General features: G+C 70.9%; 51 protein-coding genes. 16 read left to right on the top strand and 35 right to left on the bottom strand.

Annotated features, from left to right (window positions below; genetic code table 11):
• From HP507_RS02640 to HP507_RS02710, 15 genes are all read right to left on the bottom strand, one after another.
• Positions 1-402: hypothetical protein (locus HP507_RS02640; RefSeq protein WP_217508419.1), on the bottom strand; the 402-nt coding region annotated here is incomplete at its 3' end.
• Positions 399-1,109 (bottom strand): C40 family peptidase, encoded by a 711-nt coding sequence (locus tag HP507_RS02645; RefSeq protein ID WP_175350307.1) that lies wholly within the window; start codon positions 1,107-1,109, stop codon positions 399-401. The genes HP507_RS02645 and HP507_RS02640, both read right to left, overlap by 4 nt.
• Entirely contained in the window at positions 1,106-1,537 is a 432-nt protein-coding gene (locus tag HP507_RS02650) for a flagellar FliJ family protein (RefSeq protein ID WP_175350308.1), read from the bottom strand. The genes HP507_RS02645 and HP507_RS02650 overlap by 4 nt, the downstream gene beginning before the upstream one ends.
• Positions 1,537-2,868: a FliI/YscN family ATPase gene (locus HP507_RS02655; protein ID WP_175350309.1), complete on the bottom strand. Its 1,332-nt coding sequence runs from the start codon at positions 2,866-2,868 to the stop codon at positions 1,537-1,539. The genes HP507_RS02650 and HP507_RS02655 overlap by 1 nt, the downstream gene beginning before the upstream one ends.
• Complete coding sequence (locus tag HP507_RS02660) at positions 2,865-3,524, bottom strand: FliH/SctL family protein (RefSeq protein WP_175350310.1); 660 nt, start codon at positions 3,522-3,524, stop codon at positions 2,865-2,867. Before HP507_RS02660 ends, HP507_RS02655 begins: the two co-directional genes overlap by 4 nt.
• Entirely contained in the window at positions 3,517-4,590 is a 1,074-nt protein-coding gene (fliG, locus tag HP507_RS02665; RefSeq protein ID WP_376984263.1) for a flagellar motor switch protein FliG, read from the bottom strand. Before fliG ends, HP507_RS02660 begins: the two co-directional genes overlap by 8 nt.
• Positions 4,587-6,257 (bottom strand): flagellar basal-body MS-ring/collar protein FliF, encoded by a 1,671-nt coding sequence (gene fliF, locus HP507_RS02670; protein WP_175350311.1) that lies wholly within the window; start codon positions 6,255-6,257, stop codon positions 4,587-4,589. The genes fliG and fliF overlap by 4 nt, the downstream gene beginning before the upstream one ends.
• Entirely contained in the window at positions 6,257-6,598 is a 342-nt protein-coding gene (gene fliE / locus HP507_RS02675) for a flagellar hook-basal body complex protein FliE (protein WP_175350312.1), read from the bottom strand. The genes fliF and fliE overlap by 1 nt, the downstream gene beginning before the upstream one ends.
• Positions 6,598-6,954, bottom strand: a complete 357-nt coding sequence (locus tag HP507_RS02680; RefSeq protein ID WP_217508425.1) for a flagellar basal body rod protein FlgC — start codon at positions 6,952-6,954, stop codon at positions 6,598-6,600. The genes fliE and HP507_RS02680 overlap by 1 nt, the downstream gene beginning before the upstream one ends.
• A gap of 35 nt (positions 6,955-6,989) precedes the next feature.
• Positions 6,990-7,334 carry a flagellar basal body rod protein FlgB gene (locus tag HP507_RS02685; RefSeq protein ID WP_175350314.1) on the bottom strand — a complete coding sequence of 115 codons (345 nt, stop codon included), beginning with the start codon at positions 7,332-7,334 and terminating at the stop codon, positions 6,990-6,992.
• A 341-nt stretch (positions 7,335-7,675) separates the two neighbouring features.
• Positions 7,676-7,945 carry a hypothetical protein gene (locus HP507_RS02690; RefSeq protein WP_175350315.1) on the bottom strand — a complete coding sequence of 90 codons (270 nt, stop codon included), beginning with the start codon at positions 7,943-7,945 and terminating at the stop codon, positions 7,676-7,678.
• Positions 7,935-8,411 carry a flagellar export chaperone FliS gene (locus HP507_RS02695; protein WP_217508421.1) on the bottom strand — a complete coding sequence of 159 codons (477 nt, stop codon included), beginning with the start codon at positions 8,409-8,411 and terminating at the stop codon, positions 7,935-7,937. The genes HP507_RS02690 and HP507_RS02695 overlap by 11 nt, the downstream gene beginning before the upstream one ends.
• A gap of 14 nt (positions 8,412-8,425) precedes the next feature.
• Positions 8,426-9,832, bottom strand: coding sequence for a flagellar filament capping protein FliD (gene fliD, locus HP507_RS02700; RefSeq protein ID WP_175350316.1), 1,407 nt, complete (start codon positions 9,830-9,832; stop codon positions 8,426-8,428).
• Between the two features lie 100 nt (positions 9,833-9,932).
• Entirely contained in the window at positions 9,933-11,099 is a 1,167-nt protein-coding gene (locus HP507_RS02705) for a flagellin N-terminal helical domain-containing protein (RefSeq protein ID WP_175350317.1), read from the bottom strand.
• A gap of 118 nt (positions 11,100-11,217) precedes the next feature.
• Positions 11,218-12,036 (bottom strand): sigma-70 family RNA polymerase sigma factor, encoded by an 819-nt coding sequence (locus tag HP507_RS02710; RefSeq protein WP_175350318.1) that lies wholly within the window; start codon positions 12,034-12,036, stop codon positions 11,218-11,220.
• A gap of 440 nt (positions 12,037-12,476) precedes the next feature.
• On the opposite strand from HP507_RS02710, the gene HP507_RS02715 reads away from it, so the two are divergent.
• The 5 genes from HP507_RS02715 (at position 12,477) to HP507_RS02735 (ending at position 17,872) form a co-directional block, all read left to right on the top strand.
• Positions 12,477-12,962 carry a flagellar protein FlgN gene (locus tag HP507_RS02715; RefSeq protein WP_175350319.1) on the top strand — a complete coding sequence of 162 codons (486 nt, stop codon included), beginning with the start codon at positions 12,477-12,479 and terminating at the stop codon, positions 12,960-12,962.
• Positions 12,963-12,966: 4 nt separating this feature from the next.
• Positions 12,967-14,388, top strand: coding sequence for a flagellar hook-associated protein FlgK (gene flgK / locus HP507_RS02720; RefSeq protein ID WP_175350320.1), 1,422 nt, complete (start codon positions 12,967-12,969; stop codon positions 14,386-14,388).
• A 2-nt stretch (positions 14,389-14,390) separates the two neighbouring features.
• Positions 14,391-15,272, top strand: a complete 882-nt coding sequence (gene flgL / locus HP507_RS02725; protein WP_175350321.1) for a flagellar hook-associated protein FlgL — start codon at positions 14,391-14,393, stop codon at positions 15,270-15,272.
• Positions 15,269-15,637, top strand: coding sequence for a flagellar assembly protein FliW (gene fliW / locus HP507_RS02730; protein ID WP_175350322.1), 369 nt, complete (start codon positions 15,269-15,271; stop codon positions 15,635-15,637). Before flgL ends, fliW begins: the two co-directional genes overlap by 4 nt.
• Before the next feature lie 1,284 nt (positions 15,638-16,921).
• Entirely contained in the window at positions 16,922-17,872 is a 951-nt protein-coding gene (locus HP507_RS02735) for a hypothetical protein (RefSeq protein WP_175350323.1), read from the top strand.
• A 61-nt stretch (positions 17,873-17,933) separates the two neighbouring features.
• Here HP507_RS02735 and HP507_RS02740 read toward each other — a convergent pair whose 3' ends face one another.
• Positions 17,934-18,902 carry a beta-ketoacyl-ACP synthase 3 gene (locus HP507_RS02740; protein WP_175350324.1) on the bottom strand — a complete coding sequence of 323 codons (969 nt, stop codon included), beginning with the start codon at positions 18,900-18,902 and terminating at the stop codon, positions 17,934-17,936.
• Between the two features lie 61 nt (positions 18,903-18,963).
• On the bottom strand, positions 18,964-19,356 hold the full coding sequence (locus HP507_RS02745) for a ChaB family protein (protein ID WP_175350325.1): 393 nt from the start codon (positions 19,354-19,356) through the stop codon (positions 18,964-18,966).
• 183 nt (positions 19,357-19,539) lie between these two features.
• On the opposite strand from HP507_RS02745, the gene HP507_RS02750 reads away from it, so the two are divergent.
• Positions 19,540-20,511, top strand: a complete 972-nt coding sequence (locus tag HP507_RS02750; RefSeq protein ID WP_175350326.1) for an aldo/keto reductase — start codon at positions 19,540-19,542, stop codon at positions 20,509-20,511.
• 136 nt (positions 20,512-20,647) lie between these two features.
• Here HP507_RS02750 and HP507_RS02755 read toward each other — a convergent pair whose 3' ends face one another.
• The 10 genes from HP507_RS02755 to zapE all read right to left on the bottom strand — a co-directional run bounded on the left by HP507_RS02755 (position 20,648) and on the right by zapE (position 30,579).
• Positions 20,648-21,304, bottom strand: coding sequence for a tyrosine-protein phosphatase (locus tag HP507_RS02755; RefSeq protein WP_175350327.1), 657 nt, complete (start codon positions 21,302-21,304; stop codon positions 20,648-20,650).
• 84 nt (positions 21,305-21,388) lie between these two features.
• Positions 21,389-22,099: a contact-dependent growth inhibition system immunity protein gene (locus HP507_RS02760; RefSeq protein WP_175350328.1), complete on the bottom strand. Its 711-nt coding sequence runs from the start codon at positions 22,097-22,099 to the stop codon at positions 21,389-21,391.
• Between the two features lie 248 nt (positions 22,100-22,347).
• Positions 22,348-22,998 carry a hypothetical protein gene (locus HP507_RS02765; protein ID WP_175350329.1) on the bottom strand — a complete coding sequence of 217 codons (651 nt, stop codon included), beginning with the start codon at positions 22,996-22,998 and terminating at the stop codon, positions 22,348-22,350.
• A 225-nt stretch (positions 22,999-23,223) separates the two neighbouring features.
• A complete protein-coding gene (locus tag HP507_RS02770; RefSeq protein WP_175350330.1) occupies positions 23,224-24,087 on the bottom strand; it encodes a hypothetical protein in 864 nt (287 codons plus the stop codon).
• Positions 24,088-24,111: 24 nt separating this feature from the next.
• Positions 24,112-26,184: a DNA/RNA non-specific endonuclease gene (locus HP507_RS18270; RefSeq protein ID WP_175350331.1), complete on the bottom strand. Its 2,073-nt coding sequence runs from the start codon at positions 26,182-26,184 to the stop codon at positions 24,112-24,114.
• Positions 26,181-26,540, bottom strand: coding sequence for a DUF6507 family protein (locus HP507_RS02780; protein WP_175350332.1), 360 nt, complete (start codon positions 26,538-26,540; stop codon positions 26,181-26,183). The genes HP507_RS18270 and HP507_RS02780 overlap by 4 nt, the downstream gene beginning before the upstream one ends.
• Before the next feature lie 29 nt (positions 26,541-26,569).
• Positions 26,570-26,932, bottom strand: a complete 363-nt coding sequence (locus HP507_RS02785; protein ID WP_175350333.1) for a hypothetical protein — start codon at positions 26,930-26,932, stop codon at positions 26,570-26,572.
• Positions 26,929-28,047 carry a DUF6177 family protein gene (locus HP507_RS18275; RefSeq protein WP_175350334.1) on the bottom strand — a complete coding sequence of 373 codons (1,119 nt, stop codon included), beginning with the start codon at positions 28,045-28,047 and terminating at the stop codon, positions 26,929-26,931. Before HP507_RS18275 ends, HP507_RS02785 begins: the two co-directional genes overlap by 4 nt.
• A gap of 132 nt (positions 28,048-28,179) precedes the next feature.
• Complete coding sequence (locus tag HP507_RS02795; RefSeq protein WP_246328344.1) at positions 28,180-29,457, bottom strand: ammonium transporter; 1,278 nt, start codon at positions 29,455-29,457, stop codon at positions 28,180-28,182.
• A 171-nt stretch (positions 29,458-29,628) separates the two neighbouring features.
• On the bottom strand, positions 29,629-30,579 hold the full coding sequence (gene zapE, locus HP507_RS02800; RefSeq protein ID WP_217508426.1) for a cell division protein ZapE: 951 nt from the start codon (positions 30,577-30,579) through the stop codon (positions 29,629-29,631).
• A 188-nt stretch (positions 30,580-30,767) separates the two neighbouring features.
• Between zapE and HP507_RS02805 the strand changes: the two genes are divergently transcribed.
• Positions 30,768-31,679, top strand: a complete 912-nt coding sequence (locus HP507_RS02805) for a sulfurtransferase (RefSeq protein WP_175350335.1) — start codon at positions 30,768-30,770, stop codon at positions 31,677-31,679.
• On the top strand, positions 31,676-32,131 hold the full coding sequence (locus tag HP507_RS02810) for a SufE family protein (RefSeq protein WP_175350336.1): 456 nt from the start codon (positions 31,676-31,678) through the stop codon (positions 32,129-32,131). The genes HP507_RS02805 and HP507_RS02810 overlap by 4 nt, the downstream gene beginning before the upstream one ends.
• A 131-nt stretch (positions 32,132-32,262) precedes the next feature.
• Here HP507_RS02810 and HP507_RS02815 read toward each other — a convergent pair whose 3' ends face one another.
• A complete protein-coding gene (locus tag HP507_RS02815) occupies positions 32,263-33,486 on the bottom strand; it encodes an alpha/beta fold hydrolase (protein WP_175350337.1) in 1,224 nt (407 codons plus the stop codon).
• A gap of 23 nt (positions 33,487-33,509) precedes the next feature.
• Between HP507_RS02815 and HP507_RS02820 the strand changes: the two genes are divergently transcribed.
• The 5 genes from HP507_RS02820 to HP507_RS02840 all read left to right on the top strand — a co-directional run bounded on the left by HP507_RS02820 (position 33,510) and on the right by HP507_RS02840 (position 39,301).
• Complete coding sequence (locus tag HP507_RS02820; RefSeq protein ID WP_175350338.1) at positions 33,510-34,094, top strand: DUF3000 domain-containing protein; 585 nt, start codon at positions 33,510-33,512, stop codon at positions 34,092-34,094.
• Complete coding sequence (locus HP507_RS02825) at positions 34,087-35,355, top strand: HRDC domain-containing protein (protein ID WP_175350339.1); 1,269 nt, start codon at positions 34,087-34,089, stop codon at positions 35,353-35,355. Before HP507_RS02820 ends, HP507_RS02825 begins: the two co-directional genes overlap by 8 nt.
• Before the next feature lie 106 nt (positions 35,356-35,461).
• Positions 35,462-36,703 (top strand): thiolase family protein, encoded by a 1,242-nt coding sequence (locus HP507_RS02830; protein WP_175350340.1) that lies wholly within the window; start codon positions 35,462-35,464, stop codon positions 36,701-36,703.
• Positions 36,704-36,705: 2 nt separating this feature from the next.
• Complete coding sequence (locus HP507_RS02835; RefSeq protein WP_175350341.1) at positions 36,706-38,844, top strand: 3-hydroxyacyl-CoA dehydrogenase NAD-binding domain-containing protein; 2,139 nt, start codon at positions 36,706-36,708, stop codon at positions 38,842-38,844.
• Positions 38,845-38,953: 109 nt separating this feature from the next.
• The gene (locus tag HP507_RS02840; protein ID WP_175350342.1) at positions 38,954-39,301 is read left to right on the top strand and encodes a hypothetical protein; all 348 of its coding nucleotides are present in this window, start codon (positions 38,954-38,956) and stop codon (positions 39,299-39,301) included.
• 109 nt (positions 39,302-39,410) lie between these two features.
• Here the strand turns inward: HP507_RS02840 and dxs are convergent, their stop codons facing one another.
• The 5 genes from dxs to dut form a co-directional block, all read right to left on the bottom strand.
• Complete coding sequence (gene dxs / locus HP507_RS02845) at positions 39,411-41,342, bottom strand: 1-deoxy-D-xylulose-5-phosphate synthase (RefSeq protein WP_175350343.1); 1,932 nt, start codon at positions 41,340-41,342, stop codon at positions 39,411-39,413.
• A gap of 197 nt (positions 41,343-41,539) precedes the next feature.
• Positions 41,540-44,356: an aconitate hydratase AcnA gene (gene acnA / locus HP507_RS02850; RefSeq protein ID WP_175350344.1), complete on the bottom strand. Its 2,817-nt coding sequence runs from the start codon at positions 44,354-44,356 to the stop codon at positions 41,540-41,542.
• A 129-nt stretch (positions 44,357-44,485) separates the two neighbouring features.
• Positions 44,486-45,271, bottom strand: a complete 786-nt coding sequence (locus HP507_RS02855) for a DUF3159 domain-containing protein (RefSeq protein WP_271207029.1) — start codon at positions 45,269-45,271, stop codon at positions 44,486-44,488.
• 13 nt (positions 45,272-45,284) lie between these two features.
• Positions 45,285-46,007: a DUF3710 domain-containing protein gene (locus HP507_RS02860; RefSeq protein ID WP_217508422.1), complete on the bottom strand. Its 723-nt coding sequence runs from the start codon at positions 46,005-46,007 to the stop codon at positions 45,285-45,287.
• On the bottom strand, positions 46,004-46,495 hold the full coding sequence (gene dut / locus HP507_RS02865; protein WP_175350345.1) for a dUTP diphosphatase: 492 nt from the start codon (positions 46,493-46,495) through the stop codon (positions 46,004-46,006). Before dut ends, HP507_RS02860 begins: the two co-directional genes overlap by 4 nt.
• Before the next feature lie 65 nt (positions 46,496-46,560).
• Between dut and HP507_RS02870 the strand changes: the two genes are divergently transcribed.
• Positions 46,561-46,992 carry a DUF3093 domain-containing protein gene (locus HP507_RS02870; protein WP_175350346.1) on the top strand — a complete coding sequence of 144 codons (432 nt, stop codon included), beginning with the start codon at positions 46,561-46,563 and terminating at the stop codon, positions 46,990-46,992.
• 145 nt (positions 46,993-47,137) lie between these two features.
• On the opposite strand, the gene HP507_RS02875 is transcribed toward HP507_RS02870, so the two are convergent.
• Entirely contained in the window at positions 47,138-47,437 is a 300-nt protein-coding gene (locus HP507_RS02875) for a DUF4193 domain-containing protein (RefSeq protein WP_031263038.1), read from the bottom strand.
• Positions 47,438-47,701: 264 nt separating this feature from the next.
• Here HP507_RS02875 and sepH point away from each other — a divergent pair, with 264 nt between their 5' ends.
• Positions 47,702-48,724 (top strand): septation protein SepH, encoded by a 1,023-nt coding sequence (sepH, locus tag HP507_RS02880; protein ID WP_175350347.1) that lies wholly within the window; start codon positions 47,702-47,704, stop codon positions 48,722-48,724.
• A gap of 81 nt (positions 48,725-48,805) precedes the next feature.
• Here sepH and HP507_RS02885 read toward each other — a convergent pair whose 3' ends face one another.
• A complete protein-coding gene (locus HP507_RS02885) occupies positions 48,806-49,957 on the bottom strand; it encodes an alkaline phosphatase family protein (RefSeq protein WP_175350348.1) in 1,152 nt (383 codons plus the stop codon).
• A 26-nt stretch (positions 49,958-49,983) separates the two neighbouring features.
• Here HP507_RS02885 and HP507_RS02890 point away from each other — a divergent pair, with 26 nt between their 5' ends.
• Positions 49,984-52,470, top strand: coding sequence for a DNA gyrase/topoisomerase IV subunit A (locus HP507_RS02890; RefSeq protein ID WP_175350349.1), 2,487 nt, complete (start codon positions 49,984-49,986; stop codon positions 52,468-52,470).
• Positions 52,471-52,780 lie beyond the last annotated feature (310 nt).

The raw sequence follows: 52,780 nt of genomic DNA on the forward strand, positions 1-52,780 counted from the left end.
CACCGCGCCCGGGACCACCGCGGAGGTCGCCGGCGTCGGATCGGCGGTCGTCGCGGGCGCGGTCGTCGCGGGGGCGGTCGTGGTCGGCGTGCCGGTGGTCGTACCGTCGGCCGATGACCGGTCGGCCGGAGCACCGCCGGCATGGCCACGGCCCGCACGGTCACCGCCGGCGCGGTCCCGGACCGGACGGTCAGCGGGCGAGTGGTTCCCCGCGCGGCCCGTTCGGTCGCGCGTCGAGTGCTCGGCGGCGCGGTCGGCGGTCGCGGGGGTGCGGCGGCCGGTGTCCTCCCCGACGGCGGCCAGGGCGGCGCCGAAGGAGTCCGCGGAGCCGGGTCCGTCCGAGGTGCCCGCGGCCCTCGTCTGCGCGGAGGGCAGGGTCTGCGTCGTGATCGTCATGGTCATGCCGCGCTCCCGGAGTTCATCAGCGACAGCAGCGCCGCGGTCTGCAGGTCCGTCGCACTCGACGCCGCAGCGGCCGCCGTCGTCGCCGTGGTCGCGGTGGCCTGCGCCGGGACGATGCGCCGGATCGTGGCGATGTCCGAGTCCTTGTACCAGTTGTCGACGATCCGGACGTCCTTGCCCGGCCTCGGCGCGTGCAGCACCTTGCCGTCCCCGACGTAGATCACGACGTGTCCCTCGCCCTTGGGGATGATGAGGTCCCCGGGCTGGGCGTCCTTGAGCGATCCGACCTCGACGCCCATCTTCGCCTGGTCCGGCACGACCCGGGGCATGGTCACCCCGAGGTCCTTGAAGACGGTCTGCACGAGGCCCGAGCAGTCCATGCCCGCCGTCGTCGTGCCGCCGAACACGTAGGGCACGCCGAGGTACTTCTTCGCATCCGCGACCACGTCGGCGCCGGTGGCACCGCTCCCGGTGGCGATGGTCCCCGCACCGGCGTCGACCGACGTCGCGGTGGGGACGCCCGAGGCCGCGGTCGACGCGGTGCCCGTGGCCGTGCCGGTCGCGGACGCGAGGGCGTCGGCGAAGGCGCTCGACGTGTCGCTCGACGACGTCGAAGCGGTCGCCGTCGTGGCGGTCGTCCCGCTGCGCAGGGCATCGATCTGGGTGCGGATCTCGGAGATCCGGGAGAGCACGGCGTCCACGCTCATCGGGCACCACCTTCCGCGCGGCTCCGTGCCGCGATCTCGTCGAGGGCGTTCTGTTCGGTGCGGAGCTCCTCGGCGACCTGCTGCTCCTCGTGCTGGTCCTCGAGCTTCTCGAGCCCCAGGGCCGACCGTCGGGCGCCGTTGTACTCGTCCTGCGCGCGGTCGGCGTCGGCACGGCGGCTGCGGACCACGGCGTCGAGCTCCTCGAGCATCCCGCGGGTCGCGGCGCGTGCTGCGGCGACCGCGCTGAGCGTCGCAGCGTCCTGGATCGGCTGGGACCCTTCGGCGTCCGCCAGGGTCCGGCGAGCGGCGATCCGGGCGTCCGCGGCGTCGCGCACGCGCTCGTTCGCGGCGGCGAGGGCCGCTGCGGCGCGGTCCTGTTCGGCGTGCCGCAGGCGGAGGAGTCCGGCGAGCGGGAAGCGGCGGGCCATCAGGCAGCACCTCCGAGCATCTGGACGAGACCGTCGAGCGCACGCCACGACGACGCCGCGGTCGTGCGCTCGTCCATGCCCTGCCGGAGGAACGCGTCGATCGCGTCCTGGTGGTCGACGGCGGCGTCCACGAGCGGGTTCGTCCCGCGCTGGTACGCCCCGACGTCGAGCAGGTCCTGCGCCGCCTTCCGGGCGGCCATGACCTTCCGCAGGGTCGTCGCGGCGGCGCGCTGCCCCGGGGTCGTCACCTTCGACGCCACGCGGGACACCGAGCCGAGGGCGTCCACGGACGGGAAGTGCCCGGTGACCGCGAGCTTCCGGTCGAGCACGACGTGGCCGTCGAGGATGCTGCGGGCGGCGTCGGCGATGGGTTCGTTGTGGTCGTCCCCGTCGACGAGCACGGTGTAGAGCCCGGTGATGCTGCCAACCCGGTCGGTCCCGGCGCGTTCGAGCAGCCCGGCGAGCACCGAGAACGTCGAGGGCGGGTAGCCCCGGGTGGCCGGCGGCTCCCCCACCGACAGGCCGATCTCCCGCTGGGCCATGGCGACCCGTGTGAGCGAGTCCATCATGAGGACGACGTCCTGCCCGGCGTCGCGGAACGACTCGGCGATCCGGGTCGCGACGAACGCTGCGCGCAGACGCATGAGCGCGGGCTCGTCCGATGTCGACACGACGACGATCGAGCGCGCGAGGCCATCGGCTCCGAGGTCGTCCTCGAGGAACTCGCGCACCTCACGCCCGCGCTCCCCGACGAGGGCGATCACGTTGACGGCGGCGTCGCTCCCCCTGGCGATCATCGACAGCAGCGAGGACTTGCCCACGCCGGAGCCCGCGAACAGGCCCATGCGCTGCCCCCGGCCGACGGTCGTGAGGGTGTCGAGCACACGGACCCCGAGCTGCATCGGCGTGTCGATGCGCGTGCGCGCCATGGCGTTCGGCGTCTCGTGGTCGAGCGGCACCCGGGCATCGCTGTCGAGCGGTCCGCGGTCGTCGATCGGCCGCCCGAGCCCGTCGAGCACCCGCCCGAACAGTCCGGCGCCGGTCGGCACGAGCACGGGACGACCGGTCGGGCGCGCCGGTGTTCCCGCGGTGACCCCGGTCAGTCGGCCGAGCGGCATGCACCGGACGCCGGCGACGTCGGTGGCGACGACCTCGACGAGGGTCTGCGGCCCGCCCTCGGCGCCGACGGTGACGACCTCGCCGACGCGGGCGTCGAGCCCGGCGATCGTGAGGCCGAGTCCGACGGCGCTCGTGACGACCCCGACGCGCTGCGGTGCGGCCTGCCGGAGCGCGTCGTCGAGGCCGCGCGGTCGGAGCAGGGCGGCGGTCACGAGGCGACCTCCAGCGCGGTGCGGGCACGGTCGAGTGCGGTGGCGATCCGGGCGTCCAGCAGGCCGTCCGGCAGGTCGACGACGGCGTCGCCGTCGCGCAGCGCCGGGTCGGCGACGACCGGTACGGACAGCTCGAGGTCGGCGACCCGCGCGGCGTCGGCGACGCTCAGCCGGATCGCGACGGCGACCGTGCGGTCGATGGACGCGAGTGCGCGCATCACGGTGGCCTCCGCGCCGGACGGACGCCGCGCCTCCCGACCGTCCGCCGCGGCGTCCACCGGACCGGAAGCCGACGGGTCGGACCGCCTGGAGGCGCGGATCACGTACCCGACGATCGCCTCGGCCAGGTCGACGGCGGCGGCCGCGACGGACTGCTCGGCCGTTTCCAAGACCGGCGTCACCTGCGACAGGAGGGCGTTCGTGGCGGCGTCGAGCACCGCGATGCGGCGCGCCGTGTCGGCCTGCATCGAGGCGACCCGGGCGGCGGACTCGGCCTCGAGCCGGACTCGGAGCGCGTCGGTCTCGGCCTGCGCCTGCCGGAGGCCGGCGGCGTACCCGGCGGCGTGACCGCGGACGTCGGCGCCGGCGGTGCGCTCGCGTCCGGACGCGTCCCCGATCACCGGGAACGCGACGCGCTGGACGACGGTGTCAGTCAACGAGCTCGTCCTCCTCGGCGCGGTGCACGGTGATGACGCCCTGCGCCTCCAGCTCGCGCACGGAGCGGACGACCTCGGCGCGGGCCTCCTCGACGAGGGACACGCGGACCGGGCCCATGGCCTGCAGCTCGTCGTCGAGGAGCTCGCGGTTGCGCTCCGAGACGTTCGCGCGGATCGTCTCGATGACCGGCGCTGCCGCGCCCTTCATGGCGGTCGCGAGGAGCTTCGAGTCGACGCCGCGGAGCACCTGCTGGATGTCGCGCGACTCGAGCTTCACGATGTCCGCGAACGTGAGCATGCGGGAGCGGATGTCCTCGGCGAGCTCGGGGTCGCGCGCCTCGAGGCCCTCGAGCACGGCCTTCTCGGTGGCGACGTCCGAGCGGTTGATGATCTCGACGAGGGGCTGGATGCCCCCGACGACCTCGACGCTCTCGCGCGGGGACACGACGGCGCCGGCGCGCTGCCGGAGCACCCCCGCGACGATCGCGACGGCCTCCGGGGTGGCGGAGCCCATCGTGGCGAACGCCTGCGCGACGTCGGTGCGGGCGCGCTCGTCCACCCCGGCGAGCACGGCGCTGGCCTGCGCGGGCTTGAGGTGCGCGAGCACGAGGGCGATGGTCTGCGGCAGCTCCCCCTCGAGCAGCGTGACGACCTGGCCGGGCTCGGCGTCGTCGAGGAAGTCGAACGACTGGCCGGCCAGGTTGGACGCGAGGCGGTCCATCACCCCGGCGGCCCGCTCGGCGCCGAACGACGCCTCGAGCAGCCCGAGCGCGGTCTCCTTGCCGCCGCGCTTCTGCATGCGGCCGCTCAGGGTCATCCGGTGGAACTCCGTCAGCGTGCGGTCGACGACGGTGTCCTCGACGCGGCGCATCCGGACGATCTCGGCGGAGATCTCCTCCGCCTCGATCTCGGTGAACTGCTTCATCACCTCGGCGGCACGGTCGGTCTCCATCTGCATGAGGATGAGCGCGACCTTCTGGGCGCCGGTCAGGGCACGGTCCGTGCTCCCGCCTGCGCCGCCGCCGATGCCGCCGACGCCGCCGACGCTCGGTGTGAGGCCGCTCACACCGGTGCCCGGTCGTCGAGGAGCCCACGGAGGAGCTCCGCGGTGCGCTTCGGGTCACGCTCCGCCAGGGCGGAGATGTCCTGCCGCCGACGCTCGGCCGTGACCTCCTCGGTGGTGAGGACCTCGGTCGGGGCGTCGTCGTGCGGGATCGTCGGGAGTGCCACGGTCGGGGCGTCTCCGGCCTGCAGGGGGCTCCGGTCGGCGGCGCCGTCGACGGCGAGCGGCAGCTGGAACGTCTCGCCGGAGAAGGCGTCGAACTCGCCGAGGTCGACGGCCTCGCGCTCCTGCTTCCGGCTCCGGCGGGCGACGAAGACCATGATCGCGATGAGCGCGAGCAGGCTGCCGACGACGATGCCCGCGGTGCGGATCGCCGACCACAGCGACTCCTGCTGGTCGGCCTTCTGCTGCGCCTCGAGCGCCTTCGTGGCCTTGTCCGCGGCGCTGGTGTCGAAGTCCATCATCGCGACGGCGACCTTGTCGCCGCGGGCCGTGTCGACGCCCGCCGCCCGCGACACCAGGTCGTTGATGCTCTGCAGGTTGGCGTTCTTGACGGTGTCGGCCTTGGCGTTGAGGGCGACCGAGACCGACTGGTTCTGCAGCGAGCCGGCGGGGATCTGCGTCGTCTCGGTGGTGTGGTCGACGGCGTTGTTCTTCGTCGCCGACTCGTTCGTGTACCCGTCGTCGCCCGTGCCGGTCGTCGCCGTGCCGTTCGGGACGGCGATGTTGTCCGGACCGAGGACGCCCGTGGCGCCGCTCGACGCGCCGGACCCGGAGCCGTACTGCTCCGTCGTGCTCGACTCGTTGAGCGCCACCGGACCGGTCGTCGGGGTCGTGTACGACTCGGACGTCCGCGTGCCGGTGTTCTGGTTCATCGTCGCGGAGACCACCACGGTCGCGTTGCCCGCGCCGAGCGTCGTGTCGAGCAGGTCCTGGATCTTCTTGCTCGTCGCCGCGTCGTAGTCGGCCGCCTGGTCCGCGCCGCCGCCGGTCGCACCGGTGCCCACTGCGGAGAGGGTCTGGCCCTTCGAGTCGACGACCGAGACGTCGGTGGGCTGCATGCCCTCGACGGCTGCGCTCGTGAGGTGCACGATCGCCTGGACCTGGTCGGTGCTGAGCTCGGCGCCGTTCTTCGTCGCGATGAACACCGAGGCGGTGGGGTCCTTCTCCTCGGAGACGAACACGGTCTTCTCCGGGATCGCGAGCTGCACGGTGGCGGTCTGCACGCCGTCCATCGCGCCGATGGTCTTCGCGAGCTCGCCCTCCATCGCCCGCTTGTACGTCACGTCCTGCTGGAACTCGGAACTCGTCACGCCCATCTTGTCGAGCAGCGAGTACCCGCCCTCGTTCGACGACGGCAGACCGTTCGACGCCGCCTTGAGCCGCTCGGAGTACACCGACCCCTGCGGCACGAGGATCGTCGCGCCGCCGTCGGTCAGCTGGTACGGCACGCCGTCGGTCTGCAACTGGTCGGTCACGCTCGCCGCGTCGGCCGCGGCCAGTCCGGTGAAGAGCGGCGAGTACGACGCCTTGCCGAGCCAGCTCGCGAGCGCGATGCCGCCAAGCACGAGGGCCGCGACGACGAGGATGGCGATGGTGCGCTGCGCGGCGGAGAACCCGCGCACGTACGCGCCGAGCCGGGCGAACACGTTCTTCAGGGCGACCGGCATCAGGCCTGCATCCTCATGATCTCGTTGAACGCGTCCACACCCTTGTTGCGGACGGCGGAGACGAGCTCGAGCGTGACCTGCGCGCGGGTGGCGGCGATGGTCGCGTCGTGGATGTCGTCGAGGTTGCCGGTGACGGCCTTGAGCGCGAGGGTCTTCGAGTCGCTCTGCAACTGCTGGAGGCCGTCGACGGCGTTGCCGAGCGACGCGGCGAAGCCGGAACCGTCGGTGCTCGTCGCCCCGACCGCACCGGTGGTCGTGCTGTCGCTGGACGTCCCGGTCGCGCTCGTCAGCGCGTTCGTCATCGCGTTGGTGGTCACACCGTTCACGGCGTCGATGGGCATCAGTTCTTCCCGATCTGCAGTGCCGCCTCGTAGGCGGTCTTCGCGCGGTCCACCACGGCGGCGTTCGCCTGGTAGCCCCGCTGGGCCATGATGAGGTCCGCCATCTGCGTGCCGAGGTCGATGTCGGGCATGCGGACGTAGCCCTCCTCGTTCGCGAGCGGGTTGTCCGGGTCATAGGTCACGCGGCCGGCGGCGCTGCCGAACGACGCGCCCTTCACGTAGGCGCCGGACACGGCGGCGCCCTCCTGGACCTCGACGTACCGGGCCTGGAACGCGGTGTCGTCCATCGACTTCGCCGTGTTGACGTTGGCGATGTTGTCCGAGACCGCGTCGAGCCACTTGCGGTGCACGGTCATGCCGGTGCTCGCGATGCCGATCGCGTCGAAGGTGGTCACGAGGTGGTCCGCATCGCCGCACGGACGCTGGTGAGCTCTGAGTTCATCGCCTGGGTGGCGAACTGGTACCGGAGCACGGTGTCGACGTTGGAGAGCGTCTCCTCGTCGAGGTTGACGTTGTTGCCGTTCGTGTTCGTCGGCTCGAGGCTCCGCGCCACGGTCGGCGTGGTGCTGCCGTCGCCGTCGACGATCGCCGAAGCGAGGGCGTCCTCGAACTGGACCTTCTCGGCGTGGTAGTTCGGCGTGTTGATGTTCGCGATGTTGTTCGCGATCACCCGCTGGCGCATCGACAGGCCGTCGAGCGCGCTCTGCAGCGCCGCCGACGTCACGGAATCGAACACGGTCATCCCCTCGCAGCGCGACGTCCCCTGACGTCGCGCGATGGCGGTGGCCGATCCGTGGCCGAACTGGTGAGCGATCCGTGCTCAGGTGGGGCTGTCGGCCGGGTGGTGGGGGCCGTTAGCGCTCGCCCCGAACGGGGGGCGGGGCGGGGGCGTCGTCGTCGTCGGGACTGTTCGCGCGCATGTTCCGACGTTGCACGAGTCGATCGACACGTGCGCTGTCGAACGATGCGCACGCACCCACTACGCGTGCATGTTCCGACACGGCACCCGTCGATCGACGCGCGCGATGTCGGCCGATGCACGCGCACCGAACCGCCAGCTCCGGCCGGGCCCGCCCGTCAGGCCGACGCGTCGAGGTACACGGACCCGCGCGGCTCCCGGGTCGCCTCCACCGCACGGAGCGCGCCCAGGTGCTCGGCGGTCGTACGCCGGTCGGCCTCGAGCGTCGCGATGCGGTCGCGCTGCGCGGCGAGCAGCCTGGAGGCACGACCCACCAGGTCACGCGGGATCGGTCCCAGCCCGGTCGGCTCCGTCCACGCGGCGCCGGTCGCGCGGACAACGTCCTGTTCCAGGTCGGTCAGCACCGCCTCCCACGCGTCACGCGACACCGAGCGCACCGCCCGTCGGGTGCTGGACCGCCGATGTCGCCGGCAGGGAGGCGGCGGCATCGTGCCACGACTGCCGCAGCGGCTCGAGGATCCGGATGCAGTCCCGCGTCGCCTGCACGTCCCGGTGCACGTTCGCGGTGATGAGCGACGTCGACGCGTAGTTGTAGATCGCGAGGAGCCCCTCGCCGCCGTCCCACACGTCGATGCGGAGCGTGGCGGACAGTTCACCGACGATGGCCTGGGCGTGCAGGAGCTGCTCGCGCGCGGCGTCCCAGTCGGCGCCGGTCTGCGCGGCCTCGGCACGGTGCAGGTCGAGCAGCAGCCGGTCGTACAGCATCGTGACGAGCTGTGCCGGCGTCGCGGAGAGCACGGCCTCGTTCGTGTACTGCGCGCGACGCTGGTCGGTCACGGTGCGGGGCTGGGCGGCCTGCCGGAAGGCGGCGGCCTGGAGGTCGAAGGCGTTCATCGTTTTTCCTCGCCTCAGCTCGAGGTCGTCAGGGTCGAGAGCTGGCTGGTGAGCCAGCTCGACTGCGACTGGAGCGTGCTGAGGCTGGTCTCGAGCGCGGTGTACTGCGCCTGCAGCGTCGCCCGGCGCTGCGTCAGCCGGTCGGTCCAGGCGTCGATCTGGTCGTTGAGGTCCTTGGCCACCGACTGCTGTCCGGTGATCGAGGTGGTGATGGAGCCGGTGTACTTGTCCGACGCGGCGTTCGCGGCCGAGGCCACGTTGGTGGCGACCCCGGACAGGATGGCCTGCGTGCTCTCGGGGTCGCTCGTGAGGGCTGCCTGAAAGACATCCGCGTCGAACGAGAACGTGCCGTCCTTCTGGATCGTCAGACCGATCGACGACGGCGACTTGCCGTCGACCGGGTTCGACATCGCCGATCCGAGCCGCTGCACCGCATCCCGGGTGGTGGCGTCTCCGAGGAGCACACCGGCCGTGGTCGACGTCGTGCCGTCGGTGACGCTCGTGGTGCTCGTCACCGAGGTGTTCGAGCCGTAGTACGACAGCACGGCGTTGAACGCGTCGACGAGTCCGGACGCGACGGCCTGGGCCTTCGTCGTGTCCTGCCCGACCGTCACCGTGACGGGGTCCGTCGAGGTCCGGGAGACCGTGACGCCGACCCCCGGGAGCAGATCGGCGAAGGTGTTCGTGCCGCTTGTGATCGTCTGTGCGGCCGCGGTGCCGGCGTAGAGCGTCACCGAGGCGTCCGCCGCCTGGCGCACGACCGCGGCGCCGGTCTCCGAGAAGACGTCCGTGGCGGTGCCCACAGCGACGTCCTCGGCCGTGCCGCGGTACAGCGAGAACGCGTTCGCGGCCCCGGTCGTGTTCGACGACACCTGCAGGCGGTACAGCTTCGTGCCGTCGGATGCGGTGCCGGCGGCGACCTTCATGGCGGTCACACCGGCAGCGGCCTTGTTGATCGCGGACACCGTGTCGTCAAGGGAGCCGGACGCAGGGGTGATCGCGATGTTCGTGCCGTCCGCCTTGACGAGCGTCAGGGGCGAAGCAGAGCCGGACCACTCCGACATCGCCGCGGTGACGCCGACCTGCGCGGCCGCCGTAGCGTCGACCGTGAACGCGACGGAGCCGATCGCCGCCGTCGACCTGGCCGTGGCGGTGACACTGCTCGCCGAGCTCGACGCGGTGAAGAGCGCGAGCGAGGTGGCAGACGAGGCGGCGGTGGCCTTCGTCGCCACGGTCTGGAAAAGCCCGTTGATCGTCTGCAGCGACGATATGAACGAGTTGGTCGAGGTGACCTTGCTCTTGAGCAGGGTCTGCGGAACCTGCTCGATGGTCATGAGCGAGTTGATGAGGCTCGTGGTGTCCAGGCCGCTGACGAGGCCGTCGATGGCGAGGGAACCGCTCGTCGCTGACGTCGTGGTCATGCTGGTCTCCCGGTGCGATCGGTGCAGTCAGTTGGCGGAAGGGTGGAGGCCATCCCCGCAGGACACTCGAACGGTCCGGTGGAGGTGGCCTCCGCCCCGATTAGCGGAGCAGCGAGAGGACGTTCTGCGTGCTCTGGTTCGCCTGCGCGAGCATCGAGGTGCCGGCCTGGCTGAGGATGTTGTCGCGCGTGTACTTGACCATCTCCTCCGCCATGTCGACGTCCGTGATGCGGGACTGCGCAGCAGTGAGGTTCTCCTTGGCCACGTTCGTCACGTTGATGGCGTGGTCGAAGCGGTTCTGGATGGCACCGAGGTTGGAACGAGCGGTCGACACCGCCTTGATCTGCTGGTCGATGACCGTGATCGCCTTCTGCGCGGAATCCGCGTCGGCGAAGGAGATCGCGCCGTCGGCAGCAGCGGTACCGACCGTCCCACCGGCGAGACCGTTGCCGGTCGCGACCGTGTTCTGGACGGTGCCGCCGTTGATCGCGGACACCACGATGCCGGTGCCCTTGCCGTTGGCGTCGTGCTCGACGGAGACCGAGAAGTTCGCCGAGAAGTCGGCGTTCTTCGACAGGTCCTCGGCGTACTTGTCCACGCTGTCGTACGACACCGCCAGACCGGTGACGGCGACCGTCTTGGTCTCGTTGCCGTTCGTGACGCTGAACGCCTGGTCCTTGCCGCCGAGGTCTGCGACGTCGGCGATCGTGAACTGCGTGCCGGTGGAACCGCTCGTCCCCACGGTCAGCTTCGACGCGATCGCCGAGACGTTCGCCCCGGACAGGTCAACCGAGATCTGGCTGTCGGTGCCGGCGTTCGCCCCGACTTGGAACTTCAGCGTGTCGTTGTTGTTGAGCAGCGAGGTGCCGTTGAAGTTCGTGGACTTCGAGATGCGAACGAGCTCCTGCTGGAGCTGCCCGACCTCGGTGGAGATCGCCGTGCGGGAGTCCGCGTTGTTCGAGTCGTTGCCGGCCTGCACGGCGAGGTCGCGCATGCGCTGGAGGATCGAGTGGGTCTCGGTGAGGCCACCTTCAGCGGTCTGCACGACGGAGATGCCGTCCTGTGCGTTGCGGGCGGCGACCGTGAGGCCACCGACCTGGGACTTCAGCCCCTCGGAGATCGACAGACCGGCCGCGTCGTCGGCAGCACGGTTGATGCGGAGGCCGCTCGAGAGCTTCTCGAGGGACTTCGACAGGTCGTTCTGCGTCGAGTTGAGGTTCCGGTACGTGTTGAGTGCCGAGAGGTTGGTGTTGATGGACATACCCATGGTGGTTTCCTCCGTGAAATCTGGGTCGTACGTCCGCCCGTCCGTGGGCTGACACTGGTGACTCTCGGCCGGTCGGCCGGAGCCGTTAGGTGATCGACCGGATTGCGCCGGTCGACTTCTAGCTCGCCGCCACGGCCGGCCCCGTGGTGGCATCGTGCACGGCTCGGGCGACGCCCGCTGCGGCGTTCGCGGCGACCCGTGCCAGGTAGGCGCTCCGGCGTGCGGCGGTGGTCCGCGAGGCCGGCTCGACGGCCGTTCCCTCGTCGCCGTAGTGCGCGGCGAGGCCGTCCCGGAGCAGGCGCATCGCCTCGGACCGCTGCTGCGACACGGCGGAGTGGGTGATGCCGAGTTCGGCGGCGACCTCGGTCACCGAGCGGTCGCCGAAGTAGACGCTCTCGACCACGTACCGCATCCGCTCCGGCAGCGCCTCGACGGCGGCGCGGAGGTACCTGCGCCGCTCCGCCTCGAGCAGGTCCTCGCCCGGCAGCGGCAGGTCGGCGGCGAGGGTGTCGTGCACGGTCTCGTCGATCGGGGTCACGGTGCGGGCGGCGTCGCTCATCGCGTCGGCGGCGGTCTGGCGGTCGACCCCCATGGCCTCGGCGATCTCCTGCACGCCCACGGTCCGACCGAGCCGGGCGGACAGGGCCTCCTGCGTGGCGAGGGTCTCGCGGATGCGCTTCCTGGTGCCGCGGGACGCCCAGTCGGCCGAACGCATGTCGTCGGCGATCGCTCCGGTGATGCGGGTGCGGGCGTAGGCGCCGAAGGGGACGCCGAGCCCGGGGTCGAAGGCCTCGGCCGCGGCGACGAGTGCGAGCGACCCGACGGCGGCGAGGTCGTCGCGGTCGAGGTGCGTGGCACGGGCCCGGACGTCCGCGACGATGTACCCCACGAGCGGGAGGTGCTCCACGATCATCGCGTTGCGGTCGTTCCGGTCCATGCTGATCCCCTGGTCGCTCGACGTGCGTGACCCGTCCGTGGGCGCGGCGGACACCGGCCTCGGAGGGGCCGGTGCGTACGCCGAAGACCCACCCGGTTCCCTCCGGGTGGTGCACATCCGCGCCCCTGCGACGCGGTGCGGGGACGGTGTTCCCTGGAACGACCAGACCCGCGGTGCGGTTCGAATGTATCGGCTGACAAAGCCCTGTCAGAGTCTTCAACCGTCCCCAGTGCGGGGGTGAGAATGCGTTCTCCGCGTCGGCATTTGAGGGGACCCGCGGCGGGGAACGGGCGTTCCTGTCCCCTGGTCGGGGGCGTCTCCGGGAGGCGCGGCTCGTGTCCGCCACGCGCGCTCGGCGACGCCGTCCTTACGTCCGGCACCGCGGGTCCGATAGGTCCCGGTGTCCGCAGGATGAACGACAGACCCACCGGGAGGAGCTGATGAGCGTGAACGAACTGTCCGCCGTGCTCTGGCGCGAACGCGAACTGCTCGAGCTGCTCACCTTCAAGCTCGAGGAGGAACAGCTGCTGCTCGCGGCCGGCCGCTCCCGCTGGGTCTCGCACGCCAGCCGCGAGGTCGAGCAGGTCCTCGAGCGCCTCCGCAGCGCCGGACTCGAACGCGCCGCGTCGAGCGCCGAGGTCGCCGAGGAGTGGGGTGTGCCCGCGGACGCTCCCCTGCGCGAGGTCGTCGCCGCCGCACCGAGCGGCCCCTGGGGCGAGATCCTCGCAGCGCACCTCACCGCCATGGTCGAGCTGACCACGCAGATCGGGGCGCTCCGCGACGAGAACGACCGCTTCCTGCGTGCTGCCGCGCAGGCGACGGAGGAGACCCTCGCCGGAGCGGTCACCGGAGCCGCCACCTACGACGCCTCGGGCACCTCGGGTGCGGGTTCCGACGGCGCGCGGCTGTTCGAGGGGACGCTGTAGCACCGTGGTCAGCACCTTCGGATCCCTCGCCACCGCGTACTCCGGCCTCGCCGCCGCTCGCGCCGGCATCGACGTCACCGGGCAGAACATCGCCAACGCCGGCACCACCGGGTACACCCGCCAGCGCATCACGCAGACGTCCATCCCGGCCGCCCAGACCGGGTTCATGCGCGGCACCGCGGCGCTCGCCGGGCAGGGTGTCTCCGTCGACGGCATCGCCCGCCTGGCGTCCCTCACGCTCGACGCCGGCGTCCGCGCGGCGGCGGGGTCCTCGGCCTACGCGGACGCCCGTGCCACGGCGCTCTCCACCCTCGAGACCGGGCTGAACGAGCCGGGCGACGACGGCCTCGCGACGAAGCTCGACGCGTTCTGGTCCTCGTGGAGCGAGCTCTCCGCCCACCCCGACGACCCCGGCGCCGCGAGCGCGGTGATCGGCGCCGCGAAGACCGTCGCGAGTGCGCTCTCGAGCGGCTCGAAGGCCATCGACGCCCAGTGGTCGAGCGTCCGCGACACCGTGGACGGCCAGGTGCAGCAGCTCAACGACGCGGCGTCGCAGGTCGCCGCCCTCAACGGCCGGATCCGCACCGCGCTCGCCTCCGGCGGGAACGCGAACGAGCTCATGGACCAGCGCGACCAGCTGACCGAGCAGATCTCGTCGCTCGCCGGCGGGACCGTCCGGTCGAACTCCGACGGCACGGTCGACGTCCTCATCGGCGGCAACGCCATCGTGCAGGGCACCGATGCGCGCTCGCTCGCGCTCGGCGGCGGGCAGCGTCTGGCCGACGGCGCCGCGGTGACCCTCGCCTGGACCTCCGGAACCGCCGGCGCGGTCTCCCTGTCCGGCGGTTCGATCGGCGGGAACCTCTCGCTGCTCGCACCCGCCACCGCGGACGGCACCGGCGGCGCCCTGGCCGAGGCCTCGGCGTCGTACGACCAGGTCGCGACGAAGCTCGCGACCGCGGTCAACGCCGTCCACGCGACCGGCACCACCTCGTCCGGTGCGACCGGTACCCCGTTCTTCTCGCTCACCGCCGGTGTCCCCGCCGCGCAGGGCCTCGGCGTCGTCCCGACGGACGGCAGCGGGCTGGCGACGCGGAACGCGGCGGGGGAACTGGACGACTCGTTCGCCGACGCGCTCTCGCGACTCGGCACGGCGTCCGACGGTGCCGACGGTGCCTGGGCGACGTTCGTGGCGGGGGTGGGCACCGCCTCCAGGTCCGCTGCGTCGGAATCGACGCTCACCGGACTCGCCCTGACCAACGCGCGGACGCAGCAGCAGTCGAGCGCCGGGGTCGACCTCGACGAGGAGAACGTGAACCTGCTGAGCTACCAGCACGCGTACCAGGGCGCCGCGCGCGTGCTGACCGCCGTCGACGAGATGCTCGACACCATCATCAACCGCGTCGGACTCGTCGGGAGGAGCTGATCGTGATCACCCGGGTGACCACCCAGATGTCGATGGCGGCCGCGAGCGCCAGGCTGCAGGCGGGAGCCGCGAAGGTCGCGCAGCTCACCGACCAGGCCACGACCCTGAAGAACATCCAGCGGCCGTCCGATGACCCGGCCGGGACGGCGTCGGCGATGCAGGTCCGCAAGGAGCAGGCCGCCACCGCGCAGTACACCCGGAACGCGGACGACGCCGTCGGCTGGCTCGCCACGACGGACAGCGCACTGTCGAGCGTCTACTCCGTGCTCAACAGCGTGCGGGACCTCACCGTGCAGGCGGCGAACAGCGGCACCATGAGCGACACCGACCGCGACGCGTTCGTCACGCAGTTCCAGTCGCTGAAGTCCGAGCTCGAGTCGCAGGCGAACACGACCTACGGCACGCGCTCCGTCTTCGCCGGCTCCTCGACCGCGTCCACGGCGTACGACCCGTCGACCGGCTGGGCCTCCGCCGGCACCGACGTCAGCCGGCGGATCGGGGACGGCACCACCGTGCGGGTGGACACCTCCGGCACCGCTGTGTTCGGGTCCGGCGGCTCGTCCGTCTTCGCGATGATCGACTCGATCGTGAGCGACCTGCAGAACGGCGTGAACACGAACCCCCGGATCAACGACGTCGACGCCGCCATCAGCACCGTCCGCGGCGCCCAGGCCGACGTGGGCGTGCGGCACGCGGCCGCGCTCTCCGCGCAGGACTCGCTGAAGAGCGCCACCGTCTCGCTCGAGAGCCGCCGCGCCGGCATCGAGGACAAGGACCTCGCGAAGGCCGTCCTCGACCTGCAGGTCCAGCAGACCAACTACCAGGCAGCCCTCGCCGTCACCGCGAAGGTCCTGCAGCCGACCCTGATGGACTACCTGTCATGAGCATCGACCTGACCTTCGCCATCCCGCCGTTCGGCCTGTCGCCGGCCGGTACCTTCACGCTGACGCCGGTGGACGGTGCCGACGGGCTGTTCACGCTCGTCGGCGACGACGCCCGGCTCTTCCTCCTCGACGCCGCGGTGCACCTGCCCTCGTACTCCCCCGAGCTCACGGACGAGCAGGCCGCGGGGCTCGGTCTGACCTCGGCCGAGGACGCGATGCTGCTCGTCGTCGCGAACCCCGGCGGGTCCGACACGACCGTGAACCTGCTCGCGCCGATCATCGTGAACGCCCGGACCTCGGTCGGGGCGCAGGTGATCCTCGAGGGGCAGGACCTGCCGCTGCGGGCGGAGCTCGCCCGGCGCTGAGCGGCCGCCGCCGCTGCTTGCCGCACGGTTGCGCGCCGGATTCGACATTGCACGAGTCGATCGACGCGTGCAATGTCGCCCCATGCGCGCGAGTGGACTGCGTGTGCATGGTTCGACACAACACTTGACGATCGACGGGTGTGATGTCGATCGATGCGCCGGCCACGACCGCCCTCAGTCCTCCACAGGCTCGGGTCCGCGCAACCCTCTCCACCGAAGCGTCAACCGTGCCGTTCGACCGCCGCGCACTGCGCCACGCTGTCGGCATGAGCAGAGCACACGACGTCGAACTCATCCGTACCGCCGGTCTTCCGGACGCAGAGCGACGTGCGCTCGAGCGACGCGTCCACCGTGGCTCGCTCGAGCGGATCCGACCCGGAATACTCGTCCGCCGGGGGACGCTGGCCGGGCTGTTCCCCGCGGAGCGGCACCTCGTCCTCGCGCGCGCATCGCTCACACGCTTGCGCGGCGCCGACATCATCTCGCACGAGTCAGCGTGCGCCGTCCTGGAACTCCCGCTCGTCGGACGATGGCCCCCGAAGGTGCACATCTCCGATCCCACCACGGCCCACGGTCGCGTGACCGCGTGGTTCGTCCGGCACGGTGTGGAGCCTCGGCCTCCCCTCGCTGCTCTCGAACGGGGCGGGCTCCGTGTGACGAACGCGGCCAGGACCGCCGTGGACGTGGCAGCGTCGAGGCCACTGCTCAGCGCTGTCCCCGTCATCGACCACGTCCTGCGCGCCGCGATGGCGACGACCAGCGACCTCGACGGGGAACTCGGGCGGCTGCGGAAGGGGCAGTCGAAGGCAGCGATCGCGGTCAGGATGGGCTCGGCGCTGTCGGAGTCGCCGGCCGAATCCGTCTGTCGCGTGCGGTTCCGGCAGCTCGGGGTCCCGGAACCGGTGCAGCAGCACGCGTTCCACCGCCCCGGGGAACGCACGGCGATCGTCGACTTCTGGTTCCCCGAGCAGGGCGTCGTGGTCGAGGTCGACGGCCGCGCGAAGTACGAGGACCCCGCGATGCTCGACGACCGGACCACGGCGGACGCGCACTGGCGGGAGAAGCAGCGAGAGGACTTCGTTGCGCTCGTTCTCCGAGGTCAGAGCGGTCGTCCGGCTGACGTGGGCCGACCTGATGGATCCGGACCGCGTCCGCGTCAAGCTCGTCCGGGCAGGGATCCCGTGCCGGTGAGGGACACCTCGCGGGTGCGCGCACGCTGGAACGGCTCGGTCCGGTCAGTCCGGTCCGACCTGGCTCCCACCCGGGCGGCGTACCGTCGTCGCCATGGCCCGAGAGCAGAAGGACCAGGCGATCGTGCCCATGCCGGCAGCGCCTGTGGCCTCCACCCCCACCGACCCGAACGCACGCACCCCCGAGCAGCAGCCCGCCGGGTGGGTGAAGACGCTCGACCGCGTGCTCAGCGTGCAGCGGCCCGTGGTGGTCGCACACGTGAAGGCGCTCCGTCGGCGGCATCCCGACGCGTCCCCGGCGGAGATCATCCAGCTCCTGGAGCGTCAGTACCTCGGCGCGGTCACGACCGGCGGCGCTGCGGTCGGTGCGAGTGCGGTCATCCCGGGGGTCGGGATGGTGGCGGCCCTCGGGCTGAGCGGCGCCGAGACGGTCGGGTTCCTCGAGACCACGGCGCTCTTCGCGCAGTCCGTGACCGAGGTGCACGGCATCGCACTCGACGACCCCGAGCGTGCGCGCATGCTCGTGATGGCGATGATCCTCGGCGCACCGGGCACGCAGCTCATCAACCAGCTCGCGGGGCAGGTCGCCGGCGGGCAGGTCCGGACGGCGTTCTGGGGCGAGATGGTGACGTCGTCGCTGCCGAAGCAGGTCGTGAACGGCATCGGTGGTCAGGTGCGCGACCAGTTCATCAAGCGGTTCGCCGCTCGGCAGGGCACGACGATCGTGGGGCGGGCGCTCCCGTTCGGGATCGGCGCTGCGGTCGGTGGCCTCGGGAACCACGCTCTCGGGCGGAAGGTCATCCAGGCGTCCCGAACGGGGTTCGGGTTCCCGCCCGCACAGTTCCCGATCGTGCTCGAACCGAAGCAGCCGAAGGAGCCGAAGCAGCCGAAGCAGCGCGCGGTGAACGATCGCGAGCCGAAGGAACGCCGGGCGCTCCCGTGGCGGAAGCGCCGCGACGACCTCTGGGCAGCGGACGCCGACACCGACGCGGACGCCGGCACTGACACCGGCACCGACACCGAGGCCGGCCAGCGCGACCGATGACGGCCCCGAGGGGTGGTGCCAGCCGGCACCGCGCCTCCAGGCCGAGAACCGCTGAGACCGCCTAGCCTGCCCGCACCGGCGTCGTCACCACCTGCCCAGCGTGCGCGAAGCCGCCGCCGAAACCGAACAACAGCGTCGGCACGCCCTCGGGCAGGTCCCCGCGTGCCCACGCCTTCGACAGGCCGAGCGGCACGCTCGCCGCCGAGGTGTTGCCGGACTCGATGACGTCCCGTACGACGAACTTCGACTCCCCGCCCAGTGCGGCCACGAGCGGTTCGATGATCCGGAGGTTCGCCTGGTGGAACGCGAACACGCCGATGTCGTCGAGCGTGAGCCCGGCAGCGGCCACCGCGGCTCGGGCGTGGTCGGCTGCCTCGGTGATGGCCCAGCGGTAGATCGAGCGCCCCTCCTGGCTGAACCGCTCCGGGTCGCCCGAGACGAGCACCGCCTCCTCGAGGTGCGGCACGCTCCCCCACGACACCGGTCCGATCTGCGCCGTGTCGGAGACGCCGAGCACGGCGGCCCCGGCACCGTCGCCGACGAGCACGCAGGTCGACCGGTCGGTCCAGTCGACGATGCCCGAGAGCACCTCGGACCCGACGACCACCGCGATGTCCGACGAGCCGACGCGGATGGCCTGGTCGGCCAGCGCCACCCCGTACTCGAAGCCGCTGCACGCAGTGTTGATGTCGATGGGCGCGGCGGACGGCGACAGCCCGAGTGCCGCCGCGACGCGACCGGCCGTGTACGGCGCACGGTCCCGGTGCGTGGTGGACGCGACGATGACCATGCCGACGTCGGACGGTGCGACTCCCGCGTCGGTCAGGGCGTTCCGGGCTGCCTCGATCGCCATCGACGTGACGGTGTCCTCCGGCCCCGCGATGTGCCGGGTCTCGATGCCCGTCCGCGTGCGGATCCACTCGTCGTTCGTGTCGACCAGGGTCGAGAGTTCGTCGTTGGTGAGGACGCGCGAGGGCTGGTGGTGGCCGAACCCGAGGATCCGGCTGCCACGGAGAGCTGGGGTGTTCACATCCGGCACGCTACTCCCACGCGCGCGCCGCACATTCCCCGGACGGAATGCGGCGCGGCGATCAGCGGCGCGCCGCCGCGGTGGAGCGATCGTTGGCCTTCTTGATCGCCGCGACGAGCTCGTCCTTGTCCATCTTCGAGCGTCCCTTGACGTCGAGCCGCTTGGCGACCTCCATCAGGTGTGCCTTCGAGGCGTTGGCGTCGACTCCGCCTTCGGTCTTGCCGGAGCCGCGCGAGCCGGCGGCGCCGGAGTCGGACGGCCCGGCGCTGGCCTTCTTCTCCCAGTGGTCGCCGACCTTCTCGTACTCGTGCTTGACCGCCGCGTAGGCGGTGCGACGCGCGCGCTCTCCTGGCCCGTACGACTCGTTCGCGGAGTCGAGGGCCTTCGTGAAGATCTCCTGCGCGTGCTTCGGGGACCGCTGGAGGGTGCTCGGGATCTCGTCCTTGGCGGGCATGGTCGCTCCTTCGTCTCGAACTCGTTCTCTCCTGGTTACGCTTCCCGGGCCGACGTCGCGCCCAGAGGATCGGCCCGCCGTCGATCACCGGCGTCGCGTGGGTGCCGAGACCGTCCCGTCCCGTTCCTCCACAGGTACCCGCAGGGCCTGCCACGGGCACCCCGGATCGCGTAGACCAGCACCATGGACTACACACACCTCGGTCGTACTGGGCTGTCGGTCTCGCGAGCAGTGCTCGGGACCATGAACTTCGGACCGGAGACCAGCGAGGACGACTCGCACGCGATCATGGACCGGGCGCACGAGCTCGGCGTGAACTTCTTCGACACCGCCAACGGCTACGGCGGTTCGGTGGGCAAGGGCGCCACCGAGGAGATCATCGGCCGATGGTTCGCCAAGGGCGGTGGGCGCCGTGAGAAGACCGTCCTCGCGACGAAGGTCTACGGCGAGATGATCGACTGGCCGAACGGCGGGAAGCTGAGCGCCTACAACATCCGCCAGTCGCTCGACGCGTCGCTGCGCCGCCTGCAGACCGATCACGTCGACCTGTACCAGTTCCACCACGTCGACCGCGCGACCCCGTGGGACGAGATCTGGCAGGCGATCGACGTCGCCGTGCAGCAGGGCAAGGTGCTCTACGTCGGCTCCTCGAACTTCGCCGGCTTCCACATCGCCCAAGCCCAGGAAGCTGCGGCACGGCGCAACACCCTCGGACTCGTCAGTGAGCAGTCGATCTACAACCTCGTGGTCCGCGACATCGAGCGCGAGGTCCTCCCCGCCGCCCGCGAGTACGGCCTCGGCGTGATCCCGTGGTCGCCGCTGCAGGGCGGCCTCCTCGGCGGCGTCATCGAGAAGACCGAGAACGGCTCGCGTCGCCTCTCCGGGCGGAGCGCCGAGTACGTCGAAGGACACCGCGACCAGCTGACCGCGTACGAGTCCTTCGCGAAGGAGCTCGGCCACACCCCGGGCGAGCTCGCCCTCGCGTGGCTGCTGCACCAGCCCGGCGTCACCGCGCCGATCACCGGCCCGCGCACCATGGAGCAGTGGGAGTCCGCGGTCCGCGCCGTCGACATCCGCCTCGACCAGCGCGCGCTGGACCGGCTCGACGAGATCTTCCCGGGGCACAAGACCTCGCCGGAGGACTACGCCTGGTGACTTTCGCGACGGAAACAGCGGGTCGCTGACGCGACCATCGGACTGGAGGCGCGGTGCGGGTCGGACCCGCACCGCGCCTCCAGTCCTGATCACGTCCAGAGCGTGACGGGCGTTGACAACGCGAGCACCGTCGCGATCAGAGTGCCGCGATCTCCTCGTCGGTGAGGCCGATGGCCCGGACGTAGCCGTCGACGCTCCCCCACCGGCGCTCGACGTGGTCGATGACCGTCGTCATGATCTCCGGGACGCATCGCTGGGCGTTCGCGGTGGCCTCGGGGTCGGCGCTCACGGCGCGTTCCCGCGCGAACCGGTCCACCAGGCCGGCGGCACTCGCGGCGTAGTCCTCCCCGATGGCGTCGAGGCTGTCACCCCAGTGCCGGGCGAGGAGGGCACTGACGATCCCCGTCCGGTCCTTGCCTGCGGAGCAGCACACGAGGACGTCACCGTCCGTCGCAGCGATGGCACGCAGGGCGGCGGCGATCCCGCTGCGGTGCCGGTCGAGCCAGTCGATGTACTGGTCCTCGAGTTCGACGGCATCGGCTGCCGACTCGACCTCGGCGGCTGGGTCGAACAGCGGCACGGAGCGGTACGCCCCGGTCGTGGCGAGGGGATGCGGCACGGCATTGGTCTCGTCGATCCGCCGGAGGTCGATCACCGCAGCGAGATCGGCCGGGTACGCCTCGGCTCCGACGGGCTCGGGGTTGGCCCGGAACACGGTGCGGGGGCGGTCGGCCTGGAGGGCGGGGCCCCCGACGGGGCGGAGGTTGGTCAGGGCGCTCGACGTCGTCGTCATGGGTCCACTCTGCCGGAGACCAGCCGTCTGCGAGGGACCAGTTCTGGTGGTCTTGTCACACCACTCGCGGCTCGTCCTCCTCCGTCAGTCTCGAAGGTCCGACCGCTCAGCCGCGTCCGCGAGCAACACGAGGAAGGCCCGACCGCCGATTCTGAAGTGTTCGGCTGGATCGATGTTCGCGTTGAACTTCAGGACCAGCGAGGACACGCCCTCATTGCTGATGCCAGAGTCGAGAAGGTTCCGGATCTCAGATCTGATCGCGATCGCGGAGGCCTCCGAGAAACCATCGAGTGCGTCCCGCAACGCGGCAGGCGCACCGTCGTAGTCCATCTCCCATGACGGGCAAAACACTGCGGGGAGCAAGCCGGCCAGTGACGGGAACGTGCGACGGAGAATCTCCGCATTCCACGCACGTGGATCTGAGGTGATCATCGCGCGGGACTCACCGGCCGTTGTCGCTCGAAGCACGATCTGCCGGATCCTGTGAATCCACTGCAGCGCGTCGAGCCCGTCTCGGCCCGGAGGCGCAGCGGAACCGAGCCGTGCAAGAAGCGCTTCAGCGCCCCGCTGATCGATCCCCGAAGCGAAGAGCTTGTCGAACTCTCCCACGGTCTGCAGCAGTCCTTCTTTGTCGTACCCCTCGACGTGATCTTCCACAATCTCCTCGAGCGACCCAAAGGCCACGAACCACCTCGCGTACAGCCCTTCGAGCAGCCGCCCGGCAAGCGGTAGGAGCTCGCGGTACGTGCTCTCCTCGATCCCGCGGACCCACTCGATGCCCTCAGCGTCGTTCACACCAGCCGCCTGATCAATCGGCCTGCGCTCGGCTCCAAGCAGAACACCATCCGTGCACCTCTCCCGCGGACTGCACAGAGAACCCTTCCAACGCATCCTCGATTACCTCAGAAACGTCAGCGTAGTCCATCTCCCAGGTCGGATCGGAGATAGCAGGTAAAAGAGACGACAGGGCAGGAAATGCGCGGCGCAGGCCCGAGGCGTTCATTTCCTGAATACCGTGTTCGCGCGCGCGAACGTCGAACCGATCACGGAGTGACGGGAAGGCCGCCAGCGTCCTCGATCACGTCGGCCGTCGCGACGATGCTCGCGACGGTCGACACGAGATCGTCATCGCTCAGCTCGACACGCAACCATGTCCCGCCCTTTGCGACTTCTGTGTGCACGACGGCCGGGAGCTCGAGCGCCGCGAGGAAGGCGCTGTGATCCCCACGGAAGTAGTTGGTCAGCCCGACCAGCGTCGTGAACCGCCGCTGGCTCCGGCTGGCATCACGAACGGTGACCTGCGCAAGGTCCGGGGACCAGATGTCGACGAGCCGCTGCAGTACCTCGACCTGGTGACGGCCGAAGGAGTCCCGGAGGTCGACTGTCGGGCCCGGCACAACGGCTTGCTGTGTCGCAGTGAGCTCGTTCACGACGTAACGGTTCACCGTGGCACCGACGTGCAGGCCGACGGAGACCCCGACTCCATCCACGAGGCCGCTCACCAAGGTGGCGCCGTAGCCGTCCTTCGGGAAGGGCTCTCCGTCGTAGTTCCGCGCGACGCCGCATTCAAGGACTCGCCGCACCGCATCGTCGTCGAGCTCGTCGATGCGGGATGCGTCCGCGTCCCGTGATGCCGGGTCGGAAAGCTTCCAGGGTCCGGCGAACGGCCGACCACACGTCGCGAGCACGTCCAACGTCTCCCGGAGAGCGCTGATCGTGACCGCGGGGTCGAACGCACGCGTTCCCCACTGCAGTCGAATCGAGGGCTGCTGGGTCGTCCAGATCGACGTCACCATACTCCGTTCGTCATGAAGGCATCGATCGGAAGATCACGTCTACGTCGAGCCGTCGGTCCATGAGCGTGTCCTCAAGGAGTTCCCCGAACATGATTGCGAACGAGCTGTCGCCTCACCGGCACGTCAGCTTTCCGCGGGGCCATTCGCCGCAGGGGCACGGACCGCGCTTCGCTCGAACCTCACCAGCCCCTCCAAGCCGTCACGGAATTCGTCGACCAGTGGAGAGATTTGCGGGTGCTCGAGCAGCGCTTGCCCCGCGTTGACAGAAGGATTGATTCCTTCCCAGACGTGGTCTCGATCCGGTGCATGGATCGGAACCACCGAAACCATCGACCGAAAACGACCCGCATCAACTTGGTTCAATACGTCCTGCAGGAGACCATCAGCAACCTCATCATCCTCCAGGAGGTCGAGTTCATCGTCGAGAATCGCGTCGCCCAGAAGTCGCTTGACTCCGTCAGCGACGATCATCCAGTCGGAGTTCTCCTGCATTTTTCGCATCGCGCTCGGCCACTCGGCGTCCTGGAACTCCGGAGCAGGGAGCAATTGCAATTCCTCAAGCCATCGAGGCGTCATCTCCGGAATTCGCGGATACCGAAGGAGATCAGTGAGTAGAGCGGAGCGCTCGACATCTCGGCCTCGCTGAACCCTCCCGCCCGTGCCCACGCTGCTGGGCCAGACGGGGCGCTCGTCCCACTCGAAATCCATGCTGTATCGGCCATCGCTCGAGACCTTCAGGTGACCCGTCAACCACGCACCGCGGTCGGGCCCAGCCATGACCTCGCGAAGCCGCGACCAGGCACCATAGAGCTCGATGGCAGGCGCAGGACGCCGAGCGGACTGACCGTCGAAAGTCGACAGGATGCCGTTGAGCTGCTTCGTGTTCCCCACTTCGACGAAAACGTCATGACACGATGCCCACCCTTCGCCGAGCGTTCGCATCGTCAGCGCAGCTACTTCGTTCTGCGCGGCGAGTTCGGCTTCCATCGATCCCAAGAATCGGCCTCCGTGTCAAAAACTCAAGAAGTTGTTGTTATCGATGATCTGCACCTCGGGCTCTTCTCCAAGCCTACCCCAGGTGATGCGGAACTGCGACGGTCTATGGGAGACGCCGTCGTAGACAATGTCGGTCTCCATGCGAATCGGGAAAGCTGGATCAAATTTGAGCATCCGCCGAATGTCACGCTCAATCTTGGCGAAAGCCCTCAGGTTCACCGTACCGCCGTGCTGAGCGACGAGATTGGCACCGAAGGGCGAACCTCCATGAGCCGTGGCAACGACGTGCCCGCCGTGGTCGCCGGGAAGGCGATCTGCGCCGCCAGCGAGCAGCTGCTCCGATGACGAACGGACACGCTCCCCGGGCGGCACGATGTCGCTCACGATGGAATCGGCATGGACGGTGCGCCCCATTGCATCGGTGTCGAGCACGAACGATCGGTCCGTCATGACGTAACGGGTGGACGGCTCCAGGTTCTTCTCACGGAGCGCGTCATCGACGAACGAGACGTGACGCACCTGGTGCGGGTCCTGACGAGCCGACGGGTAGGAGCTTTCCCACGAATCACGTGACGGTGGGGATGCCACCGAATGCGCGGACTCGCCAGCGTGCGCTGAGCCACCACCGCCGACGTGGGTTGAGGACCCACCGTCCACGTGATCCGCCACCGAGTGCAACCAGTGCCCTCTAGACCCCGGCTCCCCCACCACGATGTGCGGCCGCCCGAGCCCCACGCCGAGCCCGTCCGGCGTCGCCAGGGCCGGCTCGACCCCGACCCTCACGGTCGGGATCCGGTCCCCGAGCCCCCGCAGCGCATCGGCGAACCCACCCCGCCCCCGCTCGAGCAGGTCCGAGACCCCGGACAGCGCCTTGCCCGGCAGGCTCCCCAACGCGTCCCCGACCCGGACCATCGTGGTCCCCGCCGTCGCGAGCTTCGACCCGAACGCCGCGAGCTTGCTGCCGTCCGCCCCGAGCACGGCGAGCCGCGACCCGAGCGCAGCAACCTTTGCCCCGGCCCCGACCTCGCCTGCACCGGGGATGAAGAGCGTCCCGATGTTGAACGCGGCGCCACCGGCAGCGTATGCGGGGTCGTCCCGCCAGTCCTCGGGCGAGCCGACGAAGCCCTCGACGAGGGTCTTCTGCTTGTCCATGATGTTCCGCGCGGTGTCGCCGACGACGTCCGGCAGGATGCCCTTCGGCAGCGCCCCGGCGATCATCAGCGGCGGGCTGCCCATGAGGACGATGAGCCCGAGCGACTCCGCGAAGCCCTTCCAGGACTGCGCCGCCCAGTCGCCGTCGCCCCACTCGCCGGTCTGCGAGTTGTAGCCGATCAGACCACCGAGCCCGTCGATGGTCCCGGTCAGTGCGTCGTCCATCCCGGAGCTGAACGACTCGGAGCAGGACTGGTCGCCGCGGCCGGTGCTCCCCCACGGCATCGGCTCGTTCGCCTTCACCGCAGCGGTGTAGTCGACGGCCTGCACCTCGGGCAGGCACATGTCCGTGCGCAGTCCGTTGATCGCGTTCACGCACTCGGCGGAGGCGGCGGAGAGCTTCGTCTCCTGCTCGGCGACCTTGGTGAGCAGCTCGTTGTTCTCGTCGACGTAGGGCGTGTACTGGCCCCACGGCAGGTGCACGTCGTCGAACTGCTGGCCGAATTTCTGCACGAGGCCGACGATGCCCTGGTTGGCCGGGTGCTCCGGATCCCACGGCCCGACGGTCTTGCCCTTGAGTGCCTTCGCGACGAACGTCTCCGCCTCGGCCTTCAGCTCGACGAGCCGCTTCGCGATCGGTGCGACGGCGGTCGCGTAGTCGCTGAGGTGCGTGGACACCTTCTGCAGGGTCGCCGCGAGCGAGGCCGTGTCCGTCTCGACGCCGTCCATCACGGACAGCAGCTCCGCGGAGTCGGGCGTGGTGTAGCTGCCGCCGAGCTTCGCCCACGCGGTCTTCACCTCGGACCCACGGGTCTGCACGTCGGTCGCCGCGGTCGAGAACGCCGTCCCGGCGCTGTCGACCTGCTCCGCCTTGATGTTCGCGCCGGGGATCGCGTCCGGGTCGATCAGGCCGTCGGCGCGGCACTGCCCCGTCACTGGTCGCCCGCCAGGTCGACACCGGTGAAGTCGCCGGTACTGGAGGCACGGATCGCGTTGGCCTGTGCCGTCGCCGCCATCTCCTCGTCACCGTGGTAGTAGGCGAGGGTCGCGTTGGCAGCGCCGGCGAGACCGGCCGTGATGTGGTTGCCGACGCGGGTGAGCAGCGCCGAGTGGCTCTCGATGAGTGCCGCCACGGCGCCGGCGACCGCCTGGTCGTCGCCGACCGCGGTAGTCAGGGCAGCGTGCGCGTCGGCGAGTCCGTCGAACGCGGTCGACAGGTTCGTCGCGGCGGTCTCGGTGCCGGTGAGCGCGGCCTGCACGCCCGGGGGCTCGATCTGCCAGCCGTTCCCCATCGTTCCCCCTGGTCGTTCCGTCCGACGCGTCAGTGTCCTGCTGCGGCGCGGGACGCTGCGGTTCCCCCGGCGGCGTCCGCGATGTTCTGCACGATCCGCGTGGCCGTCACCCGGAACGGGGGTTGCGCGGCCGCGTGGACCTCGGTCCACCATAGCCGATCACCGTCGCCGGGCAACGGCCGCCCGAGCAGTCGCTCGGCGTCGACGGGGCTGTCGAGGCGGCGGGACTGGAACAAGGTGAGCAGCACGACGCCGCCCTGGTCGACGAGCTGCACGGCGTCGCCGTCCCAGACCTGCCGGATGCCGATCGCAGGGTCGACCTCGGCGGCCCCGGCGAGCACGGCCGCGGCGTCCACGTGCTGGTCGGACAGGACCACCCACTCGGCACTCATGCCCGCGCTCCGGCCCCGAGGAGCTCGACCACGCGGGGGCCGAGCGCGTTGCCGACCTCGGCGAGGCAGCGCCACCGCGCTTCCACCTCCGCGCCGCCGGTCAGTCCGGGTGTCGTCGGGGTGAAGTCGAGGACGAGCGACGGCACGCGCGGTGGCCCGACGACCGTCACCCCGGGAGGCAGCGCCGACGGATCGACACCGAGGTCCCGCACCGCGGCGGCACCGACGACCGCGCCGAGCGGTACGGGCATGCCGATCTGGCGCGCGGCGAGCGTGGCGTCCGTGTGTCCTGCCGACCGCCACGCGGTCCCCAGCAGGACACGCTGGCGACGGGCCAGGTCGGCGAGCACGGCGACGGCAGCACCGTCCGCGGGAGCCGGGCCGGCGTCGAGGCCCCGCACCGCGCCTCCCGGACCTACACCCGGCGCGCTGACGGCGCGCGAGTCCGGAACCGGCGGCGTCGGACCGGTCCTCGGCAGGGCCAGCCGCGTCTCCTCCGTGACGCCCGTGGCGGTCCGCTCGACCCGGATCTGGGCGGCGGCCACGCCGCCCTCGACGGCGGCGGTCGCGACGAGGCGTGTCGGACGCGGTGCGCGTCGGCGGACGAAGTCCGTGACGGCGGCGACGCTCCACGCGAGCGTCGCGGGTTCGACCGTGCCCCAGCCGGACGGTGTCGTGCCGGCGAGCCCCTCGAGGAGCAGCTCAGCGGTGCGGCCGATGCCCGTCTGCTCGGTGGCGGGGTGGTGGACCGAGACGACGACCTCGGTCCAGGGGACCTCGTCGGCACCGAGCCGTGTCGACCGCGGCGACGACTGCGGCGAGAGCATCGCGGTCGCGACGTCGTCGGCGATCGCCGGTGAGCCGGCGGCGCGGTACCGGTCACCCTCGCGGACGACCCAGGCGCTTCCGGTGCGACGGAGCATCGCGAGCATCGCCGTGGTGACTCGACTGGCCGGCGGGGTGAGGAGCACGAACGCGAGGTCGGCGGCCCGTGTCTCGAGCACGAGGCCCATCCGCGCGGACGAGAGTGACACGATCGCGGCGTCGGTCTCGCTGACGACGAAGCCGGGCCCGACGGCGTCGACGAGCGGGTGCGCGAGGGTGACGTCGTCCACGCCGGAACCCTACCGGGGGGGTCCGCTCCCGACTCGGAACGACGTCGATGTCGCTGTCGCTCTGCCGCACACGACGACGGGCCCCGCGCTGCTGTGTGCGCGGGGCCCGTCGTCGTGCGGGTGGTACTGGTGCTACCGGACGGAGACCGGGGTGCGGTCCGCCTCCTCGTAGAGGACGTAGCCCTCTTCGCCGTGGACGGCGGTGTCGATGCCGGCGACCTCGTCCTCGGTCTTGACGCGGAAGCCCATCGTCTTCTCGATGATGAGACCGATGATGAACGCAAGGACGAACGAGTACGCCCCGACGGCACCGGCGGCCGCAGCCTGCTTGCCGAGCTGCGCGAACGAACCGGAGTAGATCAGGCCGGTGTCGTTGGCGAAGAAGCCCAGGTACAGCGTGCCGACGATGCCGCCGACCAGGTGGACGCCCACGACGTCGAGCGAGTCGTCGAAGCCGAGCTTGTACTTCCAGTCGATCGCGAAGCAGCAGATGATGCCCGCGATGAAGCCGAGCAGGATGCCCCAGCCCGGGGTGAGCGCCGCGCAGGCCGGGGTGATCGCGACGAGACCGGTGACGGCACCCGAGGCGGCACCGATCGAGGTGGCCTTGCCGTCCTTGAGCTTCTCGACCAGCAGCCAGCCGAGGATCGCGGCGGCCGGGGCGGCGAGCGTGTTCACCCAGGCGATCGAGGCGATGCCGTCGGCGGCGCCCTCGGAACCGGCGTTGAAACCGAACCAGCCGAACCAGAGGATCGCGGCACCGAGGAGGACGAAGGGCGGGTTGTGCGGCTTGTGCGCGCCCTTCGCGAAGCCGACGCGCTTGCCCAGGACGATCGCCAGGGCGAGGCCCGCGGCACCGGCGTTGATGTGCACGGCCGTGCCACCGGCGAAGTCGATGACACCCCAGGTCGCTGCCCAGCCGGAGGTGAGGTTGAACACCCACGAGGCGACCGGGAAGTAGACGACGGTGACCCAGATGCCCGCGAAGACCATCCAGGCGCCGAACTTGGCGCGGTCGGCGATGGCGCCGGAGATGAGCGCGACGGTGATGATCGCGAAGGTGGCCTGGAAGCCGACGAACGCCATCTGGGGGTACGCGACGTCGTTCGCGGTGGACCGGGCCGCCTCGAACGCCTGGCCGAGGCCGATCTGGTTCCAGTCGATGCTGAAGAACCCGACGGCACCGGAGACCGCCGTGCCGTCGCCGTGGTTGGCGAACGCGATCGCGTAGCCGTAGAGCACCCACAGCACCGCCACCAGGGCGATCGCTCCGAAGGACATCATCATCATGCTGATGACGGACTTGGCCTTCACCAGACCGCCGTAGAAGAACGCCAGGCCCGGTGTCATGAACAGCACGAGTGCCGCCATGATCAGCAGGAAGCCGGTTTGGCCCTGATCAAGCATCATTCACCTCTCGATTGCACCAGCGGCTCTTGGACCGCGTCGGGTGTGACGAGTCTGGCGAGGTGAGGTTTCACGAGGGAGCACGAAGTGTTTCGCGGGTGTAACGCGACGGGCTCCCGTGTAAACGTCGTGTTTCGGGCGCCGGGCAGTCCCCTGAACGGGGTGTGCGGGCGTTCAGGCGCGAGTCAGCGCGACCACGCGGCTCGCGGCGCGCAGGTACTTCTTCCGGTAGCCGCCGTGCAGCATCGACTCCGGGTACACCTGGTCGAGCGGCGTGCCGGACGCGACGATCCGGACCTGGGCGTCGTACAGCCGGTCGACGAGGGCGACCCAGCGGAGCGCGTCGGTCTGGTCGGTGAACGCCTGCACGTCGGTGAGGCCGACGGCGTCGAGGTCCTCGACCATCGCGACGTACTTCGACGGGTGCACGGAAGCGAGGTGCTCGACGACGGCCCGGAAGTCGTCCAGGGTCACGGTCCCGTTCGGCAGCGAGCCCTGCACGTCGGACACCACCCGGGCGGATTCGTCGACCGCGCGACGGCGGTAGTCGAGACCGTCGATCCGCATGGTCTCGAAGCGGTCGGACATCGCCTGGATCTCCCGGAGGAAGTCCTGCGCCGCGAAGCGTCCCTCGCCGAGGGCACCGGGCGGGGTGTTCGACGTCGCCGCGAACCGGGTGCCGGTCTCGGTGAGCTCCTTGATGAGCCGGGTCATCACCATCGTGTCACCCGGGTCGTCGAGCTCGAACTCGTCGATGCAGACGAGTGCGGTCCCGCGCAGCAGGTCGACGGTGCCCTGGAACCCGAGCGCCCCGACGAGCGCGGTGTACTCGATGAAGGTGCCGAACGTCTTCCGGCCGCTCGCCGCGTGGTACGCCGCCGCGAGCAGGTGGGTCTTGCCGACGCCGAAGCCGCCGTCGAGGTACACGCCCGACTTCACGGTCGTCTCCGCAGCCGGCTTCCGTCGGCCGAACAATCCGCGACGGGGCGTGTCGGCAGGACCGGCGGCGACGAACGACGACACCGCGTCGCGCACCTGCGCCTGCGACGGGTACTCGGGATCGGGCCGGTACGAGGCGAAGGACGCGTCCGTGAACTGGGGCGGCGGCACCAGCGACGCGGCCATCTGCTGCGGGGTCACCTGCGGGTCGCGGTCGACGAGGTGTGCTGGCGCTGGCAATCGAGGGCCCTCCGGGAAGCATGTCGTGCGGTGTCACGTTGCAGCTGGGCGTCGGTACGTCCGCGTACCGTTGCCCAGAGGCACCGACGACCGATCCTAGTCCGGTGCCCGCGATCCCCCTGGAGGTACCCACGATGACCGCACCGGTCGACCCGTCCGAGAAGTTCGCCGCCTACGCGCACCCCGAGCGCCTCGTCTCCACCGAGTGGCTGCAGGAACAGCTCGACGCCGGTGCCGGGGCTCCCGACCTCGTGGTGGTGGAGTCCGACGAGGACGTCCTGCTCTACGAGACCGGGCACATCCCGGGCGCGGTGAAGATCGACTGGCACACGGACCTCAACGACCCGGTGCAGCGTGACTACATCGACGGCGAGGCGTTCGCCCAGCTGCTCGGCGGCAAGGGCATCGCGCGCGACAGCACGGTCGTGATCTACGGCGACAAGAACAACTGGTGGGCGGCGTACGCCCTCTGGGTCTTCACGCTGTTCGGCCACGAGGACGTCCGTCTCCTGGACGGCGGCCGGGCGAAGTGGATCGCCGAGGACCGCGTCCTCACGACCGACCGCACCGACGTGACACCCGTCGAGTACCCCGTGGTCGAGCGGAGCGACGCCGACGTCCGCGCCTTCAAGGAGGACGTGCTCGCCCACCTCGGCAAGCCCCTCATCGATGTGCGCAGCGCGCCGGAGTACTCCGGTGAGCGCACCACCGCCCCCGACTACCCGGAAGAGGGCGCGCTCCGGGCCGGTCACGTCCCCACCGCCGTGAACATCCCCTGGGCGACCGCCGCCGCGGCCGACGGCACCTTCAAGACGCGCGCGGAGCTCGACACGATCTACCGCGAGGGTGCCGGCATCGGCGACGCCGACGAGGTCATCGCCTACTGCCGCATCGGCGAGCGGTCGAGCCACACCTGGTTCGTGCTGCAGCACCTGCTCGGGTACGAGAACGTCCGCAACTACGACGGTTCCTGGACCGAGTGGGGCAGCGCGGTCCGCGTCCCGATCGCCGTCGGGACCGAACCGGGTACGATCCCCAACCGATGAGCGACAGCACCGAAGCACTTCCCCAGGCACTCGCCGAGATCCGCGACGACTTCCTCGAGCTCTCCCAGCAGGACCGCCTGCAACTCCTGCTCGAGTTCTCGAACGAACTCCCGGCGCTCCCGGAGCGCCTGCAGGGGCACGAGGACGAACTCGAACGCGTCGAGGAGTGCCAGTCCCCCGTCTTCATCACGGTCACCGTGGGCGAGGACGGCGACGCCCCCGGCATCGTCCGGATGCACGCGACGGCGCCGCGCGAGGCACCGACGACGCGCGGTTTCGCGTCGATCCTGGCTCAGGGACTCTCCGGTCTGACGGCCGAGCAGGTGCTCGCCGTGCCGGCGGACTACCCGCTCACGCTCGGCCTCTCCGAGGCGGTCAGCCCGCTGCGGATCCGCGGCATGGTCGGGATGCTCGGCCGCGTGCAGCGGCAGGTGCAGGCGGCGGTCGCGTAGACGCCACCACAGGACGGTCTGGAGGTGGGCCCCACCAGCCGGTACCGGCGCACCGCGCCAGCGGGGTGACGGCCGTGCCTGGAGGGACGGGGCGGGCTGGCACCGCGCCTCCAGTCCGTCGCCGGACGCGTCTACCGCGCGCTGGTCGCGTCGCTGGACTGCACCACCTCGGTGAGCCACGCGAGGATGCGGGCGTCGAACCAGTCCGCGTCGTGGTTCCAGAGCTTCGTGTGCCGGGCCACCGTCTGGATCTCGAGGCGCACCAGGTCCGGCCGCGCCGCCGCGAGGGCGTGCGATGCCGACGACGGAACGAAGCCGTCGTCGTCGCTGTGCATGAGGAGGATCGGCACGTGCAGTTCGTCCGCGCGGGCGACCATGTCGAGCTCACGGAGGTCGACCGGCCGGTGGAGCCCGGTCAGCCGGTGCAGCACCGGGGTGCGGAGGAGCCGCTGCGCGACCTTCCGGACCGGACGCGGCAGCCGCAGCAGCTGGCTCTGCGACTTCAGGACCGCGTGCCAATCGACCACCGGTGACTCGAGCACCACGCCGTCGACGAGGTCGGCGAACCGCGAGCGGAGGAGGGTCTGCAGCACCACCGCACCGCCCATCGACCACCCCATCAGGACGACGCTCGTCGCACCCTGGCCGGAGACCCAGCGCAGGACCGCGTCGACGTCCTCCCACTCGGTGCTGCCGAGGCCGTACCGTCCGTCGACGCTCCGTGGGGCGACGCCGTCGTTCCGCCACGAGGCGAGGACCACCGAGTACCCGGCGGCCCGGAAGACCGGGACCGCACGGATCGTCTCGGCGCGGGTCACGCCCCGCCCGTGCACGAGGACGGCCCAGGGAGCGTCCGGGTCGTCGGCGCGGACGACCCACGCCGGAGCCGGTCCGTTCGGCGTCGAGATGTCGACGTCCTCGACGGGGACGTCCAGCTCGCCGGGGGTCAGGTAGAACCATCCGCCCCACCGGCCACGGCGTGCGGCGGTCGGATCGCCGGCATCGATCGCGATGATGCGCCGGGTCACGGTGGTGTCGGTCGTGCCGAGGACCTCGCCGACCCGCATGTGCCCGGTGCCACCGCCGAACCAGAGGCTGTACCGCCCCTGCAGCTCGGTGTCGGCCGTGCGCTCGAGCGTCACCGTCCCCCGGACCGGGTCGACGGCGTGGATCGGGACGCGCTCGGTCCGCTTCCGGTCGGGCGTGACGACCGCTCGGGCGACCGCCGCGACGAAGCCGCCGATCACCGCGGTCGTGACCGCGGCCGCAGCGATGCCGGCTCCGAGGGCGACGAACCCGGCCGATCGTGCGGTCTCCTGGACGACGTCCTCGGCGGGTCGCACGGATCGGGACATGGTCCGGAGCCTAGTCTGCATTCGTGTCCGAAACCCGAGAGCCCGACGCGTTCGCGCGGCTCCGTGCGTTCGTGGCGTCCGGCGGCACCCGCGCCGAGACGACGATCACCGAGATCCCCTCGCCCTCGCGCATCGCACCGTTCTCGATCGCCCTCGCGGCGGACGTCTCGGGCGCCGCGCACGGCATCGACTCGGACCTCGGCACCGGGCGGTTCATCGCCCTGCACGACCCCTCCGAGCCCGAGGGGTGGGGCGGCGCGTTCCGCATCGTCACGTTCGCGCAGGCACCGCTGGAGCCCGAGATCGGCGTGGACGAGTTCGTCGCCGACGTCACGTGGAGCTGGCTGGTCGACGCGCTCGCGGCGCACGGTGCCGCGTACGACCACGCCTCGGGCACGGCGACCAAGATCATCTCCCGCGGGTACGGCGACCTCGCGGCGCAGGGCGACGGGGCACAGCTCGAGCTGCGCGCCTCGTGGACGCCGCGCGAGGACGACCTCACCGCACACGTCGAGGCATGGGAGGAGATCGTGGCGATGCTCGCCGGTCTGCCGCCCGCGTCGGACGGCGTGACCCTGTTGGCCCCGAGGAGGCTCGCACGTGACTGACCCCGCTGCTTCGGCCGCGTCCCCCGCTGCTTCGGCCGCGTCCCCGGCATTCGAGGCGTCACACGGGACCGTCAAGGTCATCGACACCCGCGAGGACTACCTGGAGGCCGTCGCCGCCATCGCCGCCGGCCACGGCCCGGTCGCCGTCGACGCCGAACGCGCCAGCGGCTACCGGTACTCGCAGCGGGCCTACCTCATCCAGGTGTTCCGCCGCGGCGCCGGCGAGTTCCTGTTCGACCCGATCCCGATCGGCGACTTCTCCGAGCTGCAGGACGCCATCGTCGACGAGGAGTGGCTGTTCCACGCCGCGTCGCAGGACCTCCCGTGCCTCCAGGAGGTCGGCCTCGTCCCCACCCGCATCTTCGACACCGAACTCGGGGCTCGCCTCGCCGGCTTCCCGCGCGTCGGTCTCGGGGCCGTCGTCGAGCAGCTGCTCGGCATCACGCTCGCGAAGGCGCACTCCGCCGCGGACTGGTCGACCCGACCGCTGCCGCAGTCGTGGCTCGTCTACGCGTCGCTCGACGTCGAACTGCTGCCCGACCTCCGGGACGCCCTGGCCGCGAAGCTCGAGGAGGCCGGCAAGACCCGGATCGCCGAGGAGGAGTTCGCGGCCGTCCTGACCCGGGCCCCGAAACCGCCGCGCGCCGAACCGTGGCGACGGCTCTCCGGCATGCACGCCCTCCGCGGTGCCCGTGCGCTCGCGATCGCCCGTTCCCTCTGGACCGCACGTGACACCTACGCGCGCGCTGCCGACATCGCCCCGGGCCGCACCATCCCCGACTCCGCGATCGTGGCGGCCGCCGCGGCGAACCCGGCGTCGAAGGGCGAACTCAGCGGGGTGAAGGCCTTCACCGGTCGTGCCAGCCGTTCCGAGCTCGACCGCTGGTGGGCGGCCGTCGAGGAGGGGCGGACCACCGAGGACCTCCCGAAGCTCCGCGGCACGGGCGAGGCCACACTGCCGCCGCCCCGCGCCTGGGCCGACCGCAACCCCGCCGCCGACCGCCGGTACAAGGCCGCGCGCGCTGCCGTGGTGACTCGCGCCGAGGAGCTCGACCTCCCGGTCGAGAACCTCCTCACCCCGGACACGCTCCGGACGATCGCGTGGGAGCCGCCGACGCCGATCTCCACCGAGACCGTCGGTGCCGTGCTCGCCTCGCACGACGCGCGCCCGTGGCAGGTGGAGGAGACGGCGTCGATCATCGCGCACGCCTTTGTCGCTGCTGCACAGGAGCCTGCTGCCAAGGGCAACACGGAGTCGTAGGAACGCCCCAACGGGCATGCGTCCGCACAGGCTCGGGGCATAGCGTCGACGGTGCATGCCGGGTCGGACCCGGCCGGACGGGGCGGAACGTGCCCCGTCCTGATCGATGAGGATCTGGAGGCCCAGATTGCCAAAGGCAGCAGACGTCGTCTTCGTTGACGGCGTTCGGACACCGTTCGGACGAGCCGGGGAGAAGGGGGTGTTCTGGAAGACCCGCGCCGACGACCTCGCGGTGCACGCGATGCGGGGACTCCTCGACCGGAACGCCTCGCTGGACGGGGCCGCGGTGGACGACGTCGCGGTGGCGGCGACCACGCAGCAGGGCGACCAGGGACTCACCCTCGGCCGGACCGTCGGGATGCTCGCGGGCCTCCCGAAGTCGGTTCCCGGGTACGCGATCGACCGCATGTGCGCGGGTGCGATGACGAGCGTCACGACACTCGCCGGTGCCATCGCCTTCGGTGCCGCGGACGTCGCCATCGCCGGTGGCGTCGAGCACATGGGTCGCCACCCGATGGGGTTCAACGCCGACCCGAACCCGCGCTTCGTCGCGGAGCGCATGGTCAACGGCGACGCGCTCGTGATGGGCAAGACCGCGGAGCGGCTGCACGACCGCTTCCCCGCGATCACCAAGGACCGCACGGACGCCTACGCCGTCCAGTCCCAGCAGCGCTACGCCGCCGCCTGGGCCGCGGGCAAGCTGCAGCCGGACCTCGTGCCGGTCGAGGTCAACAAGGGCGAGGGCTGGGACATCGTCTCCAGCGACGAGCCTCCCCGGCCCGAGACCACCCTGGAGGCGCTGGCCGCCCTGAAGACGCCGTTCCGGCCGCACGGACGGATCACCGCCGGCAACGCGGCCGGCCTGAACGACGGTGCCACGATGAGCCTCATCGCGTCCGCCGACGCGGCGAAGCAGCACGGCCTGCCGACGAAGATGCGCATGGTGTCGTTCGCGTTCGCGGGCGTCGACCCCGAGGTGATGGGCATCGGACCGGTCCCCGCCACCGACAAGGCCCTGGCGAAGGCCGGTCTCACGATCGACGACATCGGGCTGTTCGAGATCAACGAAGCGTTCGCCGTGCAGGTGCTCGCGTTCCTCGACAACTACGGCATCGCCCAGGACTCCACGAACGTGAACGCCTGGGGCGGCGCGATCGCCGTCGGGCACCCGCTCGCCTCCAGCGGTGTCCGTCTGATGACCCAGCTCGCGGCGCAGTTCGCCGAGCGCCCCGACGTCCGGTACGGCATCACGACGATGTGCATCGGGCTCGGCCAGGGCGGCACCGTCATCTGGGAGAACCCGAACTTCAGCAAGTCCGCGGCCCGTTCCGCTCGGAAGGACGCCTGATCATGACCATCATCGACAACGACCGCCTGCTCGCGCTGAGCGAGGACGAGGTCGTCACGCACTCGTACGTCAAGCACGTCGCGCTGCCCTCGGGCGGGACGCTCGCGCTCATCACGTTGGACAACGGCAAGGACTACAAGCGGCCGAACACCCTCGGGCCGCGCACCCTGCACGAGCTCTCCGGGGTGCTCGACACCCTGCGGAGCGAGGCGTCGGCCGGGACGGTCCAGGCGGTGGCGATCACCGGCAAGGAGTACTGCTTCGCCGCCGGGGCCGACCTCTCCCAGGCGGCCTCCGTGCCCTCGCGGGACGTCGCCCACGACCTCGCCGCCCTCGGCCACGCGACGCTCCGGAAGCTCTCCGACCTCGGCGTCCCGTCGTTCGCACTGATCAACGGGATCGCGCTCGGCGGCGGTCTCGAGATCGGTCTGCACTGCACCTACCGCGTGTTCTCGTCGGCGGCGCAGGGAATCGGCCTGCCCGAGGTCTTCCTCGGCATCATCCCGGGCTGGGGCGGTGCGACGCTCCTCCCCCGCCTGATCGGTCCGGAGAAGGCGCTCCGCGTCATCGTGGAGAACCCGCTGAAGAACAACCGTCTGATGGACGGGCCGGCGGCGGTCGAGCTCGGCATCGGCGACGCGCTCATCCCGTCCGTCACCTTCCTGCCGTCCGCGGTCGCCTGGGTCGACGGCGTGGTGAGCGGCCGCACGAAGGTCGTCCGGAAGAACGAGCCGGGCATGCTCGAGAAGGCCGCGTGGGGCACGGTCGTGAAGGTCGCTCGCGGCCAGGTGGCCTCGAAGATCGGCACGGTCCCGAAGTCGCCGTTCCGCGCGCTCGACCTCGTCGCAGCTGCTCGCGGCGGCAGTCTCGACGAGCGGTTCGCCGACGAGGACGACGCACTCGCCGACCTCATCTCCGGCGACCAGTTCGCCGCGTCGATGTACGCCTTCGACCTCGTGCAGAAGCGGGCGAGGAAGCCGGTCGGTGCGCCCGAGGACGCCTCGCCGCGCCCCGTCACGAAGGTCGGCGTCCTCGGTGCCGGACTGATGGCATCCCAGTTCGCGCTGCTGTTCGCCCGTCGCCTCGGCGTCCCCGTGGTGATCACGGACGTGTCGCAGGAGCGCGTCGACGCCGGTGTCGCCCGCATCACCGGCGAGGTCGACAAGCTCCTCGACAGGGGCCGGGTCTCCCCGGACGACGCCAACCGCATCAAGGCGCTCGTCAGCGGATCGGTGTCGTACGACGCGTTCGCGGACGCCGACTGGGTGATCGAGGCCGTCTTCGAGGAGATGAGCGTCAAGCAGGAGGTGTTCCGGAAGATCGAGCAGGTGATCGCCCCGGACGCGATCCTCGCGACGAACACGTCGTCGCTCTCGGTCTCCGAGATGGGATCGGTCCTCTCCGATCCCTCGCGTCTTGTCGGCTTCCACTTCTTCAACCCGGTGCCAGTGATGCCGCTGCTCGAGGTCGTCCGGACGGAGCAGACCTCGGACGAGACACTCGTCACCGCGCTCGCCGTCGCGAAGACCCTCAAGAAGACCGCGATCATCACGGCCGACCAGCCGGGCTTCGTCGTCAACCGGGTGCTCGCCCGCGTGCTCGGCGAAGCGATGCGCGGCGTCGAGGAGGGCACCTCGTTCGACGTCGTCGCGCAGGGCGCGGCGCCGCTCGGCCTGCCGATGTCGCCGTTCGAACTGCTCGAGCTCGTCGGCCTGCCGGTCGGCGCACACGTGCTGGACTCGCACCACGCCGCGTGGCCGGAGCGCTTCTACCCCGGTGACGGGCTGAAGAAACTCGCCGAGTTCGGGCACATCCTCACCCGCGACAAGAAGGGCAACGCGACCGGGTACGACCCCGCTGCGGTGAAGCTCGTCGCCCCGGCTCGGCGTGATGCCCAGCCGGTGGACGCCGCGACGATGCAGCAGCGCTTCGAGGACGCCCTCGCCGACGAGCTGCACCGGATGCTCGCCGACGGCGTGGTCCACCACGTCGAGGAGATCGACCTCGGGCTCATCCTCGGCGCCGGTTACCCGTTCCAAGCCGGTGGGATCAGCCCGTACCTCGACCGATCGGGCGCGTCCGAGCGCGTCTTCGGCGGCACGTTCCACGATCCGCTGATCGTCGGCCCCGCCTCCCGCTAGGCCCCCTTCCGCAAAACACCGGTGTTCGTGCTCGACACCCCCGCATGCCGGGGTGCGACGCACGAGCACCGGTGTTCTGCGTCGGAGGACCGCGGCGTAGCGTGCAGGCATGACCGAGGAGTGGTGGGCGCCGAAGCCGATCGTGCCGCGTCCCGCCGTCGTGCTCCCGGTGCCGCTCGACGCTGTCCCGGCGCTCGTCGAGCAGGCCGTCCACGCGGTCCCGGGAGCGGCAGTGATGGAGGTCCGTCCCGACGGTGCCGTGATCGGTCGCCGTACCTCGTTCGCCCTCCGCGCCGAGAACATCGTCCTCGCCTTCCGCAGCGAGGGCCCGGCGTCGTCCCGCGTGGAGATCATCCGCGAGGGTCGCGACGGCCTGTCGTACGGCCAGGTGCTCTGGGTCACACCGATGGCCCGCGCGATCCTCCGCGAGCTCGCGGCCGCGACCGCCGCCGCCTGACCCGCAAGACACCGGTGTTCGTGGACCGAACACGCGCATTCCGCGGTGCGCCCCACGAACACCGGTGCTTTGCGGACGGACCACCACCAACAGCCGCGCCGGGACCGGATCAGCGGTCGGCGGACTCCCGCGACCGCGCCGGCTTCGCCTGGGGCAGCTTCGTGCCGACGACCTGGTCGATGACGTCACGGGCGATGGCCTGCGCGGTGAGCCCGGCGTCGTGGAGGATCTCGGAACGCGAAGCGTGGTCGATGAACTCGTCCGGCAGCCCGAGCTCGTTCACGCCGGTGTCGACCCCGGCCGCCCGCAGGTCCTGGCGCAGTCGGGTCCCGACGCCGCCGACGCGCACGCCGTCCTCGATCGTGATGACCAACCGGTGATCGCGCGCGAGGTCGATGAGCGACGCCGGGATCGGCACCACCCACCGCGGGTCGACGACGGTGACGCCGATCCCCTGCGACTCCAGCAGCGAGGCTGCCTCGAGCGCGATCGGCACCATGGACCCGACGGCGACGAACAACACGTCGGGCGACGACTCCGGGGCGTCCCGCAGCACGTCCGCCCCGTCCGACAGCCGCCGGAGCGCTGGGATGTCCGGCCCGACCTGTCCCTTCGACCAGCGCAGCACGGTCGGCGCGTCGTCGACGGCGACGGCCTCGCGGAACTCCTCGCGGAGCGTCGCCGCGTCGCGCGGAGCGGCGATCCGGATGCCGGGGACGACCTGCAGCAGCGCCAGGTCCCACATGCCGTGGTGGGAGGGGCCGTCCGGGCCGGTGATGCCCGCACGGTCGAGGACGAACGTCACGCCCGCCCTGTGCAGCGCGACGTCCATGAGCACCTGGTCGAACGCCCGGTTGAGGAACGTCGCGTAGAGGGCCACGACGGGGTGCAGTCCCCCGTACGCCAGCCCGGCGGCGGTCGTCACGGCGTGCTGCTCGGCGATCCCGACGTCGTACACGCGCTCCGGGTGCCGCTCCTGGAACAGGTGCAGCCCGGTCGGCCGGAGCATCGCCGCCGTGACGGCCACGATCCGTTCGTCCTCGGACCCGACCGAAGCCAGTGTCGATGCGAACACCGAGGTCCACGACGGCCCCGAGGCGACATCGAGCGACTCCCCCGTCTCCGGGTCGATGTGCCCGACGGCGTGGAACTGGTCCGCCTGGTCGCGGAGCGCCGGCTCGAAGCCGTGCCCCTTCTCGGTGATGGCGTGCACGATCGTCGGCGCGCCGTACTCCTTGGCCTGCCGGAGTGCGGCCTCCATCGCGCGCTGGTCGTGCCCGTCCACCGGCCCGATGTACTTGATGTCGAGGTTCGAGTAGAGCGCCTCGTTGTTCGTGAACCGCGACAGGAAGCCGTGCAGGCCGCCGCGCATCCCGCGGTAGATCGCCCTGCCGGGAGCGCCGAAGCGGCCGGCCACGGCACGCGTGGTCTCGTACAGCGCCCGGTACTCACGACGCGTGCGCACGGAGCTGAGGAACCGCGCCATGCCGCCGATCGTCGGCGCGTACGAGCGTCCGTTGTCGTTGACGACGATCACGAGTCGCCGGTCGTTGCCGTCGGAGATGTTGTTGAGCGCCTCCCACGTCATCCCGCCGGTGAGCGCGCCGTCGCCGACCACCGCCACGACCGTGCGGTCGCCCTGGCCGGTCTGCACGAACGCGCGGGAGATCCCGTCCGCCCACGACAGGGACGAGGATGCGTGGGACGACTCCACGATGTCGTGCTCCGACTCGCGGCGCTGCGGGTAGCCGGCGAGGCCGCCGCGTTCGCGCAGCCGCGAGAAGTCCTGGCGCCCGGTGACGAGCTTGTGCACGTACGACTGGTGCCCGGTGTCGAAGACGAACGGGTCGTGCGGCGAGTCGAACACCCGGTGCATCGCGAGCGTCAGCTCGACGACGCCGAGGTTGGGCCCGAGGTGCCCACCGGTCTTCGCGACCTCCGCGACGAGGAAGCGTCGGATCTCCGCGGCGAGGTCCGTCATCTGCGCGTCCGACAGACGCTTCAGGTCGCGCGGCGACGCGATGCTCTCGAGCAGACCCACGGGCGCTCCTTTCGTGCTGCTGTCGGCTCACTCTATGCGCGTGCCCCGCGTACGGACTGGAGGCGCGGTGCCAGCCGGCACCGCGCCTCCAGTCCGACACAGCGGCACCCCCCGAAACGCAACGCGGGCGGTTTCTCGCAGTGCTGTTCCGCTGCGAGAAACCGCCCAGTTTGCGTTTTGCGGGACGGGGGCGGGCGTCAGACGAGCGAACGCAGCACGTACTGCAGGATGCCGCCGTTGCGGTAGTAGTCCGTCTCACCGGGGGTGTCGATGCGGACGACCGCGTCGAACTCGATCGTCTGCTTGCCTTCTGGCGAGTGCTCGCTCGGCTCCGCCGTCACGTGCACGGTCTTGGGCGTGCGGCCCTCGTTCAGCTCCGTGAGGCCCGTGATCGAGACGACCTCGGTGCCGTCGAGCCCGAGGGACTCGACGGACTCGCCCGCCGGGAACTGCAGCGGGACGACGCCCATGCCGATGAGGTTCGAACGGTGGATGCGCTCGAAGCTCTCGGTGATGACCGCCTTGACGCCGAGCAGGTTCGTGCCCTTCGCCGCCCAGTCACGGGACGAACCGGAGCCGTACTCCTTGCCGCCGAAGATGACGAGCGGGATGCCCTGCTCCTGGTAGTGCTGCGACGCGTCGTAGATGAACGACTGCGCACCGTCCGGCGTCGTGAAGTCGCGGGTGTAGCCGCCCTCCACACCGTCGAGGAGCTGGTTCTTCAGGCGGATGTTCGCGAAGGTGCCGCGGATCATGACCTCGTGGTTGCCGCGGCGCGAGCCGTAGGAGTTGAAGTCCTTGCGGTCGACACCGTGCTCGGCGAGGTACTTGCCCGCGGGGCTGTCGGCCTTGATCGAACCGGCCGGCGAGATGTGGTCCGTCGTGACCGAGTCGCCCAGCTTCGCGAGGACGCGGGCGCCGGAGATGTCCGAGACGGCGTCGGGCTGCATCGTCATGCCCTCGAAGTACGGGGGCTTCCGGACGTACGTGGACTCGGTGTCCCACTCGAAGGTGTCGCCCGTCGGGGTCGGCAGGTTCTTCCAGCGGTCGTCGCCCTCGAACACGGAGCCGTACTCGTGGGTGAACATCTCGGTGTCGATCGAGGTGTCGATGACCTGCTGCACCTCGGCCGCGTCGGGCCAGATGTCCTGCAGGAACACGTCGTTGCCGTCCTGGTCCTTGCCGAGGGCGTCCTTGTCGAAGTCGAAGTGCATCGACCCGGCGAGGGCGTAGGCGATGACCAGCGGCGGGGACGCCAGGTAGTTCATCTTCACGTCGGGGTTGATGCGCCCCTCGAAGTTGCGGTTGCCGGAGAGCACCGCGGTGACGGCGAGGTCGTTGTCCTGCACGGCCTGCGAGATCTCCTCCGGCAGCGGGCCGGAGTTGCCGATGCAGGTGGTGCAGCCGTAGCCGACCGTGTAGAAGCCGAGCTCCTCGAGGTAGCTGGTCAGACCGGCCTTCTCGTAGTAGTCGGTGACGACCTTCGACCCCGGAGCGAGCGTGGTCTTGACCCACGGCTTCGCCTTCAGGCCCTTCTTCGCGGCGTTCCGGGCGAGGATGCCGGCGGCCATCATGACCGAGGGGTTCGACGTGTTCGTGCAGGAGGTGATCGCGGCGATCGCGACCGCGCCGTGGTCGATGGTGAACGGGTCGGCCCCGTCCATCGCGACCTTCGTCGGCGCCGAGGCCGTCGACGGCGCGCTCGACACGAAGTCGTGCATGTGCGTCGTGACGTCACCCGTCGTCGAGCCCGCGGCGATCGGGTCGGACGCCGGGAAGGTCTCCTCGACCGCGTCGTCGAGGTCGGTCTGACCGGCGGGCTCGGTGTAGTTGGCGAGGTCGACCTCGAACTGGCTCTTCGCCTTCGAGAGCTCGATGCGGTCCTGCGGACGCTTCGGGCCGGAGATCGACGGGACGACCGTGGAGAGGTCGAGCTCCATGTACTCCGAGTAGTTCGGCTCGACCGCCGGGTCGTGCCAGAGGCCCTGCTCCTTCGAGTACGCCTCGACCAGGGCGATCTGCTCCTCGGAGCGACCGGTCAGGCGCAGGTAGTCGAGCGTGACGTCGTCGACCGGGAAGATCGCGGCCGTGGAGCCGAACTCCGGCGACATGTTGCCGATGGTCGCGCGGTTCGCGAGCGGGACCTCGCCGACGCCCTCGCCGTAGAACTCGACGAACTTGCCGACCACACCGTGCTTGCGGAGCTCCTGCGTGATCGTGAGCACGACGTCGGTCGCGGTGACGCCGGCCGGGATCGAGCCCGACAGCTTGAACCCGACGACCTTCGGGATGAGCATCGACACGGGCTGGCCGAGCATCGCCGCCTCGGCCTCGATGCCGCCGACGCCCCAGCCGAGCACGCCGAGGCCGTTCACCATCGTGGTGTGCGAGTCGGTGCCGACGAGCGTGTCGGGGTACGCGTACGTCTCGCCGTCGAACTCGCGGGTGTAGGTGACCTTCGCCAGGTACTCGATGTTGACCTGGTGGACGATGCCGGTTCCCGGCGGGACGACCTTGAAGTCCTCGAACGCGGTCTGGCCCCAGCGGAGGAACTGGTAGCGCTCCCCGTTCCGCTCGTACTCGAGGTCGGTGTTGCGCTGCAGCGCGTCCTCGCGACCGAAGAGGTCCGCGATGACCGAGTGGTCGATGACCATCTCGGCCGGCGAGAGCGGGTTGATCTTGTTCGGGTCGCCACCGATCTCGGCCATCGCCTCACGCATGGTGGCGAGGTCGACGATGCACGGCACGCCGGTGAAGTCCTGCATGACGACGCGCGCCGGCGAGAACTGGATCTCGGTGTCCGGCTCGGCGTCGGGCTTCCAGGAGCCCAGAGCGCGGATCTGGGCTTCCGTGACGTTCGCACCGTCCTCGGTGCGGAGGAGGTTCTCGAGCAGCACCTTCAGGCTGTACGGGAGCTTCTCGTGCCCGGGCACCGTGTCGATCCGGTGGATCGCGTAGTCGACACCCCCAACCGACAGCGTGTCCTTCGAGCCGAAGCTGTTGACTGCAGCCACTGTGCCGCCTCCCTGGTTGATCGGTGTGCCCCCATCCAAGCGGGACGCAGGGCGTCCCACCAGCAAGGCAAACCTAAACCCGTGAGCCCGGGAAGGGCCGCGGGGAACTATCTCGATGTCGAGACAACTCTACACCGCGGCGACGTCGCCCTCGCGCTTGAACACCGTGCGGACCAGCAGCCAGGTCACCCAGAGCAGCGCCGCGTACAGCGGGACGCCGGTGATGAGCTTGATCCCGGCGAGCAGTTCGACCTGCGCCGCCAGGTACAACGGGACCTCGATGACGAGGCGGATCGCGAAGAGTCCGACCCACAGCCACGTCGCCACCGTGAGGACTCGCCGCTTCGCCGGGTCGGCACGCCAGTCCTGGTGGCTGCCGTCCTCGTTCGGCGGCAGCAGGAACCCGACGACGAGTCCGATCAGGGGCTGCCGGATCGCCAGGGTCACGAGCAGCCCGACGAGCCACACCGCGTTGATGACGATCCCGGGGATGAAGTTGCTCTCGGCACGGCCCGTGATCAGCGCGAGGCCGGCGGAGATCGCCACGCCGAGGATGCCCGCGAACGACATCACGATCGACTGCCGCTGCAGCAGCCGGAGGACCACGAACACGACGCCGATCGCCACCGGGATCAGGACGCTCGGGACGAGCTCCTTCGTGATCGCGTAGACGACGAGGAAGGCGAGCCCGGGCAGCACCGACTCGGCGAGCCCGCGGACACCGCCGATCGCCGCCACGAGCGCGTGCCCGGACGGCGCCTCACCGGGCGCGACCTTGCCGAGTCCGGTGTTCGCGACCGCCGCACGGAACTGCTCGTTGAACGACGGCAGCGTGTCGTCGCGAGCGACACCGTCGCGGGTCACGTCGTCGGGGGCGACCCCGTCGGGACGGATGGTGTCGTCGTGGTCCGGCACCGTGCCTCCAGGATCAGACGGCCGACTGCGTCGACTTCGGCATGTGCAGCGGGATCAGATCGCGCGGCGGCATCGGCGTGGTCCCGCGGACCACGACGACGCTGCGGAACAGGTCCTCGATCGCGCTCGCGTCGTCGGGCTGCTCGGCGGCCTTGCCGGCGATCACGCCGCGCAGGAACCAGCGCGGACCGTCGACGCCGATGAAGCGGGCGGGACGCGCACCGTCGGTGACGCCGGTTCCGTCCGAGACGACGGGCACCTGCGCGCGGAGCTCGGGGCCGAACGGACCGTCGACCTCGGTGACGACGCCGCCCTGACGTTCGATCTGCTCGGCGATCTGCCCGCGGATCTCGTGCCAGAGGCCGGTGGAGCGGGGGGCGGCGAACGGCTGGACCTGCAGCGTGGACTCGTCGTAGTCGAGCCCGACGGCGACGACGCGCTGCGAGCCCTCCTCGACCTCGAGCCGCAGGTGCAGTCCTTCGCGCGGGAGGACCTTCACACCGCCGAGGTCGACGTACGGGCGGACCAGGTTCGCCTCGGTCTCGTCGTGCGGTCCGCTCTCGGCGCGGTCCTCCGGAGCGGACTTGTCGGTCGGCGCGACCGCGTCCACCTCGTCGAGGTCCGCGTCGGCGTCGGACGCGAGGTCGACCTCGGGGGTCGTGTCAGCGACCTCGACCTCGTCGGCGACGGCGTCCGCCACCTCGACCTCGTCACGCTTGCGTCGGCCGAACTTCATGCGCGCGTTCCTTCCTGAGCGTTGTCGGCGGTGCCGCTGACGACACCGCTCCGGTCACCGTAGCCCGAAGAACCGAACCCGCCCTGGCCGCGGACGCTGTCGGGCAACTCGTCGACGCGGGTGAACGACACGCGCGGGACCGGCATGACGATCATCTGGGCGATGCGGTCGCCGACGTGCACCTCGTGCGCCGCGGACTGGTCGGTGTTGAGGAGCGCGACCTTGATCTCGCCCCGGTACCCCGCGTCCACGGTGCCGGGCGCGTTCACGATCGTGATGCCGTGCTTCGCCGCGAGACCGCTGCGCGGGACGACGAATGCGGCGTACCCGTCCGGCAGCGCGATCCGCACGCCTGTGCCCACGAGGCGGCGCTCACCCGGCTGCAGCACGAACGCCTCGGTCGAGACGAGGTCGGCACCGGCGTCACCGGGGTGGGCGTAGCCGGGAGCGTTCTCCCCGGTCCAGAGCACGTCGACTGGTTCGGTCACGTGTCGAGGGTAGTGCAGACCGTGACCGTTCCGTGACCTGGCCCGAGTCGTGGTCGAATGGTGTCGTGACCGTGTACCGCGAACGACTGTGGGCTCCGCCCGTCCTCTACCTGGCGACCGCGCTCGTCATCCCCGCCAGCCTCCTGGTGTTCCTGCCGATCAGCGTGCTCGCCGGCGTGCTCGTCGCCATCGGCATGGAGCTCGGGGTGCTCGTGCTGCTCTGGGCGCTCGCCCCGACGATCGAGGTCACGGACACCGAGTTCCGCGCCGGCCGGGCGCACCTGCCGCGCACGCTCGTGGGCGAGGTCGCCGGGTACGAGGGCGCCGAGGCGACGACCCAGCGTGGTCCGAAGCTCGACGCGCGCGCGTGGACGCTCTTCCGCGGCTACGTCCGCGGGGTCGTCAAGGTGGAGGTGCGGGACGCGGCCGACCCGACCCCCTACTGGCTGGTCAGCGTGCGCAACCCGTCGGCGGTCGTCGCGGCGCTCCGCTCCTGACCGACCGTCTGTCGGACGGGAGGCACGGGTCGGCGCCGCCCCGCGCCTCCCGTCCGTCCGTGGTCTCGCCCACCCCGACGCAGGACGACGAACGGCCCGTCACCTTCACAGGTGGCGGGCCGTTCGTCTGGTGTTCGAGCGTTCCCTAGAGCGCTGCGCACTCCGCGCAGACCGGGCCGAGCTTCGACTCGTGGTCGAGCTGCGAGCGGTGCTTCACGAGGAAGCACTCGACGCAGGTGAACTCGTCGACCTGGGGCGGGAGCACGACGACGTCGAGGTCGACGTCGCTGAGGTCCTGTCCGGCGAGCTCGAAGCTGCCGGGGTTGTCGGAATCATCGTCGACGACCCCCGACATCTTGTCGGGAACGCGCTCCTTGAGGGCCTCGATCGACTCCGAATCGGAGTTGTCGTCGGTCTTCCGGGGGGCGTCGTAATCGGTGGCCATGCCCATCCATTTCTCGTATCGAGAGGTCGTCGCCGGTGATCGGCGGCGACAGTTTGCACCACGTCTCGCCGGAGCGCAAACCGAAGTCCCCGGCGGTTCGTTCTGGCGCTGCAACCCGCCGGCACGCGCGCGCATTCCCCGGTCGGGAATCCTTCCCGCGGCAGTCCACGGCGCGCCCGTGCGCCTCCGCGGGATCGTGTTCCCACGGCTGCATACTCACGGGGTACGACGCACGACCGTACGCGACGCTCGGAAGGCGGAACCATGCAAGACGTGAGAGTCATCGGAGTGGAGTCCGGGGCACTCCTCCTCGCGACCGACGGCGGGACCGAGTTCCGGCTGCCCGTCACCTCGTCGCTGCCGGGTCAGGTCCGGCAGGCGAACCCCGAGTCCGGTCCGCACAAGCGCGTGTCGCCGAAGGACGTGCAGGCACGGATCCGCGGCGGAGCCGATGCGGCCGAGGTCGCTGCGGCGCTCGACGTCGACGTCGAGTACGTCCGACGATTCGAGGGGCCGGTGCTCGCGGAACGCGCGTTCATCCTCGATGCCGCGCACCGCGTGCCGGTGACCCCCGTCGACGACGAGTCGCCCGACACCTTCGGTGAGGCCATCACCGCGAAGCTCGAGGCCGGTGAGGCCTCGGGGATCGCCTGGGGCTCGTGGAAGCACGTCGAGAGCGGCTGGCAGGTGCGCGTCCGCTACACCGCCGCCGAGGTCGAGCACGACGCCCAGTGGCGGTTCGACCCGAAGACGTCGACGCTCACGCCGGACAACGGCGACGCGCACCGGCTCTCGCACACCGAGGACGAGGGCATCGCACCCCGCCTGCGCGCCGTCGAGCTCGACCACCAGGACACCGACGGCACCCGCTTCGACTCGGGTGCGTTCCGTGTCGACGAGCCCGACGAGGACGTCACGAACCCCGAGGTGCAGGAGCGTCCGCTGCGTGCACCGCTCCCCCGCATCGGCGCCGCCGTCGAGGAGCGCGCCCCGGGCAACGAGACCGCGGACCTGCTCGAGGCCCTGCGTCGTCGCCGCGGCGAGCGTGAGGCCGCCGCCTTCGGCGAGCAGCAGGAGGAGCCGCGCGGGACGTCGATCAGCGTGGTCGACATCCCGCTCCAGGGCTTCGACGAGTCGCCGGAGACCGCGCCGCAGCAGGACGCACGCCCGGCCTCCGCCCCCGAGGCCGAGGGCGGCCGACAGGAGCGCAAGAAGCGCAACCGCCGCTCGATGCCGAGCTGGGACGAGATCGTGTTCGGGACCCGTCCGGACGACGACCCGGCCTGAGCCGCCTTCCAGGAGGCGCGGTTCAGCCCCGGTACGCACGTCGCGTCCCGGGGCTGCCGCCGTCGACGGACGCGCCGGCGTTCAGTCCGCGAACGCGCCGGCCAGCCGCAGCGGCACGAGTGTCTCGTCGTCGGTCATCGCACCGTGCTGCCCGATCATCCGCTTGGGCTGCTCACCGTCGCGCAGGGATCGGTCGTCGTTGAACGCCCAGGACCCGCGCGCCACCAGGACGATGTCCCCGATGCGGGGCACCACCGCGTCCGACACCGGGCCGAACCAACCGGCCGCGATCGCCTCGTCACGGCTCGCGACGTGCGCCTTCTTGCCGTAGCGGGCTCGGAAGGCCCCGACCAGGCCGCGGACGTCCGTCCCGGGCGCGACGGTGAGCTGCCGGCAGCGCGGGTCGCCCGCGACGCCGACGACGTCGGTCAGCAGCAGCGGGTCGAGGGCGATGTTCGCGTGGTCGGGGACGTCGAGCACGCCGTGGTCCGCGGTCACGACGACCCCCACGTCGCCCGACAGCGCACGTTCGAGCCGCGCGAGTTCGCCGTCCAGCAGCTCGAGCGCCGCCGTCCACCGGTCGGACTGCCACCCGTGCTTGTGCCCGATCGAGTCGAGTTCGGGGACGTAGAGGTACACGAGCGACCGGCCGGAAGCGGTCTCGGCCAGGGCGGCGTCGACACGCTGGGCGATCGAGTCGGCGGAGACGTACCGTGCGCCCCCGAGCACGTTCGCCGTCATGCCCGACGAGCGGTACCTCGCCGGGCCGACCACCACGGGGTCGACGCCGAGCGCGGGCGCCTCCGAGAAGAGCGTCCGGACGAGGAACCAGTCGGCGGGGACCTCGTCGTCCCAGCCGCTCAGCAGGTTCATCACCTTCCCGGTGTCCGGGTTCCAGCCGCTGTACCCGACCACACCGTGGGTGCCGGGCGACCGGCCGGTGGTCAGCGTGCTGAGCGCGGCCGCCGTCGTCGTGGGGAACCCGCTGCGCAACTTCTTCTTGCCGGAGGCGAGCCACCGCGCGTGACCGGTGCGCGCGGACAGCGCACCCGCCCCCAGGCCGTCGACCAGCACGACGATCGCGGAACGGGCGGGGCGGAGGGTGATCCGCGCCTCCAGTCCGGCGGAACGCAACCACGCGTCGTCCGCAGCCCCGAGCGCGACGAGGCAACTCGGGAGGACGTCGGCGAGGTTCGCGGTGGCGTCGGGGGCCGTCGGTACGCTTGTTCCCATCTCCCCCAGTCTCGCAGAAGGGTGCCATGGCACGCACGGAAGCAGTCGGCCTGCCCGACGGTGAACGCATCGAGGACGTCGACGTCTCGGAAGAGATGCAGGGCTCGTTCCTCGAGTACGCGTACTCCGTCATCTACTCACGGGCGCTCCCCGACGCACGCGACGGCCTCAAGCCCGTGCAGCGGCGCATCCTCTACCAGATGTCGGAGATGGGGCTGCGGCCCGACCGCGGGCACGTGAAGAGCGCGCGCGTCACCGGTGAGGTGATGGGAAAGCTGCACCCGCACGGCGACGGCGCGATCTACGACGCACTCGTGCGGATGGCGCAGCCGTTCACGATGCGCGTGCCGCTCATCGACGGGCACGGCAACTTCGGTTCGCTCGACGACGGACCCGCAGCGGCGCGGTACACGGAGGCGCGGCTCGCCGAACCGTCGATGGCGATGACGGAGGGCCTCGGCGAGGACGTCGTCGACTTCGTCCCGAACTACGACAACCAGATCATGCAGCCCGGCGTGCTGCCGGCGGCCTTCCCGAACCTGCTCGTCAACGGCGCGTCCGGCATCGCGGTGGGCATGGCGACGAACATGGCGCCGCACAACCTCGGCGAGGTCGTCGAGGCGGCGAAGCACCTGCTCATGCACCCGGACGCCTCCCTCGAAGAGCTCATGGAGTTCGTCCCGGGTCCGGACCTGCCCTCGGGCGGCACCATCGTCGGGCTCTCCGGTGTGCGGGACGCGTACGCCAGCGGTCGCGGCTCGTTCCGCACCCGGGCGAAGGTCTCGGTCGAGAACCTCACGCCGCGCAAGGTCGGTCTCGTCGTCACCGAGCTGCCGTACCTCGTCGGGCCCGAACGCGTCATCGAGAAGATCAAGGACGGCGTCCAGGCGAAGAAGCTCGTCGGCATCTCGGACGTCAACGACCTGACCGACCGCAACCACGGGCTCCGGCTCGTCATCGGCATCAAGTCCGGGTTCAACCCGACCGCGGTGCTCGAGCAGCTGTACAAGCACACCCCGCTCGAGGACGGCTTCGGCATCAACAACGTCGCCCTGGTCGACGGGTCGCCGCGCACGCTCGGGCTGCGGGAACTGCTCGACGTCTACGTGCGGCACCGTCTCGACGTCGTGACGCGACGGTCTTCCTACCGACTCGCGCGACGGAAGGAGCGGCTGCACCTCGTCGAGGGCCTCCTCATCGCGATCCTCGACATCGACGAGGTCATCGAGGTCATCCGCTCGTCCGACGACTCCGAGGCCGCTCGTTCCCGCCTGCAGACCGTGTTCGACCTCTCCGAGGTGCAGGCCGAGTACATCCTGGAACTGCGTCTCCGCCGTCTGACGAAGTTCTCCCGCCTCGAGCTCGAGGGTGAGCGCGACCAGCTGCTCGCTGACATCGCGGCGCTCGAGGAACTCCTGGCGTCCGACGAGCGGCTCCGTGCCCAGGTCGCGCTCGAGCTCACCGAGGTGTCGGACCGGTTCGCCACGCCGCGACGCACGCTCCTCACCGAGGCCGATGCCCCGGTCCGCGGTGGTCGCAAGGCGGCGGTCGACCCCGAGTCGCTGCAGATCGCCGACGCGCCCTGCCGCGTGCTGCTCTCCACGACCGGCCGACTGATCCGCGTCGACATCCCGACGTCCGAGCTCAGCATCGTGCGGGTGCCGAAGCGGTCCAAGCACGACGCCGTGCGGTCTTCCGTGGTGAGCTCCGTCCGGGGCCAGGTCGGCGCGCTCACCTCGACCGGACGAGTGATCCGGCTCTCCCCCGTCGACGTGCCCGCGGTGCCGCCCGCTGCGGTCCGGCTCGACGCCGGCGTGCGGGTCACCGACTTCCTCGGTATCGCCCGCGGCGAGGAGGTCGTCGCGCTCGTCGACCTGTCCGGCGCCTCGTCGGACTCGCTCGCGATCGGCACCGTGCAGGGTGTGGTCAAGCGTGTCGTCCCCGGGGCGTGGCCGGACAAGCCCGAATTCGTCGCGATCGGCCTCAAGCCCGGCGACTCCGTGATCGGGGCCGCGCAGGCACCGGAGACGGACGACCTCGTGTTCATCACGTCGAACGCGCAGCTGCTGCGGTTCCCGGCGTCCGGCGTCCGACCGCAGGGGCTCCCCGCGGGTGGTGTCGCCGGCGTCGCCCTCGCCGACGGCGCGACGGTGATCTGGTTCGGCTCCGTCGCCCGGTCCGACGACGCCGTGGTCGCCACGGTGTCGACGTCGTCCTCGGCCCTGCCCGGCACCGACACCGGGCGGGCGAAGGTCTCAGCGCTGTCCGAGTTCCCGGCGAAGGGGCGTGCGACCCAGGGTGTCCGGGCGCACGCGTTCCTCAAGGGCGAGGACGGGCTCACCGTGGCCTGGGCGGGCATCGCTCCCCCGCACGCGGTCGGCACGGACGGGGCTGCCCGGACGCTGCCGGACTGGCTGTCGAAGCGCGACGGGTCCGGGGCGCCGCTCGAGGCCGTGATCGGCACGATCGGCGGGAGCGCCGCGGCGCTCGACGGCACGGCCGGCGACGCGTAGCGGCGGCGTCTGTCGCGAAAGCGACAGGCTGCCGCCAGACTTCCGCGCCGCACTGTCGCGTTCGCGGGTGGGACGGCGCAGGTTGGCGGAAGACTGTCGCTTTGGCAGCACTGAAGCGGCACCGTCAACAGCCGGGAGGCACGGTGCGGGCCCGCCACGCGCCTCCCGTCCGCCGCCGCGAAAGCGACAGGCTGCCGCCAGACTTCCGCGCCAGACTGTCGCGTTCGCGGGTGGGATGGCGTACGTCGGCGGGAGACTGTCGCTTTCGCAGGACAACGTCGCGGGCGGGCCGCCGCGCTCGGCGCGGGGC

Origin of the sequence: Curtobacterium pusillum (genome assembly GCF_013359865.1) — a bacterium.
Lineage (GTDB): Bacteria > Actinomycetota > Actinomycetes > Actinomycetales > Microbacteriaceae > Curtobacterium > Curtobacterium pusillum.

Coding starts and splice junctions, on each gene's coding strand:
- HP507_RS02645 (WP_175350307.1), bottom strand. CDS start 1,109: ATGAGCGTGGACGCCGTGCTCTCCCGGATCTCCGAGATCCGCACCCAG.
- HP507_RS02650 (WP_175350308.1), bottom strand. CDS start 1,537: ATGGCCCGCCGCTTCCCGCTCGCCGGACTCCTCCGCCTGCGGCACGCC.
- fliF (WP_175350311.1), bottom strand. CDS start 6,257: ATGCCGGTCGCCCTGAAGAACGTGTTCGCCCGGCTCGGCGCGTACGTG.
- fliE (WP_175350312.1), bottom strand. CDS start 6,598: ATGCCCATCGACGCCGTGAACGGTGTGACCACCAACGCGATGACGAAC.
- HP507_RS02680 (WP_217508425.1), bottom strand. CDS start 6,954: ATGACCGTGCACCGCAAGTGGCTCGACGCGGTCTCGGACAACATCGCC.
- HP507_RS02695 (WP_217508421.1), bottom strand. CDS start 8,411: ATGAACGCCTTCGACCTCCAGGCCGCCGCCTTCCGGCAGGCCGCCCAG.
- fliD (WP_175350316.1), bottom strand. CDS start 9,832: ATGACCACGACGTCAGCGACGAGCGGTTCCCTCGCCATCGACGGCCTC.
- HP507_RS02705 (WP_175350317.1), bottom strand. CDS start 11,099: ATGGGTATGTCCATCAACACCAACCTCTCGGCACTCAACACGTACCGG.
- HP507_RS02710 (WP_175350318.1), bottom strand. CDS start 12,036: ATGGACCGGAACGACCGCAACGCGATGATCGTGGAGCACCTCCCGCTC.
- HP507_RS02715 (WP_175350319.1), top strand. CDS start 12,477: ATGAGCGTGAACGAACTGTCCGCCGTGCTCTGGCGCGAACGCGAACTG.
- fliW (WP_175350322.1), top strand. CDS start 15,269: ATGAGCATCGACCTGACCTTCGCCATCCCGCCGTTCGGCCTGTCGCCG.
- HP507_RS02735 (WP_175350323.1), top strand. CDS start 16,922: ATGGCCCGAGAGCAGAAGGACCAGGCGATCGTGCCCATGCCGGCAGCG.
- HP507_RS02745 (WP_175350325.1), bottom strand. CDS start 19,356: ATGCCCGCCAAGGACGAGATCCCGAGCACCCTCCAGCGGTCCCCGAAG.
- HP507_RS02750 (WP_175350326.1), top strand. CDS start 19,540: ATGGACTACACACACCTCGGTCGTACTGGGCTGTCGGTCTCGCGAGCA.
- HP507_RS02755 (WP_175350327.1), bottom strand. CDS start 21,304: ATGACGACGACGTCGAGCGCCCTGACCAACCTCCGCCCCGTCGGGGGC.
- HP507_RS02770 (WP_175350330.1), bottom strand. CDS start 24,087: ATGGAAGCCGAACTCGCCGCGCAGAACGAAGTAGCTGCGCTGACGATG.
- HP507_RS02780 (WP_175350332.1), bottom strand. CDS start 26,540: ATGGGGAACGGCTGGCAGATCGAGCCCCCGGGCGTGCAGGCCGCGCTC.
- HP507_RS02785 (WP_175350333.1), bottom strand. CDS start 26,932: ATGAGTGCCGAGTGGGTGGTCCTGTCCGACCAGCACGTGGACGCCGCG.
- HP507_RS02795 (WP_246328344.1), bottom strand. CDS start 29,457: ATGATGCTTGATCAGGGCCAAACCGGCTTCCTGCTGATCATGGCGGCA.
- zapE (WP_217508426.1), bottom strand. CDS start 30,579: ATGGCCGCGTCGCTGGTGCCGCCGCCCCAGTTCACGGACGCGTCCTTC.
- HP507_RS02805 (WP_175350335.1), top strand. CDS start 30,768: ATGACCGCACCGGTCGACCCGTCCGAGAAGTTCGCCGCCTACGCGCAC.
- HP507_RS02810 (WP_175350336.1), top strand. CDS start 31,676: ATGAGCGACAGCACCGAAGCACTTCCCCAGGCACTCGCCGAGATCCGC.
- HP507_RS02815 (WP_175350337.1), bottom strand. CDS start 33,486: ATGTCCCGATCCGTGCGACCCGCCGAGGACGTCGTCCAGGAGACCGCA.
- HP507_RS02830 (WP_175350340.1), top strand. CDS start 35,462: ATGAGGATCTGGAGGCCCAGATTGCCAAAGGCAGCAGACGTCGTCTTC.
- HP507_RS02835 (WP_175350341.1), top strand. CDS start 36,706: ATGACCATCATCGACAACGACCGCCTGCTCGCGCTGAGCGAGGACGAG.
- HP507_RS02840 (WP_175350342.1), top strand. CDS start 38,954: ATGACCGAGGAGTGGTGGGCGCCGAAGCCGATCGTGCCGCGTCCCGCC.
- HP507_RS02860 (WP_217508422.1), bottom strand. CDS start 46,007: ATGAAGTTCGGCCGACGCAAGCGTGACGAGGTCGAGGTGGCGGACGCC.
- HP507_RS02875 (WP_031263038.1), bottom strand. CDS start 47,437: ATGGCCACCGATTACGACGCCCCCCGGAAGACCGACGACAACTCCGAT.
- sepH (WP_175350347.1), top strand. CDS start 47,702: ATGCAAGACGTGAGAGTCATCGGAGTGGAGTCCGGGGCACTCCTCCTC.
- HP507_RS02885 (WP_175350348.1), bottom strand. CDS start 49,957: ATGGGAACAAGCGTACCGACGGCCCCCGACGCCACCGCGAACCTCGCC.
- HP507_RS02890 (WP_175350349.1), top strand. CDS start 49,984: ATGGCACGCACGGAAGCAGTCGGCCTGCCCGACGGTGAACGCATCGAG.